The 56226-nt window shown below is 65.8% G+C and carries 53 protein-coding genes (2 of these 53 only partly in view); 20 read left to right on the forward strand and 33 right to left on the reverse strand.

What is annotated here, in order from left to right:
* Both C7T96_RS14735 and C7T96_RS14740 read right to left on the reverse strand, forming a co-directional pair.
* Positions 1 to 33 carry the 5' portion of a CoA-transferase subunit beta gene (locus C7T96_RS14735; protein ID WP_106572005.1) on the reverse strand. The gene continues 780 nt to the left of window position 1, outside the view, so only the first 33 of its 813 coding nucleotides appear in the window; it begins with the start codon at positions 31 to 33; its stop codon lies beyond the left edge, outside the window.
* Complete coding sequence (locus C7T96_RS14740) at positions 33 to 887, reverse strand: CoA-transferase (RefSeq protein ID WP_106572006.1); 855 nt, start codon at positions 885 to 887, stop codon at positions 33 to 35. Before C7T96_RS14740 ends, C7T96_RS14735 begins: the two co-directional genes overlap by 1 nt.
* A gap of 80 nt (positions 888 to 967) precedes the next feature.
* Between C7T96_RS14740 and C7T96_RS14745 the strand changes: the two genes are divergently transcribed.
* Positions 968 to 1741, forward strand: a complete 774-nt coding sequence (locus C7T96_RS14745) for an IclR family transcriptional regulator C-terminal domain-containing protein (RefSeq protein ID WP_106572007.1) — start codon at positions 968 to 970, stop codon at positions 1739 to 1741.
* A gap of 22 nt (positions 1742 to 1763) precedes the next feature.
* On the opposite strand, the gene C7T96_RS14750 is transcribed toward C7T96_RS14745, so the two are convergent.
* From C7T96_RS14750 to uxuA, 8 genes are all read right to left on the reverse strand, one after another.
* Positions 1764 to 4106: a TIM-barrel domain-containing protein gene (locus tag C7T96_RS14750; RefSeq protein ID WP_106572008.1), complete on the reverse strand. Its 2343-nt coding sequence runs from the start codon at positions 4104 to 4106 to the stop codon at positions 1764 to 1766.
* 131 nt (positions 4107 to 4237) lie between these two features.
* Positions 4238 to 5341, reverse strand: coding sequence for a sn-glycerol-3-phosphate ABC transporter ATP-binding protein UgpC (gene ugpC, locus C7T96_RS14755; protein WP_106572009.1), 1104 nt, complete (start codon positions 5339 to 5341; stop codon positions 4238 to 4240).
* A gap of 29 nt (positions 5342 to 5370) precedes the next feature.
* On the reverse strand, positions 5371 to 6417 hold the full coding sequence (locus tag C7T96_RS14760) for a carbohydrate ABC transporter permease (RefSeq protein ID WP_106572010.1): 1047 nt from the start codon (positions 6415 to 6417) through the stop codon (positions 5371 to 5373).
* 3 nt (positions 6418 to 6420) lie between these two features.
* On the reverse strand, positions 6421 to 7344 hold the full coding sequence (locus C7T96_RS14765) for a sugar ABC transporter permease (protein WP_106572093.1): 924 nt from the start codon (positions 7342 to 7344) through the stop codon (positions 6421 to 6423).
* Positions 7345 to 7544: 200 nt separating this feature from the next.
* Positions 7545 to 8816, reverse strand: a complete 1272-nt coding sequence (locus C7T96_RS14770) for an ABC transporter substrate-binding protein (protein WP_106572011.1) — start codon at positions 8814 to 8816, stop codon at positions 7545 to 7547.
* 121 nt (positions 8817 to 8937) lie between these two features.
* Positions 8938 to 9630, reverse strand: coding sequence for a GntR family transcriptional regulator (locus tag C7T96_RS14775; protein ID WP_106572012.1), 693 nt, complete (start codon positions 9628 to 9630; stop codon positions 8938 to 8940).
* Positions 9618 to 11099 carry a mannitol dehydrogenase family protein gene (locus C7T96_RS14780; RefSeq protein ID WP_106572013.1) on the reverse strand — a complete coding sequence of 494 codons (1482 nt, stop codon included), beginning with the start codon at positions 11097 to 11099 and terminating at the stop codon, positions 9618 to 9620. The genes C7T96_RS14775 and C7T96_RS14780 overlap by 13 nt, the downstream gene beginning before the upstream one ends.
* Positions 11096 to 12307 (reverse strand): mannonate dehydratase, encoded by a 1212-nt coding sequence (uxuA, locus tag C7T96_RS14785; protein ID WP_106572014.1) that lies wholly within the window; start codon positions 12305 to 12307, stop codon positions 11096 to 11098. The genes C7T96_RS14780 and uxuA overlap by 4 nt, the downstream gene beginning before the upstream one ends.
* 161 nt (positions 12308 to 12468) lie before the next feature.
* On the opposite strand from uxuA, the gene C7T96_RS14790 reads away from it, so the two are divergent.
* Positions 12469 to 13608, forward strand: a complete 1140-nt coding sequence (locus tag C7T96_RS14790; RefSeq protein ID WP_106572094.1) for a DNA alkylation repair protein — start codon at positions 12469 to 12471, stop codon at positions 13606 to 13608.
* Here the strand turns inward: C7T96_RS14790 and xylA are convergent.
* From xylA to C7T96_RS14810, 4 genes are all read right to left on the reverse strand, one after another.
* Positions 13592 to 14905, reverse strand: coding sequence for a xylose isomerase (xylA, locus tag C7T96_RS14795; protein WP_106572015.1), 1314 nt, complete (start codon positions 14903 to 14905; stop codon positions 13592 to 13594). The two genes, C7T96_RS14790 and xylA, sit on opposite strands and share 17 nt — an antisense overlap.
* Before the next feature lie 34 nt (positions 14906 to 14939).
* On the reverse strand, positions 14940 to 16391 hold the full coding sequence (xylB, locus tag C7T96_RS14800; protein WP_106572016.1) for a xylulokinase: 1452 nt from the start codon (positions 16389 to 16391) through the stop codon (positions 14940 to 14942).
* Positions 16392 to 16554: 163 nt separating this feature from the next.
* Positions 16555 to 17886 carry a tetratricopeptide repeat protein gene (locus tag C7T96_RS14805; protein ID WP_106572017.1) on the reverse strand — a complete coding sequence of 444 codons (1332 nt, stop codon included), beginning with the start codon at positions 17884 to 17886 and terminating at the stop codon, positions 16555 to 16557.
* 4 nt (positions 17887 to 17890) lie between these two features.
* On the reverse strand, positions 17891 to 18514 hold the full coding sequence (locus C7T96_RS14810; protein WP_106572018.1) for a LysE family translocator: 624 nt from the start codon (positions 18512 to 18514) through the stop codon (positions 17891 to 17893).
* Between the two features lie 429 nt (positions 18515 to 18943).
* Here C7T96_RS14810 and C7T96_RS14815 point away from each other — a divergent pair, with 429 nt between their 5' ends.
* Both C7T96_RS14815 and C7T96_RS14820 read left to right on the forward strand, forming a co-directional pair.
* Positions 18944 to 19597: a phosphoribosyltransferase family protein gene (locus tag C7T96_RS14815; RefSeq protein WP_106572019.1), complete on the forward strand. Its 654-nt coding sequence runs from the start codon at positions 18944 to 18946 to the stop codon at positions 19595 to 19597.
* 81 nt (positions 19598 to 19678) lie between these two features.
* Positions 19679 to 20614 carry a heme o synthase gene (locus tag C7T96_RS14820; protein WP_106572020.1) on the forward strand — a complete coding sequence of 312 codons (936 nt, stop codon included), beginning with the start codon at positions 19679 to 19681 and terminating at the stop codon, positions 20612 to 20614.
* Positions 20615 to 20696: 82 nt separating this feature from the next.
* On the opposite strand, the gene C7T96_RS14825 is transcribed toward C7T96_RS14820, so the two are convergent.
* On the reverse strand, positions 20697 to 21047 hold the full coding sequence (locus C7T96_RS14825; RefSeq protein WP_164749882.1) for a cytochrome c family protein: 351 nt from the start codon (positions 21045 to 21047) through the stop codon (positions 20697 to 20699).
* 482 nt (positions 21048 to 21529) lie between these two features.
* On the opposite strand from C7T96_RS14825, the gene C7T96_RS14830 reads away from it, so the two are divergent.
* On the forward strand, positions 21530 to 22360 hold the full coding sequence (locus C7T96_RS14830; protein ID WP_106572022.1) for a DUF2189 domain-containing protein: 831 nt from the start codon (positions 21530 to 21532) through the stop codon (positions 22358 to 22360).
* Between the two features lie 197 nt (positions 22361 to 22557).
* On the opposite strand, the gene C7T96_RS14835 is transcribed toward C7T96_RS14830, so the two are convergent.
* The 7 genes from C7T96_RS14835 to C7T96_RS14865 form a co-directional block, all read right to left on the reverse strand.
* Entirely contained in the window at positions 22558 to 22935 is a 378-nt protein-coding gene (locus C7T96_RS14835) for a cytochrome C oxidase subunit IV family protein (protein ID WP_106572023.1), read from the reverse strand.
* Positions 22936 to 22944: 9 nt separating this feature from the next.
* Positions 22945 to 23655 carry a heme-copper oxidase subunit III family protein gene (locus tag C7T96_RS14840; protein ID WP_106572024.1) on the reverse strand — a complete coding sequence of 237 codons (711 nt, stop codon included), beginning with the start codon at positions 23653 to 23655 and terminating at the stop codon, positions 22945 to 22947.
* Between the two features lie 10 nt (positions 23656 to 23665).
* Positions 23666 to 24370: a cytochrome c oxidase subunit 3 gene (locus C7T96_RS14845; RefSeq protein WP_106572025.1), complete on the reverse strand. Its 705-nt coding sequence runs from the start codon at positions 24368 to 24370 to the stop codon at positions 23666 to 23668.
* On the reverse strand, positions 24367 to 26145 hold the full coding sequence (locus C7T96_RS14850; protein ID WP_106572026.1) for a cytochrome c oxidase subunit I: 1779 nt from the start codon (positions 26143 to 26145) through the stop codon (positions 24367 to 24369). The genes C7T96_RS14845 and C7T96_RS14850 overlap by 4 nt, the downstream gene beginning before the upstream one ends.
* Before the next feature lie 74 nt (positions 26146 to 26219).
* Entirely contained in the window at positions 26220 to 27047 is an 828-nt protein-coding gene (coxB, locus tag C7T96_RS14855; RefSeq protein ID WP_106572027.1) for a cytochrome c oxidase subunit II, read from the reverse strand.
* Positions 27048 to 27321: 274 nt separating this feature from the next.
* On the reverse strand, positions 27322 to 27939 hold the full coding sequence (locus C7T96_RS14860; protein ID WP_106572028.1) for a 2'-5' RNA ligase family protein: 618 nt from the start codon (positions 27937 to 27939) through the stop codon (positions 27322 to 27324).
* Between the two features lie 135 nt (positions 27940 to 28074).
* Positions 28075 to 29679, reverse strand: coding sequence for a PucR family transcriptional regulator (locus C7T96_RS14865; RefSeq protein WP_106572029.1), 1605 nt, complete (start codon positions 29677 to 29679; stop codon positions 28075 to 28077).
* A 163-nt stretch (positions 29680 to 29842) separates the two neighbouring features.
* On the opposite strand from C7T96_RS14865, the gene C7T96_RS14870 reads away from it, so the two are divergent.
* From C7T96_RS14870 to C7T96_RS14905, 8 genes are read left to right on the forward strand one after another with little or no spacing between them, the layout of a single operon-like run.
* Positions 29843 to 31021 (forward strand): M20 family metallopeptidase, encoded by a 1179-nt coding sequence (locus C7T96_RS14870; protein ID WP_158264382.1) that lies wholly within the window; start codon positions 29843 to 29845, stop codon positions 31019 to 31021.
* Positions 31022 to 31039: 18 nt separating this feature from the next.
* A complete protein-coding gene (locus tag C7T96_RS14875) occupies positions 31040 to 32032 on the forward strand; it encodes a DctP family TRAP transporter solute-binding subunit (protein WP_106572031.1) in 993 nt (330 codons plus the stop codon).
* A 58-nt stretch (positions 32033 to 32090) separates the two neighbouring features.
* Positions 32091 to 32588, forward strand: coding sequence for a TRAP transporter small permease (locus C7T96_RS14880; protein ID WP_158264383.1), 498 nt, complete (start codon positions 32091 to 32093; stop codon positions 32586 to 32588).
* Positions 32585 to 33856: a TRAP transporter large permease gene (locus tag C7T96_RS14885; RefSeq protein ID WP_106572033.1), complete on the forward strand. Its 1272-nt coding sequence runs from the start codon at positions 32585 to 32587 to the stop codon at positions 33854 to 33856. Before C7T96_RS14880 ends, C7T96_RS14885 begins: the two co-directional genes overlap by 4 nt.
* Before the next feature lie 29 nt (positions 33857 to 33885).
* Positions 33886 to 34203 (forward strand): UxaA family hydrolase, encoded by a 318-nt coding sequence (locus C7T96_RS14890; protein WP_106572034.1) that lies wholly within the window; start codon positions 33886 to 33888, stop codon positions 34201 to 34203.
* A gap of 1 nt (position 34204) precedes the next feature.
* Positions 34205 to 35416: a UxaA family hydrolase gene (locus tag C7T96_RS14895; protein WP_158264384.1), complete on the forward strand. Its 1212-nt coding sequence runs from the start codon at positions 34205 to 34207 to the stop codon at positions 35414 to 35416.
* Positions 35413 to 36228, forward strand: coding sequence for a sugar phosphate isomerase/epimerase family protein (locus C7T96_RS14900; RefSeq protein ID WP_106572036.1), 816 nt, complete (start codon positions 35413 to 35415; stop codon positions 36226 to 36228). The genes C7T96_RS14895 and C7T96_RS14900 overlap by 4 nt, the downstream gene beginning before the upstream one ends.
* 24 nt (positions 36229 to 36252) lie before the next feature.
* Positions 36253 to 37005, forward strand: a complete 753-nt coding sequence (locus tag C7T96_RS14905; RefSeq protein ID WP_106572037.1) for a fumarylacetoacetate hydrolase family protein — start codon at positions 36253 to 36255, stop codon at positions 37003 to 37005.
* Between the two features lie 122 nt (positions 37006 to 37127).
* Here C7T96_RS14905 and C7T96_RS14910 read toward each other — a convergent pair whose 3' ends face one another.
* From C7T96_RS14910 to C7T96_RS14930, 5 genes are all read right to left on the reverse strand, one after another.
* A complete protein-coding gene (locus C7T96_RS14910; RefSeq protein ID WP_106572038.1) occupies positions 37128 to 38399 on the reverse strand; it encodes a TRAP transporter large permease in 1272 nt (423 codons plus the stop codon).
* Positions 38396 to 38920, reverse strand: a complete 525-nt coding sequence (locus tag C7T96_RS14915; protein WP_106572039.1) for a TRAP transporter small permease — start codon at positions 38918 to 38920, stop codon at positions 38396 to 38398. The genes C7T96_RS14910 and C7T96_RS14915 overlap by 4 nt, the downstream gene beginning before the upstream one ends.
* A gap of 63 nt (positions 38921 to 38983) precedes the next feature.
* A complete protein-coding gene (locus C7T96_RS14920; protein ID WP_106572040.1) occupies positions 38984 to 39991 on the reverse strand; it encodes a TRAP transporter substrate-binding protein in 1008 nt (335 codons plus the stop codon).
* Between the two features lie 171 nt (positions 39992 to 40162).
* Positions 40163 to 41149: a nucleoside hydrolase gene (locus C7T96_RS14925; protein WP_106572041.1), complete on the reverse strand. Its 987-nt coding sequence runs from the start codon at positions 41147 to 41149 to the stop codon at positions 40163 to 40165.
* On the reverse strand, positions 41146 to 42165 hold the full coding sequence (locus tag C7T96_RS14930) for a LacI family DNA-binding transcriptional regulator (RefSeq protein ID WP_158264385.1): 1020 nt from the start codon (positions 42163 to 42165) through the stop codon (positions 41146 to 41148). The genes C7T96_RS14925 and C7T96_RS14930 overlap by 4 nt, the downstream gene beginning before the upstream one ends.
* A gap of 197 nt (positions 42166 to 42362) precedes the next feature.
* On the opposite strand from C7T96_RS14930, the gene C7T96_RS14935 reads away from it, so the two are divergent.
* The 4 genes from C7T96_RS14935 (at position 42363) to ugpC (C7T96_RS14950) (ending at position 46467) form a co-directional block, all read left to right on the forward strand.
* Positions 42363 to 43595 (forward strand): sugar ABC transporter substrate-binding protein, encoded by a 1233-nt coding sequence (locus C7T96_RS14935; protein ID WP_158264386.1) that lies wholly within the window; start codon positions 42363 to 42365, stop codon positions 43593 to 43595.
* Positions 43596 to 43675: 80 nt separating this feature from the next.
* Positions 43676 to 44545 (forward strand): sugar ABC transporter permease, encoded by an 870-nt coding sequence (locus tag C7T96_RS14940; RefSeq protein ID WP_106572044.1) that lies wholly within the window; start codon positions 43676 to 43678, stop codon positions 44543 to 44545.
* Positions 44542 to 45375, forward strand: coding sequence for a carbohydrate ABC transporter permease (locus C7T96_RS14945; RefSeq protein ID WP_106572045.1), 834 nt, complete (start codon positions 44542 to 44544; stop codon positions 45373 to 45375). Before C7T96_RS14940 ends, C7T96_RS14945 begins: the two co-directional genes overlap by 4 nt.
* Positions 45376 to 45402: 27 nt before the next feature.
* On the forward strand, positions 45403 to 46467 hold the full coding sequence (gene ugpC, locus C7T96_RS14950; protein ID WP_106572046.1) for a sn-glycerol-3-phosphate ABC transporter ATP-binding protein UgpC: 1065 nt from the start codon (positions 45403 to 45405) through the stop codon (positions 46465 to 46467).
* 42 nt (positions 46468 to 46509) lie between these two features.
* On the opposite strand, the gene C7T96_RS14955 is transcribed toward ugpC (C7T96_RS14950), so the two are convergent.
* The 4 genes from C7T96_RS14955 to C7T96_RS14970 all read right to left on the reverse strand — a co-directional run bounded on the left by C7T96_RS14955 (position 46510) and on the right by C7T96_RS14970 (position 49902).
* Entirely contained in the window at positions 46510 to 47118 is a 609-nt protein-coding gene (locus tag C7T96_RS14955; RefSeq protein ID WP_106572047.1) for a thioredoxin domain-containing protein, read from the reverse strand.
* Complete coding sequence (locus C7T96_RS14960) at positions 47115 to 48485, reverse strand: ATP-binding protein (RefSeq protein ID WP_106572048.1); 1371 nt, start codon at positions 48483 to 48485, stop codon at positions 47115 to 47117. Before C7T96_RS14960 ends, C7T96_RS14955 begins: the two co-directional genes overlap by 4 nt.
* A complete protein-coding gene (locus tag C7T96_RS14965) occupies positions 48482 to 49147 on the reverse strand; it encodes a response regulator transcription factor (protein ID WP_106572049.1) in 666 nt (221 codons plus the stop codon). Before C7T96_RS14965 ends, C7T96_RS14960 begins: the two co-directional genes overlap by 4 nt.
* 68 nt (positions 49148 to 49215) lie before the next feature.
* Positions 49216 to 49902 carry a L,D-transpeptidase gene (locus C7T96_RS14970; protein ID WP_106572095.1) on the reverse strand — a complete coding sequence of 229 codons (687 nt, stop codon included), beginning with the start codon at positions 49900 to 49902 and terminating at the stop codon, positions 49216 to 49218.
* A 209-nt stretch (positions 49903 to 50111) separates the two neighbouring features.
* Between C7T96_RS14970 and dsbD the strand changes: the two genes are divergently transcribed.
* Genes dsbD through C7T96_RS14985 form a run of 3 tightly spaced genes read left to right on the forward strand, consistent with a single transcriptional unit; the run spans position 50112 to position 53353 of the window.
* Entirely contained in the window at positions 50112 to 51920 is a 1809-nt protein-coding gene (dsbD, locus tag C7T96_RS14975) for a protein-disulfide reductase DsbD (protein ID WP_106572050.1), read from the forward strand.
* Between the two features lies 1 nt (position 51921).
* A complete protein-coding gene (locus tag C7T96_RS14980; protein WP_106572051.1) occupies positions 51922 to 52722 on the forward strand; it encodes a TlpA disulfide reductase family protein in 801 nt (266 codons plus the stop codon).
* Positions 52723 to 52744: 22 nt separating this feature from the next.
* Positions 52745 to 53353: a DsbA family protein gene (locus tag C7T96_RS14985; protein WP_106572052.1), complete on the forward strand. Its 609-nt coding sequence runs from the start codon at positions 52745 to 52747 to the stop codon at positions 53351 to 53353.
* Between the two features lie 10 nt (positions 53354 to 53363).
* Here the strand turns inward: C7T96_RS14985 and C7T96_RS14990 are convergent, their stop codons facing one another.
* A complete protein-coding gene (locus C7T96_RS14990; protein WP_106572053.1) occupies positions 53364 to 55289 on the reverse strand; it encodes a hydantoinase B/oxoprolinase family protein in 1926 nt (641 codons plus the stop codon).
* Between the two features lie 2 nt (positions 55290 to 55291).
* Positions 55292 to 56226: the 3' end of a hydantoinase/oxoprolinase family protein gene (locus C7T96_RS14995; protein ID WP_106572054.1), read on the reverse strand. 1114 nt of this gene lie beyond the right edge of the window; only the last 935 of its 2049 coding nucleotides appear in the window; the start codon falls outside the window, past its right edge; the stop codon is at positions 55292 to 55294.

A 56226-nucleotide genomic window follows, 5' to 3' on the forward strand; every position in this document is an offset into this window, starting at 1 on the left:
CATCTCGTTGGGGGTGAAGTCTCGGTCGCTCATCACATCGCCCCCAAAGCTGCGACGCGGGCAGCGAAATCCTCCGCCGTCGCCTCGATCACGTTTTCGTCCATCCACGCGCGAAACAGCGCGCGGTCGGCGGCGATCTTGTCCCATTCCAGATAGGCGGCGTTGTCGCGCGGATAATAGCCGTGCGCATAGGACGGGTGCGCGCCGCCCGGCACGACCGCGATCGCCGTCACCGTCCAATGAGGCAGGATGGTCAGGTTTGGATGCAGGTCGGCAAAGTCCTCGACCACCTCCTCGACCGTGACCACCGCGCGCTTGGCCGCCAGCACGGCCTCCTTCTGGATGCCGATAATGCCTTCGATCAGCACGTTGCCTTTGCGGTCTGCCTTTTGGGCGTGGATGAAGGTGACGTCGGGCCGCACGGCGGGAACCGCGGCCAGCGTCTCGCCGGAAAACGGACAGGTCACCTGCTTGATATTGGCGTTGACGCGGGCAAGCTCGGCACCGAGATATCCGCGAAAGATCGCGCAGGGCAGCCCAGCCGCGCCGGCCTCGTAGGCATTGGCCATCGCCGCGTGCGAATGCTCCTCCAGCTCGATCGGACGCGGATAGGCGTTCTCGACTGCATCGCGCAGGCGCCGCAGCAAGCCGACGCCCGGATTCCCGGCATAGGAAAACACCAGCTTCTTGGCCAAACCCATTCCGATCATCTGGTCGTAGACGACGTCTGGCGTCATGCGCACCAATGTCAGGTCCTTGACCCCCTGCCGGATCGCCTCGTGCGCGGCAGCGGTCGGAATAAGGTGCGTAAAGCCTTCAAATGCGGCAATATCACCGTCACGCAGATTGCCGGCCACCGCCTGCTTCAAAGGCATAAAAGTCGCCATGTCGCATCCTTAGTAAAGTTCGTATTGCGAACCTTAGTTTTATATGCGATACTGGTTATATGGATGCCTCGCCTGAGTCAATGCTCTCGGACCCCCAGTCGCGCGACCTCGTCGGCTCGCTGGGGCGCGGTCTGGCGGTCATGGAAATCCTGGCCGCACACCCGGCCGGAATGACCCTGACCGAGATGGCCGAAAAGGCCGGCATAACCCGTGCCGGCGCGCGCCGCTTCCTGCACACGCTGGTGGCAACCGGTTACGCCACCCAGGATGGCCGCACGTTCCGGCTCTCTTCTCGGCTGATCTCCGTCGCGCGCACCTGGCTTGGCAACGCATCGCTGTGGTCCTTCGCCGAGCCCTTCATGCGCGCCGTCTCGCACCGTTTTGGCGAGGCCTGCTCGGCCGCTGTGCTGTCTGGCGAAAACGTGGTCTACGTCGCGCGCGTGCCCGGCCGCCATATTCTCAGCGTCGGCCTGCAGGTCGGCACCCGCCTGCCCGCCTTTTGCACCTCGATGGGCCGGGTCCTGCTATCCAGCCTGCCCGACGACGAACTGGACCGGTTCCTGGCCGGCGCCGAGCTCAAACCGCTGACGCCGAAAACCCGCACCGACCCGAAGGCGCTGGCCGCGTTGATCCGTGCCGCGGGAGACGAGGGTTATGCGCTCATCGACGAGGAACTCGAGCCGGGCCTGCGCTCGATCGCCGTTCCCGTGCGCGACGGCAGCGGCGCGATCGTCGCCGCGATCAACGTCTCCACCCAGACCGCCCGGCTTTCGGTCGCCGACCTGAAAGACCAGGTTCTGCCTGCGCTCAACGACGCGACGGCGAAGATCCGCGACTTTTTCGCGGTTCAGTAGGCCACTTGCCGCACACCGGCGTTCAGAGCGCGGTCTCGACCTCCAGGCGCCGCCTGTCCAATCCGCGACCGACAAGGCCGAGTTCCGGCCGGCCCCTGCCGCTCCATCGTTCCTCGACTGCCAGGCGGACGCGGTCGCGATCCCAGATGCCCCGGCACGACAACAGCGAGGCGTCACGGTCGCGATAGCCCCAGCCGAGCCCGTCGTCGAAGAACAGCGCCCGTTCCGTAGCACCCTCGCCGGGTCCGGCGAACAAGATCAGCTCGACCCGGGTGAAATCGTGCGGCGCCCGGTCCGGCCAGTCGGTTGCAAGCGGCAGGACCGCGCCCGAGCGCACCAGCACCGGCAGCCGGCCGAGCGGCGCATCGATAGAGACTTGCCGACCGCCGGCATGAACCGTCTCGCCGTGCAGCGTGTGCCAGCCGCCCTCGATCTCCGGCAGGTAGACCTCCACCGCCCGCGCCCCTTCCTCGACCGCCGGTGCGACCAGGACGTCGGCGCCGAGCATGAAGCAATCCGTCTCGTCCCGGCATTCCGGCTCGTCGAAATGATAAAACAGCGGCGTTATCAACGGCGCGCCGTCGCGATGGGCGACGTGGGCGAGGTGGTAGAGATAAGGCAGGAAGCGATAGCGCAGCGTCAGCGCCTCGCGCACCGCGTCGGTCGCTTCCGGGTGCATCCACGGCAGCGTGGTCGGCTCGTCGAGCTGCGGCTTCCAGGAGTTCATCACCGCGCGCGGATGCAGCGACATCATTTCCACGAAACGCACCAGAAGCTCGGGACCGGGCCGCGGCCCGTCGAAACCACCGATATCGTGGCCGGTGAATGGCATGCCCGACAGGCTCATCGACAGGCCCTGGCGCAGATTCCATTTCAGCGTGTGCCAGCTCGTGCGGTTGTCGCCGGTCCAGGTTTCGCCGTAGCGCGCGATCCCGATCGGCCCGGCCCGGCTGATCGTGTAGGGGCGTTCGTCCGGCCGGTGCGCGCGCGTCGCCTCGAAGGTCGCCCGTGTCATCAACAGCGCATGCACCGGGCGCATCGCGATCGCCGGCAGGCGGCGCCCGAAGCCGTCGACGGTGGCGGTCTCGTCCCACAATTCGCACTCGTTGTTGTCGTTCCAGCCGGCGCCGAAGCCGGCTTCCAGAACGTTTGCCGTGATGCCGGCCTTCCACCAGTCGACCGTCGCGGGATTGGTGAAGTCGAGGCTCGAGCCGTCGCCGCCCCAGAACATTTCCACTGCGGGCTGTCCGTCGGCCCGCCGCACGAACCAGCCCTCGCCCGCCGCCCTTGGATAGGCCGGATGCTCGGTCAGCAGCACCGGCTTCACATTGGCCGCCGTGCGCAACCCCAACGCCTCAAGCCGCGCGAAGAAACCGTCGCGGTCGGGAAATTTCTGCGCGTTCCAGGTGAAGACGTAGCGCCGCCCGTCGGCGCGTGTCGTGTAGCCGGAGCCGGAATGGATGGCGCTGATCGGGATCGCGTCGGCGCGGCAGCGTTCGGCGAAGCCGGTGATGACCGCCTGCGCGTCGGTCGCGTCGGCGTGGTGCATGGTGGTGAAGGCGAAGCCCATCGACCAGCGCGGCGGAAAATGCGGCCGGCCGGTCAGCGCCATCAGCCTGGGCACGATGTCGCGCACTTTCGGGCCGGCGACGACATAAAGCACCAAGCCCTTTTCCTGCAGGTCCACATGACGGTAGTGCGGATGGTAATTGGAGTGTTCCGCGCCCAGATCGAAGATCGCCTCGGCGAGCGTGTCGTAGAGCAGTCCCGCCGCCTCGCCCGCACGCCCGGCGATCACGAACGGAACATGTTTGTAGAGCGGATCGGAGGTCTCGGCATTATAGCCGAGCGAATCCGTCTGCAGACATCTGAGTCGCCGGCCCGTCCGGTCGAGCGGACCGGACTTGTCGCCGAGACCGTAATGGCTGTCGTCGAGCGCGCGGGCCTGGAAATGGCGAAACACGCCGCGCCCGGCAAACCATTGATAGGCGCCGGTCGGGCGATCGGCAACGACGCGCTGCCACCCATCGGACACGCGCCGTTCGACCGTCAGCGCAAGCGGTGCCGGCTGGACGACGACACGCCAGTCCCGCCCGAAATACGTCGTTTCGCTTTGCCGGTCATGGCGCGCTTCGAGCGGCGCGAAACCTTCGCTCGACACACGATCTCGCCCCGGCCAGGGCACGTCGCCACCGGGCGCGATCATCCAGGTGCGGTCGACGCAAAGTCCTTCCTCGGGCAGGATCGCGATCCGCACAAGCCAGTCCGACAACGCTTCCACACGCAACGAAAACCCGGCATCGAGCGGCGCGGTGAGGCTCGAGGCGGCTGGAACGACGGGACCCGTCGTGGCGAGAAAACTCATGGCAGAACCATCCTGGGTGAAGGAAAGCCCGAACGGGGGCTACGGGCAGCGGCGACGGGGCTTGCCGGCCTATCCGCTTTGGCGGCGCGCCGGCATCGCCCCGCCTGCGCGATAGGGCGCAACGCTGCCCATCACACCGCTTCTCCGACCACCAGCCGCTTCATGCCGAGGCCGTCCGACTTGCGAAACAGATGGGTATAGTCCGGCCTGAACACGACATGGGTGGTCTCGCCGCGCCGGATCCCGGTCTGGCCGGCCAGATGCACGGTCAGCGGCGTCCCCGCCCCGGTTTCGCAGTAGAGATAGGACTCGCCGCCGAGCTGCTCGACCGACTGGACGGTCACCGCGTGACCGGCCGCGTCGCCGACGATCAAATGATCGGGCCGGATGCCGAGTTCGGCCGCGTCCCCCGGTTCCAACCCGTCTGGCGCAACGGCGGCCCGGTAGTCGTTGCCGGCCGCATCCGACACCACCACACCGCCGGCCTCGGCCTCGCGCACGGTCACGTCGACAAAGTTCATCCGCGGCGAGCCGATAAAGCCGGCGACGAAGCTGTTGGCCGGCTGGTTGTAGAGCTCCAGCGGCGTGCCGGCCTGTTCGATGCGCCCGTCGCGCAAAACCACGATCTTGTCGGCCATCGTCATCGCCTCGACCTGGTCGTGGGTGACATAAATCATCGTGTTGCCGAGCCGGCGGTGCAGCCCGGCGATCTCGCCGCGCATGGTAACCCGCAATTCGGCGTCGAGATTCGACAGCGGCTCGTCGAACAGGAACACGCGCGGCTCGCGCACCACCGCCCGCCCGATCGCGACGCGTTGCCTTTGCCCGCCGGAAAGCTGTTTCGGCCGTCGGTCGAGATAAGGGCCGATCTGCAGCATGGTCGCCGCCGCCTCGACGCGACGGACGATCTCCGGCTTGGGCGTGCGGATATTCTCCAGCCCGAAGGCCAGGTTCTGGCGCACCGTCATATGCGGGTAGAGCGCATAGGTCTGAAACACCATCGCCAGCCCGCGTTCCGACGCCCGCTGCTCGTTGACGCGCACCCCGTCGATGCGCAGCTCGCCGCCGGAAATCTCCTCCAGTCCCGCGATCATGCGCAACAGCGTGGATTTCCCGCACCCCGACGGGCCGACAAACACACAGAACTCGCCATTGTCGATCGTCAGATCGACACCGTGAATGGCACGGACGTCGCCATAATCCTTGATCAGCCCGTCAAGTTCGAGGACCGCCATCCTTCACCCCTCTTTCCCGAGCGCCATAATCATTTCACCCCGGTCTGGGCGATGCCGGTCGTGATGTATTTCTGCAAAAAGGCGAACACGATCGTGATCGGCAGCAGGGTCAGCACGGTCATCGCCAGGAGGTTCGACCAGCTGGTCTGCAGGTCGCCCTGGAAGGAATTCAGCGCAAGCTGCAGCGTGAATTGCTCGGAGCGGGTCAACACGATCAGCGGCCACAGAAAATCGTTCCAGCGCCACATCACCGAAAAAATCACCAGCACGGCCAGCGCCGGCGCCGACAAGGGCAGCACGATGCGCCAATAGACCCGCCATTCCGACGCGTGGTCCATGCGCGCGGCATCCAAGAGATCGTCGGGAATGGTCAGCATATATTGCCGCAGCAGGAAAACCCCGGTCGGCGTTGCCACCGCCGGCCAGATCACCCCCCACGGCGAATTGACCATGCCCAGTTCCGAAACCACGAGATAGATCGGCACCAGATTGATCGTCGGCGGGATCATCAGCGTGGCAATGATCAGGATAAAGACGAAGGTCTGGCCCCGGAAGCGATATTTCGACAACGCGAACGCCGCCATCGAATTGAACAGGATGGTGATGACCGTCGCGATGACGGTTATGAAGACCGAGTTCCAGAAATAGAGCGCGAAATTGAACCGCTCGAACAGCGCGGAATAGTTTTCCACCGCGAGCGCGAATTCGCGTTCCGGCACGCGGTCGTTGATGTTGACCTGCAGCCGCTCGCCCGGATTTTGCGGGTCGACCATCTGGCTCATCAGCCCGATGCGGCGCACCTGCGCCAGAAGCCGGCCCTCGTGCTCGCCACCCGTCACCCGAAAAAGCTGCAACGGCTCCTCGTACCCCTCGACCTCGACATGGATCGGCGCCAGCGGCAACAGCGAGGGCGGATATTCCTGCAACGCGGATTCGGTCTTGAACGACGACAGCGCCATCCAGGCGACCGGCCCGAACATCAAGACGACGGCGAGCGCCAGGTAGCCGAAGGTCAGCCAGTCCGTGAGGTCGAGCCGGCCGCGGCCGCGGGTTCGCGTCAGGAAGGAGCGCAGCATCGCCTAGCCCTCCCCGCGGCCGCGCGCGGCGCGCAGTTGCAAAAGCGTCAGCACCATCAGCACCGCCGCCATCAAAAGCGAGGCCGCCGCCGCCAGGCCGTAGAGCTGCGGTCGGAAGGCGAAGCCGGTTTCGTAGATGAACTGCAAAAGCAATAGCGTCGCCGAGCCGGGACCGCCGCCGGTCAAAACGAAAATCTCGTCAAAGGCCTGCACGGCGCGGATCAGCGACAGCACCAGCACCACAACCATGGTCGGCATCAAAAGCGGCATGGTGATCTTCGAAAACACCCGCCATTTCGACGCGCCGTCCATTTCCGCTGCCTCGTAGACATCGGCCGGTATCGCCTGCAGCCCGGCAAGCAGGATCAGCGTGTAGAAACCCATATGCGCCCAGATCGACACGAACACGATCCAGAAAAAGGCCCAGTCGGCCTCGACCAGCCAGTTGACGATCGGCAGCCCCTGCGCCTCCAGCCCGGCATTGAGCACACCGTAGCGCTGCAGCACCCATTTCCATATCAGCGCCACCACGACCGGCGACAAGAGCACCGGGTAGAAGAACACGCTGCGGAAGAAACCGCGCAGCGGGATGCTGCGGTTCAGCACCAATGCCGTGACCAGCGAAAACAGGATCATGAACCCGACCTGCAGCACCACGAACCAGCTCGTATTGTGCACGGCGCGCCAGAAGATATCGCGCTGGCAGCTATTGGGATCGAGATAGTTTTCGCAGGCCAGCAGCGAAGAAAAATTTTCCAGCCCGACATAGGGCCGCTCCGACAAGAGGATACGGTCGCTGCCGGAGGTGGCGTAGAAGAAGTTCAGGAAGATCGGCAGAAAGGTGAACAGGCCGAAAATCAGGAGATTGGGCAGCAGGAACACCCAGGCAATCTTCTGCGCACCGGTCATCTTCTGAACGGCCAGCATCGGTCGCTCGAACAGCTCGAAGGCTGCCCGGTAGAGGTAGGATATCGCCGTCGTCACGGGTGCGAACATCGCGTGTGCCTCATGACATGGGCCCTTGTCCTCACCGCCCGCCCCGCTTGTCGTGCGGAGAAGACGTCCCGTCGCCGGCCTCCCCCGGCAAACCGGGGAGAGGTTTCGGCGACAGGGTCGGGACGATCCCGTTACTGCGCCGCCGCGACGGCTTCCTCGACATCGGCGTCGATGCGGTCGAGCGCCTCGTCCAGCGACAGTTCACCAACGATCGCCTGGGTGATGCGGGTCACCGTGGCGTTCATGATCGCGCGGTTGTTCTTGTAGCCCTGGAACTGGAAGGCGACCGGCGAAAACCCGGCGAGCGCGTTGCCGAACGCGGTCAGGGCCGCCTTTTCGGCGTCGGTGGCGTTTTCGTAGTCGATGCCCTTGACCTGCAGCGCCTGGTTGGCGGGGATGTTCTTGGTCTTGGCCAGCACCTTGGCCTGCACGTCCTCGCGCGCGATGAAGTCGAGCAGCTTGCCCACTTCCTCCGGCGCTTTCGTGTGCTTGAAGGCGGCGATCGCCGCGCCGCCGGGAATGCCGGTGCAACCGCCGGGACCGCACGGCGCCGGCACCGCGACCCAGTCGAAGGCGTCGCCAATATCGCGCCCGAAGCGCCCGATCTGCCAGGAGCCCGACATATACATCACGAGCGAGCCGTTGGTGAATTCCTTGGCGGCATCCTGATAGGTCGCGCCGCCCGCGCCGGCCCACACCTCCTTGGCTATCGTGCCGTCCTCGTTCCAGGCCACGAACTGCTCCGAAAACGCGCGGAAGCCTTCATCGACCGTGATCGGATCGCCCTTGTCGTCGAACAGCTTCGCCCCATAGGAGATCGCCGGCCCGGCGTAGCGGTGGCCCGAGCGGTCGAGCGCCATCGGATAAGGCGTCTGGGTCGCCTCGGCCACCTTTTTGGCCGCCGCCGCCCACTCCTCATAGGTCGCGCCGGCGCCCGGCATGTCGACGCCGGCCTGTTCGAACAGCGTCTTGTTGACGAAGGGGCCGGTGGCGGTCTGCTGGTCCATGATGGCGTAGATGCCCTTGTCGTCCGGCCCGTTGACCCGGGTCCAGGCGAGCGTCTTGCCGTATTGCTCCTCCAGCTTGGCGGCGTCGGCGACATAGGGCGTCACGTCGAGCATATATGTGGCCAGTCCGCCGAGGTCGGTCACGCGGGCGAGATCGGGGCCCTCGCCCGAGGCGAGCTGCAGCGGCAGGCTCTCCACGATCGACTTGTAGGGCACGATGTCGACCGCGACGGTGGTGCCGGGATTCTCGGCCTCGAACGCTTTGAACTGTTCGGCCCAGGCGTCGCATTCCACGCCGTCCTGGTAACAGGCGAAGCGCAATTCGGCCGCCGAGGCCGACGAGGCCGCGACGATCGCGGCGAAGGCAATTCCGGAAAGCAGATGTCTCGATTTCATGATTTCCTCCCTGATCGGTGCACGCTGGTTTGGACGGTCGAGGTCGCATGCTGCGATGCATCAAGATTGTAGTCTTATATCTTATATAAGATACGATCTGAGCACCTTCCCCGTGCCGCTGTCAAGGCCCCGACGCGTTCAGGACCGTCTCGATATGGCCGACCATTTCGGCCTCCGCGCGATCGGCGTCCTGGGAGCGGATCGCCGCCAGTATACGCATATGATCGTCGAAGGCGCGCTGCGAGCGGCCGTGGATGGATGACATCAAGATGAAACGTTCACGATCGACATGCGCCTTGACCGTCTGGGCGAGTTGCCAGGCACCGGGCACTCCGGCCATGTCGGCCAGCAACTCGTGAAATGTTTCATCGACTTCGAAGAAGGAGGCATAGTCGTCGATGCGTGCCGCCGCTTCCTGGCGGGCCAGGATCGGGGCCAGCCGTTTTTCGTCGAGACCGGTCTGCGCCAGCCGGCGCGCAATCCGGCCTTCGATGGCCGCGCGGACGAAAAGCGCCTCCAAAAACCGGGCCCGGTCGCGCTCGGCCACGATCGAGCCGACCTGCGGCCGGGTCACCACCAGCCCTTCGCTGGCGAGCTGTTGCAGGGCGGCGCGCAAGGGTGTGCGCGAGACCAGGCAAAACGCGGCGATCTCGCTCTCATGGATCGGTGTTCCGGCGGGAAGCCGGCTGTCGACGATGCGCTGGCGCAGCGCCAGATAGAGCTGCCGGGCGATCGGCTGCGCGCGGTCGATGGTGATGCCGTCCAGCGCTTCGCCGAGTTCGAAGCCTTCCGGGACATGTTTCACACGCGGCATGGCATCGCCTCCCGCGTGATCGCCGCGGCGACCCCATCTTTGAGGATGCGCGCCAGCCTTGTCTCAACCGCGTCGCGAAAGGCGCGGGCCTGCGCCAGCCGCGCCGGCATGAGCCCGTCGAGCCCGAAAACGGCATTGGCGAGCGCGCCGGCGTCGTCCCCGTGTCCGTCGGTCGCCGCCGCCAGCGCCGCCGCGCGCGGATCGTGCAGCGTATAGGCCCGGCCATCCTCGGTGCGGCCGAGCACGAAGCGGATCCACATCGCCGTGGCGAACGCGTAGCTGTCGAGCGACCAGCCTGCCTCGAACGCCGCCAGCGCCGGCTCGAACACGCGCTGCGGCAGTTTCTGCGTGCCGTCGATCGCGATCTGCTCGGTGCGGTGAGCGATCGCGGGATTGGCGAAGCGTTCCATCAGCCGCGCGGCATAGTCGGGCAGCGCGATGCCTTTAACCGGGTCCAGCGTGCGCGCGGCATCGCGCAAATGCCGTTCGACCAGCAAGCGCATCGCCTCGTGCGCCATCACGTCGCGCACATGCTCGTGTCCGGCGAGAAAACCGGCATAGGCGATCATCGAATGCGCGCCGTTGAGCATGCGCAGCTTCATCTTCTCGTAGGGCGCGACCGAGGCCACGAACAACGCCCCGCCGGCTTCCCAGTCGGGGCGGCCGGCGGCGAAATCGTCCTCGATCACCCATTGCGAGAACGCTTCGGTCTCCACTGCGGCCATGTCCACGCGCCCCGTCGCCCGCTCCGCTTCGGCCAGGGTTTCGTCGCTGGTGGCCGGCGTGATGCGGTCGACCATGGTCGAGGGAAACCGCGCCGTCTCGGCGATCCAGCAGGCCAGGTCGCGATCGACCTCCCGCGCGAAATCGAGCACCAGCCGCCGCACCAGTTCGCCATTGCCCGGCAAATTGTCGCAAGACAGCACCGTCAGGCCCGGCGCGCCGCGCGCCCGGCGCTGCGCGAACGCGGCAACCAGATGGCCGACGACGCTTCTCGGCCTGTCGGGTTCGGCAAGATCGGCGGCGATGTCGGGCCGGCTCCGGTCGAGCGCTCCGGTCGCGGGATCGAAGCCATAACCCTTTTCGGTGACGGTCAGGCTGACGATGCGGGTCGACGGCGCGGCCAGTGCGTCGAGCACGGCGGCGGGTTCGCGCGGCACCGCCAGCACCTTGGCGATCGACCCGACGACGCGCGCCGAAATTTTTTCGCCGCCGCGTACCAGCACGGTGTAGAGCCCCGCTTGCGGGTTGAGGGCCTCCGCGACATCGCACGACCGCAGGCTGACGCCGATGATCATCCAGTCGCCGCCCGAGCGGGCCAGCGCGTCGTCGGTATAGACCGCCTGATGCGCGCGGTGAAAGGCGCCGACGCCGAGATGGACGATGCCGGCCCCGCGTCCCCGGCGCTCGAAACCCGGCTTGCGGATCGCGTCCGGCAGATCGTCAAAGGCGGTCAGCCGCGCGCTCATTCACGTCCCCGGTGCCGACCGAGAACGGCCATCACGCCGCGCAACTCCGCCAGCCCTTTCAGGCGCCCGATCGCCGGATAGCCCGGCTGCGCGCCGCGCGTGCGGTCGTCGAGGATTTCCTGGCCGTGATCGGGCCGCATCGGAATCTCGGCGTCCGCCCGCCCCTCCTTGCGACGTCGGCTCTCCTCGGCGAGCAACGCTGCAACGACCGCCACCATGTCGGTCTGGCCGGCGAGATGTTCGTCCTCAAAGAACGAGCACGGCACCGTCTCGGCGTCGCGACGCACATTGCGCAGGTGGGCGAAATGGATGCGGGGGCCGAGCCGGGCCGCCATCGCCGGCAGGTCGTTGTCGGGCCGCGCGCCCAGCGACCCCGCGCAGAAGGTGACGCCGTTGGCGGGCAGGTCGACCGCATCGAGAACGACGCGGTAATCCGCCTCGGTCGACATCACCCGCGGCAGGCCGAGCAACGGGAACGGCGGGTCGTCGGGATGACAGCACAGCCGTAGCCCGAGCCGCTGCGCCAACGGCACCACCTCCGACAGAAAATCGATCAGGTTCTGCCGCAGCCGCGCGGCGTCGATACCCGCGTAAAGCGCAAGTTGGCGCGACAGCCCTTCCAGCGACCAGTGCTCGGCGGCGCCGGGAAGCCCGGCGGTGATGTTGGCCGCCAGACGTTTCTTGCCCGCCTCGTCGAGCGCGTCGAACCGCTCCTTCGCCGTCTCCAAGATGGGCGCCTCATAGTCGGCGGAAGCGTGCCGGCGTTTCAGCACATGGATGTCGAAGGCGGCGAAATCGGCAAGGTCGAAGCGCATTGCCGTGCCGCCATGGCCGAGCGGCCAGGCGAGCTCGGTGCGGGTCCAGTCGAGCACCGGCATGAAATTGTAGCAGATCGTCTCGATACCGGCCCGGGCCAGGTTTTCCAGGCTGCGCTTGTAATGGACGAGATCGGCGCGCCAGTCTCCCGTCTGCGTCTTGATCGCCTCCGAAACCGGCAGGCTCTCGACCACCTCCCAGGCGAGGTGGGTCATGCTGCCGTCGGGGTGGAACGCCACCTCGCGCTGGCGCGCCTCGATCTCCTCGGCATGCCATATCGCTCCGGCGGGGACATGGTGCAGCGCCGTAACGACGCACGACGCCCCAGCCTGGCGCGCATCCGTCAGCGAAACCTTGTCCCTTGGACCAAACCAGCGCCACGCTTGACGCACGCGCCTGCCTCCCTGTTTTGTACACTAGTATCCCAGTTTATTGCCCAAGGATCAAGCGGCGATTCGGCCGGATCCGCACAGGCTGGATTTCTCCTGACAGGCCCTTGTCAGGCATGCATGCTAGGAGGGGCGATCCCCACCCCAAGGGCATGCCGACACCGATGACCGAACCCAGCCCGCCGCTGCTCAAGGATAGTCTCGACCGCGACCGCATGCATGGGATCGCGCGGCGCATGGCGGCGCTTTGCCCGGATTTCGCGACCGACCGCTTCATCGCCCATGTCACGGACGGGCTCGACCAGCGCGGCATCATGCAGCGCGTGCGGCGGATCGCAACCGGCCTGCACGCCGCCCTGCCCGGCGACTTCGAGAACAATGTCAGGCTTCTTCTGGCCTTCGCGCCCGAGGCCGGCCATCCCTTCGTCGCCATCGCCCTATCGGATTATGTCGCACTCCACGGCGCGGACCGTTTCGAGCAATCGATGGCGGCGCTGAAGCAACTGACCCGCTACGGCTCGTCCGAATTCGCCATCCGGCCGTTCCTCGACCGCGATTTGCACCGCACCCTCGCGGTGATGGAAATATGGGCGCGTGATCCGGACGAGCATGTGCGCCGCCTCGCCAGCGAGGGCTGCCGGCCGCGCCTGCCCTGGTCGTTCCGGCTCAAGGCGCTGACGGCCGATCCGGCGCCCGTCGCCACGATCCTCGCCACGCTGAAAGCCGATCCGAGCCCTTACGTACGCAAATCCGTCGCCAACCATTTAAACGACATCGCCAAGGACCATCCTGGCTGGGTGCTGAACCTTCTCGCGGCATGGCCGCGCGAGAATCCCCGCACCGCCTGGATCGTCAAGCACGGCCTGCGCACACTGATCAAGCAAGGTGACAAGCGCGCCCTGACCCTGATCGGCGCCGGCGCCGCGCCGGTAATCGCTGTCGAGCGCTTCGCCGTCACCCCGGCCGCGATCGTGCTTGGCGCGCCCGTCGCGATCGAAGCCCGGCTGGTATCGCGCGCCGACACCAGCCAGCGCCTCGTCGTCGACTACGCCATCCACTATGTCAAAAAGAATGGCGCGACATCGCGAAAGGTTTTCAAGTTCAGGGAAATCGAGCTTGAAGCGGGCCTCGGCGCCACGCTGACGACCACCCAAACGGTGCGCGACTTCACCACCCGCAAACACCATGCCGGCCGCCACCGCATCGAATTGCTGGTCAACGGCCGGACGCTCGCCGAAACGGCCTTCGATCTCGCGCTGGCGGCCGGTGCCGCCGCAACACCCGTGCTCACACGTAACGATTGACGACGTTTTCCAGATATTCCTGGCGTCCAGAGCAGGGGGCCGGTTCGATGCCCTCAGCCTCCACTCGCGCGGCGATCGCCTCCAGCGTGCGCTCGCCGGCAAACATCGCGCGGGCCTCGGCCTGGCTCCAGCCGGCATAACGCTCTTCCAGGGGCCCGGCGAGCGCCTCGTCCTCGATCATCGCCGCCGCTGCCATAAGCCCGCGCGCGCAGCAATCCATCCCGCCAATATGGGCATAAAGCAGGTCGGCCGGATCGAGCGACTGGCGCCGGAGCTTGGCGTCGAAATTGGTGCCGCCGCTGGTAAACCCGCCGCCGCGCAGGATCTGGTAATAGGCGAGCGCCATTTCCGGCACGTTGTTGGGGAATTGGTCGGTGTCCCAACCCGACTGGTAGTCGTTGCGGTTCATGTCGATCGAGCCGAAAATGCCGAGCACGTTGGCGAGCGCCAGCTCGTGTTCGAAGGAGTGGCCGGCCAGGATGGCGTGGCCCTGTTCGATATTGACCTTGACCTCGTTCTCCAGCCCGTAGCGTTTCAGGAACCCGTAGACGGTGGCGACATCGTAGTCGTATTGATGCTTGGTCGGCTCCTGCGGCTTCGGCTCGATCAGGATCGCACCCTTGAAACCGATCCGGTGCTTGTAGTCGACGACCATCGCCAGAAAACGCCCGAGCTGGTCGAGCTCGCGCCGCATGTCGGTGTTGAGCAGCGTCTCGTAGCCTTCGCGCCCGCCCCACAGCACATAGTTTTCCCCGCCGAGTTTGAAGGTCGCGTCGATGCAGGCCTTCACCGTCGCCGCCGCGTAGGCGAACACGTCCGGATCGGGATTGGTGGCCGCGCCGGCCATGTAGCGCCGGTTGGAAAACAGATTGGCCGTACCCCAGAGCAGCTTCACCCCGGTCTCGTTCATCTTGCCGGCCAGGTAGTCGGTGATTTCGTCGAGCCGCGCCACGCTTTCGCCAAGCGTGGCGCCTTCCGGCCGCAAATCGTGATCGTGGAAGCAGAAATAGGGCGCGCCGAGAATGGAGAACATCTCGAAGGCGACGTCGGCCTTGAGCCGCGCCTGCGCCATCGAATCTGCCGGGAACCAGGGCCGCTCGAAGGTTTCGCCGCCGAACGGGTCGTTGCCCGGCCAGACGAAATTATGCCAGTAGCAGACTGCGAAGCGCAGATGGTCCTCCAGCCGCTTGCCCATCACCACCCGGTCGGGATCGTAGAACCGATAGGCGAGCGGATTGGTGCTGTCCGGCCCCTCGTACCCGACCTTGCCGATATCGCCGAAAAACCCGGTGCTCATGTCGTTGCTCCTTTCGATTGGACGCCGGCGCGGTTCACATCGTCCCCCGGATCGCCGGATAAAGCGCCCGGAAGCGCGCATAGGCCTCGTCGAAGGCGCCGCGCAGCCGGCTTTCCGGCTCGACCGTCGCCGCGGTCGGCGGGGGCGCGCACACCGCATGGGGATCGGCCCCCTCGGCCGCGATCAGTCCCAGCCGCGCGGCGCCGAACGCAGCCCCGAAATCGCCCTCGGCGGGCAGGTCGACCGGCAGGCCGAGCGCGGTCGCGATCGCCTTCAGCCAATAGACCGAGCGCGATCCGCCGCCGATCGCCGTCACCCGGGACAGATGCGTACCGGCCGCCTCGAGCGCTTCGAGACTGTCGCGCAGCGCGAACGCCACGCCCTCCAGCACGGCCCGCGTCAGCGCCGGGCGGTCGCTCTCATGACCGAGGCCGGAAAAGACGCCGCGGATGACGGCATCGTTATGCGGCGTGCGCTCGCCCGACAGATAGGGCAGGAAGGACACGCTGCCCGGCGCCTGCAGCGCTTCGCCGAGTTCGCCCGTCAGATCGCTGGCCGTCCGGCCGGTAATACCGGCCAGCCAGTTGAGCGAATCCGTCGCCGACAGGATCACGCCCATCTGGTGCCAGGACGCGGGCAAGGCGTGGCAGAATGTGTGGACCGCCCCTTCGGGGTTGGGCAGATACCGCGCATTGGCCGCGAACAGGACGCCCGACGTGCCCAGCGAGACGAAGGCCTGTCCCGCCCGTACCGCACCCATGCCGCAGGCCGAGGCGGCGTTGTCGCCCGCCCCGCCGGCAACGATCACCTCCGCGCCCATGCCCCATTCCGCCGCCAGTTCCGCGCGCAGCGTGGCGGTGGGCTCGGTGCCCTCCACCAGGGTCGGCATGTGGTCGGCGCCAAGCCCGGTGGCCGCCAGTAACGTATCCGACCAGCGCCTGTTCCCGACGTCGAGCCACGCAGTGCCGGCCGCGTCCGACATCTCGGAACAATGCGTGCCGGTCAGCCACAGTCGCAAATAGTCCTTCGGCAACAACACCTTGCGCACGCGCTCGAACAGCGCCGGCTCGTTGTCACGCATCCAGGCGAGCTTCGGCGCGGTGAATCCGGGAAAGACGATGTTGCCGGTGATCGTGCGAAAGCGCGGATCGGCGTCGAGCAGCGCCGCCTGCCGGTGGCTGCGCGTGTCGTTCCAAAGAATCGCCGGCCGCAGCGGCCGATCGTCGGCGCCGAGCGCGGTTGCCCCGTGCATCTGGCCCGAAACGCCGATGCCGCGCACGGCGGCAAGCGCGGCCGCATGGTCCGATTTGAGCCCGTCCAGCGCCGCTCGCGTCGCCGCGATCCACCAGTCCGGTTCCTGCTCCGACCAGCCGGGATGCGGCCGCGACACCTGAAGCGCCCCCGTCGCCGACGCAATGACGGCCTGGCTCTCATCGACCAGCAGCGCCTTAACCCCCGACGTGCCGAGGTCGAGCCCCAGATACATGTCTCCGTCCTCCCATCGACGCCGCGCCCCGGCGCACAAACGTCGTTTTCGCGCTCCAATCTGGTCAGACCAGTTTACGCCGCGCACAGTCATAGCAAATCTGCCGGCGATGAGAACCGGTCGAATGCCAATTCGCGCTATTTTTTTCGTGTCTCGGAAAAAATCAAGGGGCCATCGCCGGCAAAGCCCGGGCGCGGCGCAGCAGAAGATCGGAAAACGGGCTTTGCGGCCTGAGTGCGTGCCGTTCGGCCGCGAGCGCAAAAGCGAGCGGACGCTCGCCGGCGCGCAAGGCCGCCTCCATCAGCGTTAGATCGAGCACGTCGCGCTGGGCATGGCTGCCGCCGAAGCGGTGTGCGATCGCCCGGATCGGTTTCAGGAGTTCGATCGCCGTGCGGTGGTCGCCGTCGGCGAAGGTCCGGATCGCCAGGCTGGCGGGATGGCCGACATCGCGCGTGAAGGCGGCGTTGTCGCCGCCGCTTTCGATCGCCGCGCGCTGCGCCTCGAGCAGGTTTGCGGCCAGGTCGCCGCGCCCGGCGCCGGCAAAGGCCATCATCGCGTGCACGTCGTTGAAGGCGTAATTGGCCGCGCCGGCGAATGGCGCCCACAATTCGGCCAACTGTTCCCAGCGTCCGCCGGTATCGACGCCGCGCAGGAAAAGCCGCCACAGGATCGCCGAGGCGTCGACCATGTTGAGCGCGACCGCGCTTTCGCCGCCGCGGATCGGTCCGTCATAAAGCGCCAGCACCTCGTCAGTTTCGCCGAGATCGAAATGAAACAGCGCCAGATGCCACCAATTGTGGACCTGGAAAAAGCTCTCCGCCGTCCAGTTGTCGGGATTGGCCCGCATCCAGGCGATTCCGTCGGCCTGGCGGCTTTGCATCTCCATGACATGCGCCACCGCATGCTGGCCCCAGCCGTCGCGCGGTTCCAGTTCCACCGCTTGGCGCCCGCTCGCTTCCGCGCGCGCATAATCGCCGGTTTCCTCCAGCCCAAACGCGTGCGCGCTCAACAGGGCGTGATAGCCGGGCATTGCCGCATCCCAGGCCGGCAGGGCGCGGGCGATGCGGTCGCGCAGCATGCGCGCGTTTCCGGTGAAGAAGTCGATCTGATGACCGGCCTGGAGCGCCAGCGCGTCGCGCGGCATTTCGATGGTCAGATCTTCCAGCAAGAGTCCCGCCCGGTGCCACTGGCCTTGCGCCAGGGCGCCCAGCGCTGCGACGTGACCGGCCTCGCGTGCCGTCATCGGCAGGGCGCGGGCCGCCTCGAAACAGCGCCGCGCGACCTTGGTGGCTTCCGGCTCGGTGGCCAGCCCGTAGAGCCAGCCCTTCAGCACATGCGCCATGACGAAAGCCGGGCTGGCGGCCAAGGCACGTTCGACCGCGTCGACCGGATCGCCGGCGAAGCGCTGCAGTGCCGCAAGTCCGGTCTCGTAATCCTCGGCACTGTCGGCACTCGCACCCGATAGCGCGAAGCCGAGCCGGTCGTGCACCGTCATCGCCCTACTGGCCCGAGCGTGTCACCGCCGTGGCGATGCCGGCGCCGACGAGCAGCGTACCGCCGGTGCGATTGAAGATCGACACGATGCGCGGGTTTCTGACCGCGGCACGCGCCCGCGAGGCAGCCAGCGCATAACCAAGCGCATTGGCGAAGGCCAGCGCCAGGAAAGTCGCCTCGAAAATCGCCATTTGCAGCCAGAAATCGCCCTGCCGGTCGAGAAACTGCGGCAGGAAAGCGACAAAAAATGTAATACTTTTGGGATTGAGCGCCGTCACCAGCCAGGCATGGCCAAGCATCTTGCCCGCCGCCGCCGCATCCTTGCGCGGCTGCGCATCGAGATTGGCACCGGCGCGAAACAGCTTGACGCCGAGATAGATCAGATAGGCCGCGCCGGCCCATTTCACGATCGTGAAGATTGTGGCCGACGTCATCAGCAGCGCGCCGATGCCCAGCATCGACAGCGTCATCGCCGTGAAATCGCCGAGCGCCACGCCGAACGCCATCGGCAGCGCCGCACGCCACCCCTGGCCGAGTGCATAGGACACCACCAGCAGGATGGTCGGCCCGGGAATGATAAGCAGAACCGCCGAAGCGGCCGCAAAGGCAAGCCATGTTTCGAAGACCACTGTTTGCTCCTGTGCTGACGACAGCAATTCACGGCGCGGCGCGACTGTAAAGGGCCGTGCGCCGCTTTGAGGCGACCGGCTACCGGACCAGCCCTAGCACGGGGGGCCGCGCCTGCGAATGTCCCAACACGTCACCGCCTCTGGACCACCCGATTTTGGCGCCCGGCACTTGTTGGTCGATCGGATCCCAAGCATATTAGAAGTCGCTCATCGGGTCTTTACCTCCCGTTTTGACCCCGTGGGTGTTCTCCTCTGGAGGTCTTGCCCGGAAAGGCACTTCCAAGCTTCGGGCCGGATCGCGAGATCCGGCCATTTTTTCAGCAACGCCTTTCATCCCGCGCCGCTTTCGGTCGCCAGGCCGTCCCCGACGGGGCTTGGCAGCGCGCCTCATTTCGCTCACCCTAGGCGCGATCACGGGAGGGAACGACGATGTTCCGGGATCGGCGCGAGGCGGGCCGTGTGCTCGCCGCCGAAATCGCGATGACGGCGCCGGATCGGCCGGTGGTGCTGGCCCTGCCGCGCGGCGGCCTCCCCGTCGCGGCGGAAATCGCCCGCGCCCTGAAAGCCCCGCTCGACATTCTCGTCGTCCGCAAGGTCGGCGCTCCCGACAATCCGGAGCTGGCGCTCGCCGCGCTGGTCGACGGCGATCCGCCCGACCTCGTGGCCAATGACGAGATTGTCGCGGCCTACGGGCTCGACCCGGCCGGCCTCGAGGCGCTTGGCCGGCACGAACGGCCGGAACTCGAGCGCCGGCGGCAAACCTATCGCGGCACCCGCAAGCCGGTCGACGTCGCCGGCCGAACGGTGATCCTCGTCGACGACGGCGTGGCCACCGGCACCACGGTAAAGGCTGCGCTCCGCGCCCTGGCCCGCCGCCGCCCGGCGCGTGTGATCCTCGCCGTTCCGGTCGCCCCACCGGAGGTGATCGCGGCATTGACGCGCGAGGCGGATCTGGTGGTGTGTCCGCGCCAGCCCGACCGCTTCCGGGCCTTGAGCCTGCATTATCGCGATTTCCCGCAGCTTACGGACCGCGAAGTGCTGGAGATTCTGGCCGAGGCCGGACCGGCCGATACCGCCCACTAGCGGGGCGCGCGAGGCCGGCTGCGCGTTGCAATTGCAACCGGAGCTGGCTACGCTGACCCGCGTCCATGAAAGGCATCGCGCATGCCGGTGACCCACGAACCCCTTGGCGGTCAACGCCTGCTGTTCGGGCGGACGACGCTGATAGACCTTTTGGCGCTGGTCAAGCCGCGCGTCATGGTACTTGCCGTTTTCACCGCTCTTGTCGGGCTTGTCGTGGCGCCGGGGGCGCTGCCTCCCATCCAGGCGCTGGTGGCGATTGGCGCCATCGCGATCGGCGCCGGCGGCGCGGGAGCGCTCAACATGTGGTACGACGCCGACATTGACGCGGCCATGGCGCGCACGCGTCAGCGTCCCCTACCGCGCGGACGGGTCACGCCAACGGCCGCGCTGATCTTCGGCCTGACCCTGTCGGTCTGTGGAACCGTGCTTCTGGTTGCGGCCGCCAACGAGCTCGCAGCGATGCTGCTTGCCTTCACCATCTTTTTCTACGCCGTCGTCTACACGATCTGGCTCAAGCGCCGAACGCCGCAGAACATCGTCATCGGCGGCGCCGCCGGCGCCCTGCCGCCGGTGATCGGCTGGGCCGCTTCCGCCGGCTCGCTGGGAGCGGAAGCGGCGGTGCTGTTCCTGATCGTCTTCCTGTGGACACCGCCGCACTTCTGGGCGCTGGCGCTGCTGCGCGAGCACGACTATAAGCGGGCCGGCATCCCGATGATGCCCAACGTGGCCGGATCAGCATCCACCCGCCGGCAAATATTTGCCTATGCGCTCGCAACCGCGTTCACCGGCGTTCTGCCCTGGCCGCTGGGTTTCGCCGGACCCGTGTTCGGGCTGGGCGCGATCGCACTCGGCGCCGGCCTCATCGGCAAGGCGTGGTTGACACTCAAGCCGCCGCGCACATCGGGCCCGGCGCGCGCCGAACGCCGGCTGTTCGCCTACTCGATTATCTATCTTTTCGCGCTATTTGCGCTGCTTTTGACCGACACGGTCGCCACGCGCGCGCTGATTGCCGGTTGAGGCCGGCGGCGCGCGGGCATCGTCCACAAAACCCGGCCAGGCGGTTGCACCCGGCCGGGACAGGATCGGCCCTATCTATCCGTCAGGGTTTCGGGTCGGCCTCCAGATAGGCGATCACATTGGCGATGTCCTCGTCCTTCTTCAGGCCGGGAAACGCCATCTTGCCCTTGGGAAGCACAGCCTTCGGATCGCGCAGATAGGCGGTGAGGTTCTCCTCGTCCCAGACCAGGCCGTCGGCGCCGGCTTCCTTGATGTTGGCCGAATAGCGCGGCTGGAAATCCTCCAGCGAACCGGCGGTCCGGCCGACGACCCCCACGAGATGCGGCCCGACCTTGTTCTTCTCGTTCTCCGCGTCGTGGCAGGCCCTGCATTTGTTGAACACTTTCTTTCCGGCCGCAGCGTCGGCGGCGAACGCGGCCGGCGACATCGTCATGGCAAGGCCGAGACACGTCCCGGTGAGCAGAATCTTCAAGGTCATGGCGGGCAGTCCTCCAGATTTGGTTATCGTTTCGGCCGGAACCAGCACCGCACCGGCGCTCGACAGCGTCCGGCACCAAGGCCACCGACCGGGTCTGCACGATGGCGCGAACACGCCACACGACGCACGACGAGGCGGGTCACAGTCCCCCCATAGCAAACCCGATCAGGAGGAGGATTGCCAGACCGATCCCGATCAACAGCAATTGACTGCGATCCATCGCCGACCTCCCGAGCCGCCGTTGCGTTCTGCAAGGTTAGCCAAGATCGACGGAGCACGCCAGCGCAGCCATGCGCCCGGCCGCACAAAAATCAGCGACAAAATGCCCGCATCGGGGTATGGTGACTAAGGCAGGTCGCGGATTTCGCGTGACCGGACCCGTCAGAAGGCGGCACAGCGAACCGCACCCCCCAGGACACGATCCAGGAGGAGTGGTCATGGCGAGCTTTCACGTCTTTGCAGGATCCCAGAAAACGATCGCGCATCCCAAGGTGCGGCATATGAGCGTGGGGGACGTGTTCGACGCCTTGCGTCTCGGGTTCGAGGATTTTTGGGAAAAGCCCTCGCATTATGTTTTTCTGTGCCTGATCTACCCCGTCACCGGCATCGTCCTGCTGACCTGGGCATCGGGCGGCAACGCGCTGCAATTGCTGTTTCCGCTGATGTCCGGCTTCGCGCTTTTGGGACCCTTCGCCGCGATCGGACTTTACGAAATCAGCCGGCGCCGCGAGCTTGAGCTCGACACGTCGTGGTCGCATGCGCTGGAAGTGCGCAAATCGCCCGCCATACCGGCCATCGTCGCCGTCGGCGCGTTGCTCGTGGTCCTGTTCCTGGCCTGGCTCTATACCGCCCAGGCACTTTATGTGTGGCTGTTCGGCACGGCCGAACCGGGCTCTCTTTCAGCCTTTTTGGCCGGTCTGTTCGGCACCCAGCAGGGCTGGACGCTGATCATCGTCGGCAACCTCGTCGGATTGCTGTTCGCCCTGGTGGTGCTGAGCACCACGGTGGTCGCCTTCCCGCTCCTGCTCGACCGCGACGTCGGGGCCTATGTGGCAATCGAAACCTCCGCACGCGCGGTACTGGCCAATCCGGTTCCGATGATGCTGTGGGGGCTCATCGTATCGATCGGACTGCTCGCCGGCTCACTACCGTTTCTTGCCGGCCTGGCGGTCACCATTCCCGTGCTCGGCCACGCCACCTGGCACATCTACCGCAAGGCGATCGTGCCGGCGGGCACGCGCCGAGCCGCGGCGTCGGCGACGCAATAGCGCGAGGTTCGAAGCCCTGCCTCGCCGGCCGTCCCCCGCGCGCCGGCGCCCACCCCTCGCTGCGCCACGACGGCAGCGGCGGCCGCAGCGCTGCCGGTCGCCGCGCGCCTACCGGGGCTCTTGCGCCCGCCCTCTTTCTGAGCCCCCCGCGGCAGCGGAGGGCTTCCAAAGGTCCGGTTTCCGCACTCTGCGGCGCGTTAACCGCCGCCGAAGAAAGTCATTCTGGTGAAGACGGTGTGGTCGGATTCGATCACCATGATCGCCACGAACACCAGCACAGCGATCGGCGGCAGGATGATCGCCCAGGACAGCGCCGCCCGTTCCCACATCATATGCATGAACACGGCCATGATCAGCCCCGCCTTCAAAACCATGAAGATCAGGATCAGGCTCCAGCGCAACAGGCCTTCGAGGTGGATATAGTCGACCATGTAGGAACAGGCGCTCAACACGAACAGCCAGCCCCAGACGATCAGATAAAGACGGATGGGATGCTGCTGGCCTTCGCCGTGGCCGGCGGCGGCGGCCGCCTCGCCCGGTTGCGATTGATGCGTATGCGCGGATGACGAAGACATGAGCGTGCCTCACCACAGATAGAAAAACGCGAAAATGAAGACCCAGACCAGATCGACGAAGTGCCAGTAAAGGCCCATGATCTCGACGTGCTCGTAATCGCCGCGCCGACTGGTGAAGAAGCCGCGCTGGCCGCGATCGTAATCGCCGCGCCACACCTTTCTGGCGACGATCAACAGGAAGATGACGCCGATCGTGACATGGGTGCCGTGAAAGCCGGTGATCATGAAAAACGACGAACCGAACTGCGCCGCCCCCCACGTATTGCCCCACGGCCGCACGCCTTCCTGGATCAGCTTGGTCCACTCGAAGGCCTGCATGCCGACGAAGGTCGCGCCCATCAGCGCGGTAAAAAGCATCAAGATCACGGTCATGCGCCGATTGCGCCGATAGGCGAAATTGACGGCCATCGCCATCGTGCCGCTCGACGAGATCAGCACAAAGGTCATGATCGCGATCAGGATCAGCGGGATATCGGCGCCGAACATGTGCAGCGCGAACACCTCGCTCGAGTTCGGCCAGGGCACCGTCGTCGACATGCGCGCCGTCATGTAGGACAGCAGGAAGCAGCCGAAGACGAACGTGTCGGACAACAGGAATATCCACATCATCGCCTTGCCCCAGCTCACGCCCTTGAAGGCGCGCTGGTCGGAGGCCCAGTCCGCGGCGATTCCCTTGAGACCGTCGGGCCGGTCGGGTGCGGTTTGCGCGATATCGGCCATTGTCCACCCCTCAGATCAGGAACTGACGGCACACGGCGATGAAATCGTTCGCCCATCCGGCAAGCAGCACGAACACGCCGAGCCAGACCAAAAGCAGGAAGTGCCAGTACATGGCGCACAGTTCGATGCCCAGGCGGGTGTTTTCGTCGTTGCGACCGCCCATGCCGCGCGCGCCGACGCGCACGAGGCCGACAATGCCGCCGACGATGTGCAGACCGTGCATGCCGGTGATCAGGTAGAAGAAGCTGCTCGCGGGATTGCCGTCGAGCAGGTAGCCGTCCGCCGTCAGGTCGCGCCAGGCCATCCACTGGCCGGCGAGAAACGCGAGCGTGGTCAGACCGGCGGTGACCAGCGCCAGCCGCACCGTGGCGTCGTGGCCCTTGCGCGAGGCGATCACTGCGATCTGCAGCGCCACGCTCGCCAAAACCAGGATCGCGGTGTTGAGCCACAGGATCGAGGGCAGAGGCGTGGCCTGCCAGTCGGCATAGTCCATGCGCATGAAATAGGCGCTGGCAAACAGCGCAAACAGCGCGCCGACCACGGCCAGGAAGATGCCGAGCGCGATCTTCGCCGTCGGCATCCCGGTCACGTCGGTGTCGGGAAACGCCGCCGGCACGCCCTGCTCCAGCCAGGGTTTCGACATCAGCCGCTGGTGCGACAGCCACCAGCCGGCCACCCCGAGAACCACGAGCAGGAAGACCAGGATGACGCTCATGCCGGCCCCGCCGCGTGCCCGGTCTGCGGCCCGGGATCGTTCTGGGCGATGAAATCCTCCGGCGCGCCGGGCACGGAATAGTCATAGGCCCAGCGATAGACCACCGGCAGCGTGTCGCCCCAATTGCCGTGCGGCGGCGGCGTGGTCGGCGTCTGCCATTCCAGCGACGTCGCCCGCCACGGATTGCCGCCGGCGTCGCGGCCGAATTTCAGGCTCCAGAACAGGTTGAACAGGAAGACGAGTTGGGCAAAGCCGACGACCAGCGCGGCGACGGTGATAAAGGCATTCAGCGTGTGCACGGAGTCGGGAATGAAGCTCGTGCCGCCGATATCGGGATAGCGCCGCGGCACGCCGACCAGCCCGACATAATGCATCGGAAAGAAGATCGCGTAAGCGCCCAGAAACGTGACCCAGAAATGGAACTGGCCCATCGCTTCGTTGAGCATCCGGCCGGTGATTTTCGGATACCAGTGATAGATCGCGCCGAAAATCACCAGGATCGGCGCCACGCCCATCACCATGTGGAAATGCGCGACCACGAACATCGTGTCGGACAGGGGCACGTCGACGACGACATTGCCGAGGAACAGGCCGGTCAGCCCGCCATTGACGAAGGTGACGATGAAGGCGAGGGCGAACAGCATGGGAAGCGTGAGATGGATGTCGCCGCGCCACAATGTCAGCACCCAATTATAGACCTTGAGCGCGGTCGGAACGGCGATGATCAGCGTCGTGGTGGCGAAGAAGAAGCCGAACCAGGGATGCATGCCCGACACGTACATGTGGTGCGCCCACACGACGAAGGACAAGGCGCCGATGATGACGATCGCCCACACCATCATCCGGTAGCCGAAAATATTCTTTCGTGCATGGGTGCTGATCAGGTCTGAGACGATACCGAAGGCCGGCAGTGCGACGATATAGACCTCCGGATGGCCGAAGAACCAGAACAGGTGCTGGAACAGGATCGGACTGCCGCCGCCATACTCGAGCTGCTGGCCGAGCTCGACCAGCGCCGGCATGAAGAAGCTGGTGCCCAGGAGCCGGTCGAACAGCATCATCACACAGGCCACGAACAGGGCCGGAAAGGCCAGCAGCGCCATCACCGTCGCGGTGAAGATGCCCCACACCGTCAGCGGCATACGCATCAGCGTCATGCCGCGCGCGCGGCCCTGCAGCACGGTGACGACATAGTTGAGCCCGCCCATGGTGAAGCCGATGATGAACAGGATCAGCGAGACCAGCATCAGGATGATACCCCAGGCCTGGCCGCCCGGCGTGCCCGACAGGATCGCCTGCGGCGGATAGAGCGTCCAGCCGGCGCCTGTCGGCCCGCCCGGCGCAAAGAAACTCGCGATCAGGACCAGCACGGCCAGCAGGTAAATCCAGTAAGACAGCATGTTGGCGTAGGGAAACACCATGTCGCGCGCGCCGACCATCAGCGGGATCAGGTAATTGCCGAACCCGCCGAGAAACAGCGCCGTCAAAAGATAGATCACCATGATCATGCCGTGCATGGTGATGAACTGGTAATAGGCTTCCGGGGTGATGAAATCGAACGTGCCGGGAAAGCCGAGCTGCAGGCGCATCAGCCACGACAAGACCAGCGCGACCATGCCGATCGCGATCGCGGTGCCGGAATACTGAATGGCGATGACCTTGGCGTCCTGCGAGAATACATAGGTCGTCCACCAGCTTTTCGGATGGTAGAGTTCGACATCGGCGACTTCCGCGGCCGGGACGGCATTGTTGGCATGCGGCGTGACCTCGACCATTCATCCACCTCCCGTCGGTGCGGCGCCCGCTTCCGGCGGGATCGCCGCGCGCTGCTATGCGGTCGCCTCCCCGCTCATCGCCGTGCATCTCCGGCGACGCTGACCTGTTCTGGCGCCGTCAGCTGCGCGAAAGTCGACTGCTCCTGCAGCCAGACCTGGTAATCTTCCTGCGTGTCGATGATGACGGTGCCGCGCATATAGCCGTGCCCGGTGCCGCACAGCTCCGCGCACAGCACGTCGAACGTTCCCGTGCGGGTCGGCGTGAACCAGAAATAGGTGACCGTACCCGGCACCATGTCCATCTTGGCGCGGAATTCCGGCACGTAGAAATCGTGCAGCACGTCGATCGAGCGCAAGAGCATCTTGACCGGCTTGCCGATTGGCAGGTGCAGATCGCCGGCCTCGACTACGACATCGTCCTGGCCGTTCGGGTCGTCGGGATTGACGCCCAGCGGATTGTCGAAGGAGACGAGGCGGCTGTTCGACGTGCCGAGCTTGCCGTCGGCACCCGGCAGGCGGAAACTCCACTGCCATTGCTGGCCGACGACCTCGACCTCGGCAGCGTCGTCGGGCACGGTGACGAACTGGTACCAGACGAACAGGCCGGGCGCGAGCATCACCGCCACGCCCAGGGCCGTGGCGACCGTCAGCCAGGTCTCCAGCTTCCTGCTTTCGGGCTCGTACTCCGCCTTGCGTCCTTCCTTGTGGCGGAACCGGAACACGCAATAGGCCATGAACAGCACCACGGCCGCAAAGACCACGCCGGTGATCCAGAACGTGATGACGAGCGTGGTGTCGATATACCCCCAATTCGAGGCAATCGGGGTCCACCACCACGGGCTCAGAATGTGAAACAGGACCGAGCCGGCGACAATAAGAACGAGTACCAGCGCAACCGCCATTCTCCGTTCCTCCCGGCATCCCGTCGGCGTTGACGCGCCGAAACCGGATGTCGCCTCACCATAACCTGATGTTCCGCGGCGACGCCACACCATCGCCGGTCGCGCGCACGTAACCGGTCCCGCGCGGCACCGCTTCCCGGCGGAACGGACACGATGACGTTACGTCAAGTGATTGATTGGCAATGACGAACTCATCGGCATCGCGGCGCGGCAATTAGACCTGCGTCAAAATGTCATCCCTGTGGAGAATCACCGGGTCCGGGCCGCAACCGTGTCAACCGCACAGGTTCCAACGCGCCAGCACCGTATATTGCGTAAGCCATAGCTTACTGTGAACGAGCGCGAAGCCGCGCACCCAAAACCGGACCGGCGCGATCGCGCGCCTGGCGACCGCTGCGTGGCCATAGGACAGCGTCATATGCGGAACGAATTGGCGCCCCGCCCGCAAGCCGTTTGCCCGCATGGCATCCCCGAGCCGCTCATAAAGCGCAAACAGCGGAGGATCGTCGCCAAGCAGAACGAGCGGCCGACGACGTGGAGCCTCGAAGGTGGCGGCGAAACGCAGGCTCACCTCGAACGGCGGCATCGCGACGGCGTTTCCCGCCTGGCGCGCGGCATAGACGAATTTCTCGCGCAAGCGCCCATAATCGCCGACATGATGCAGGGAAATGTGCAGACGCTGCGCGCCGAGCCGGTCTTGCCGCAGCCGGTTTTCGGCGACGAGTCGATCCGCCAGGCGCCAAGCCTGTGCAGCCGACTGCGGATCCGGAAAGATCGCGAAAAACAGCCGCTCCGGCCGTTTCGGCCTGACGGGAAAATCCCGAACGAAATCGAATACGCCCTGAATGGGAAGGGTTTGTTCGGGAACGCACGGCACGGGCCTTGCCTCCACACCCGCCCGCTTCCGCTTTCAAGCCGCACGCGCCGGCTCGCCCCATTCGATCGTTGCGCAAGCCTGAAACAAAACAAGAACATTTACAAGAGCACCCGGCGACGCCGACCGACACGCGGCCACCCCGCAGCCTGCTCAGGAGACCAGAGGCAGCAATTTCAGCGCCAGGTGATAGTGCAGCCGCATTTTCGGTTGCAGGGCCTTTTCACCGGTCATCTCGTTGATCTGCGAGATCCGATAGCGCACCGTGTTGTGGTGGATGTTGAGCAGCCGCGCCGTCTCGCGGTAATTGCCGTTGCAATCCAGGAAGACCCGGAACGTCTCGATCAGGTCGATCCGGTGCGTCTCGTCGTGATCGATCAGCATGCCCAGCCACTCATGGACGAAGCGATGCACGTCCGGTTGCATCGCGCTTTTGGAAAACAGCCGATAAAACCCGGTCTCGTCGTAAAGATGCACCGCGCCGGCCTTGCTGGTGTTTCGGCCGTGCTCGAGCGCCTGTTCGGCCTGCTCGTAGGCGCGGTAGAAATGCTCCACCGCGGTGACCTGGCTGACACCCGCCGACCAGACCACTTCCTGCGCGCCGATCTTCAACAGTCTGGTGTCGATCTGTTCCTTGAAGACGTCCGGCTGGCACAGCCGCTCGTCGTCCTCGGGAACCAGTATGACGACGCGATCGTTGCGGATGACACCGGTGATGGTCTCGCTGTGCTTGGAGAAATGCACCCGCAAGGCGTTGGAAAGCGCGCGAAAGCGGTCGGTCCCGATATCGTGGAAGGCGACCACCACGCCGATGTAACGCGCGTGCAAGCGCTTGCCCATGGCGCTGTAGCGCGCCGCCAGCGCCGCCCGGGTCTGGCTGCCCGTGCTGCGGTCGATCAACGACAGGACGAATTCGTTCTGCCGTTCGAAGATGACGCTCTGGTCGGCCCGGATCTGACGAATTTTAAGCGATATCAGAACTTTCGCGTAGCTCAGATGGTCCAGCTCCTTATCGCTCAGCCTGCGGTTGCGTTCCACGACGACCAGCGTGCCGGTCATGCCGTTCGCCTGTTCGTAAGGCGTAAAGACGATGCTCGTGCGACGCCCCGTGCGGCGAGTGAGCGCGTTCTTGGCGTCGATCGTCTCGCTCGCCCAGCCCTCCTCCTCCAGAAGCGCCAGCGCGTCCTGCATATCCGGCTCGGGATTGGTCGGCGCGCTCAGCGCCAGGCCGTCCATCGGACTGATCACCATCACCGGGTTGGCCAGCAGCGCGTTGAGGTCGCCGAGCAGATCCTGCAGGGCCGAATCCGCCAGCATCGTCTGGCTGAAGCGGCCGCCGAGCAGTTCGGGCTGCGCGACCTTGCCGGCCTTGGCTTCGAAGAACTTCGACATCACCGGCGTGATGATCTCCACCCAGGCAACGTCTTCGGGAACCACGATGATGGGAAAATCGAGCGCGTCGGCGCTGTCGATCATCTTTTGCGGCACGCGCTTCATGTAGCGGTTCAGCTTGAGGCCGAGCCCCGACGCGCCATGCTCGACCAGCTCGTGGACGAACCGGTCGAGCCGGTGGCGCAATTGAAGCAGCGGATAGGTCGAGGTCAGGGCCAGTTCCTGTCCGCGCAGCCACCGCACGGCGTCGGGTGCGTCGAGCACCGTCGCGGTTTCGACGACGCGGTCGAGCCCTTTCCGGCCGGCCAGCAACGATCCGTTCTGCATTGCGGGCAACGTGAGAATCTGCCCGACGGTCAACGCCATGACCTGCGCTCCCTTTCCTTGCCCCCGTATCGATACGGGACTCTTGTCGGCTTATATTTGTATTTTAGATACAAAAAAATTAGCCATCGATTCATGCCCGTGGTCAATAGTTTTTCGCCCTCGAGCCGATAGGGTTGCCGTCGGTTTAAGGGAGAGTGGACTGGTGAAGAACAACGACCTCGCGGTGGCGGAGGCGCCGTGCGACGCGCTTGCCTTTCTTCAGCAGGTCGTTGGCTGCAACACCGTTTCGCCGCCCGGCAACGAGATCGTTCTGGCCCGCATCATCGAGGCGCGACTGGCCGAGGCGGGCATTGCGGCGCAGATTTTCCGGGAGAACGAACACCAGGCGAACCTGATCGCGACCTTGAAGGGCGGCGCGCCCGGTCCGCGACTTGTTCTGAGTGGACATCTCGACACCGTGCCGATCGGCGACGCGCCTTGGAAACACGACCCCTTTTCGGGGGCCGTCGACGACGGCCATGTCTACGGCCGCGGCACGGCCGACATGAAAGGCGGCCTGCTGGCGTTGCTCTACGCCTTCATGCGGCAGAAGGAAATCGCGCCCGACCAGTGGTGCGGCGAATTGGTGTTCGCCGCCACCTATGCCGAGGAGGTCGGCGCGCTCGGCGCGGCCACCATGGTGCGCGAGCGGCAGATTCCCGAATTCGACGCCATGATCATCGCCGAGCCGACAAGCAACGGCCTGGTGATCGCGCACAAGGGCGTTTTGTGGCTGCGCGTGACCAGCTTCGGCAGGACCGCGCACGGCTCGATGCCGACGGCCGGCACCAATGCCGTCGACAAGCTGCATCTGTTTTACGAGCGCCTCAAATCGCTCGATCTCGGCGGCTCCACCACGCCGCTTCTGTCGGATCCGACCTTTGCCGTCACCACCTTCAACGGCGGCAGCAACACCAATGTCATTCCCGACCTGTGCCGGATGACCATCGACATCCGCACCGTGCCGGGACAGGACCACCGCGCCATCGTCGCCCGCATCGAGGCGATGGCCGCCGCGCTTGCCATGGAGGACCCGCAAGCGCGTTTCGAAATCGAAACCACGCTCGATCTGCCCGGCCTACTGACCGACGAGGCCTCCAGAATCGTCGCCGACTGCCGGTCGGTGTTGGCCGAACGGGCGCCCGGCACGGACACGGTGCGCGGCGCGCAATATTTCACCGACGCCTCGGCCTTCGCCGCCCATGGCGGCGACATCGTCATTCTCGGACCCGGCGCGCCGGAACAGGCGCATCAGACCGACGAACACCTCGCCATCGACGCCTATTTCGGCGCGATCGAGATCTACCGCCGGATCATCGGGCGGTTTTTGAGCAGAAGCTAACAGGAGGAAAGGGAGATCATGATCTGTATCGCAAAGACCAAGGCCGCGCTCGCGGCTGCATTGCTGGGGGCCGGAACCGTGCTCGGAACCGGCATCGCCCAGGCCGAAACCACCTTGAAGGTGGGGCATGTTTTCGCCGCCGACCATCCCTGGCAGATCGCGCTCGAGGGCCTGTCCAAGGACGTGGCCGCGGCGACCGACGGCGAAGTCGTCATCCAGGTCTATCCGAGTTCGCAGCTTGGCGGCGACCGTGAAGTCGCCGAAGGGCTCCAGCTCGGCACCGTCGAGATGGGCTTGTTCGGCACCGGCGCCCTGCAGGTGCTCGACAAACGGCTGATCATCGAGGAACTGCCTTATGCCTGGCCGACCCGCGAGAAGGCCTATGCCGCCGTCGACGGCGAGCTCGGCGACGCGCTGGCCGAGATCCTGGCGACCAAGAACATCAACACGCTCAGCTGGTGGGAAAGCGGCTACCGCCACATCACCAATTCGGCCCGTCCGATCGAAACGCCGGAGGATCTGAAGGGCATCAAGCTGCGCGTGCCCGAAGCCGAACTGCGCCTCGATACCTTCCGCGAGCTCGGCGCGCTGCCGACGCCGATGGCGTTTTCGGAAGTGTTCACCTCCCTGCAGCAGAACGTCGTCGACGGTCAGGAAAATCCGCTGGCGACGATCTACGCCTCGAAATTCTACGAGGTGCAGGAAAACCTGGCGCTGTCGGGCCATATCTGGGGCTCGGCGATCCTGACGATTTCCAAGCAGGCCTGGGACAAGCTCACCGACGAGCAGCAGACCATCCTGCGCGAGAAGGCGGAGATCTGGAAGGAAAAGGAACGCGAGATGATCCGCAAGAGCGACGAGGAGGTTCTCGCCAAGCTCGAAGCGGAAGGCATGAAGGTCACGCGGCCCGACCCCGCCGCGTTCCAGGAAATGGTCCAGCCGGTGTGGGAGAAATACGAGAGTGTCTTCGGTGAAGACCTACTCGCAATCGTCCGCAAATACTCCAACTAGTTGAACATCTCGCGGGCCGGCGTCGGGTCGGCCCGCGAGCATCGGGATGATATCGGCAATGACGCAAGCCTTGCATGCCGCAAAGCGGCTTCTCGTCAGGATCGTCCAATGGCTGCTTATGCTGATGCTGTTGGCGATCACGGGCGTGATGTTCGCCCAGGTCATCTGGCGCTACCTTTTGCAGTCGCCTCTGGTCTGGTCGGAGGAACTGGCCCTGCTGTTGATGGTGTGGATGACGTTCCTGGGCTCGGCGCTGATGCTGGAGCGCCGGGAACACGTCGCCATCGACCAGTTCGTTGAATGGCTGCCGCCGGCTCTCAATCGCCTGGCGCAGATCGTTGGCGCGCTGGTGGTGCTGGCCTTCAATTGCGCGCTGACCTACGGCGCCTTCGTCATCGCCGAGACGGCCAGAGAATCGATCATGCCCGGCCTGAAGATTTCCAGCGCCTGGCAATATATCGGCGTCCTGATCGGCGGCGGCCTACTCGTGCTGGTCTCTCTCGAGGCCCTGGTGCAAGCGCTGCGCGGCAGCACGGTGCGGGAGAAGCAATCATGAGCATCGTCCTGTTCGTCCTCCTTCTCGGACTGATCGTCATCAACGTCCCGATCGCCTTTGCGATCGGCTTCGCCTGCCTGAGCTATGTCCTGGTCAAGGACATCAACATCGCCCTGGTCGCGCAGCGCGCGGCAACCGGCATCTATTCGTACCCGTTCCTGGCGCTTCCCATGTTCGTGTTCGCCGGCGTGCTGATGGAGCACGGCGGCATCACCCAGCGCATGATGCGGCTCGCCAACGCCGTCATCGGACATATTTCGGGCGGGCTCGCCGCGGTCACGGTCGCCGGCAGCGCGCTGTTCGGCGCCCTGTCCGGTTCGGCGATCGGCGACACCGCCGCGATCGGCTCGATCATGATCCCGGCCATGAAGGCCAAGCGCTATGCGGCCGGCTTCGCCGCCGCGCTTCAGGGCTGCAGCGGCGTGCTCGCCTCGCTCATTCCGCCGAGCCTGACCATGGTCATCCTCGGCGCGACCGGCAATATCTCGATCGCCGGCCTGCTGATCGGCGGGCTGGTTCCCGGCCTGCTGATGGCGTTCCTGCTGATCATGGTCTCGCTGCTCATCAGCAGCCGCCGCGGCTACGGCAAGGGCGAGCGCGCCACCTGGCGCGAATTCGTCGCCGCGGTTTCGGACTCCGTCCTGCCGCTGCTCCTACCGGTGATCATACTCGGCGGCATCCTCGGCGGCATCGTCACCGTCACCGAGGCCGCCGTACTCGCGGTCGTCTATGCGTTTTTCCTCTCGGCGGTGGTCTATCGCGAGGTCAAGCTCACCGATCTGCCCGAAATCAGCATGCAGGTGCTGCGCATCGCGGTGCCGGTGCAGCTCATCGTCGCGATCTCGCACCTGTTCGCCTGGATCGTGACCACGGAGCAGATCCCGCAGCAATTGACCGCCTTCTTCGCCGCGGTCGCGCCCGATCCGCTCACCTTCCTGATCATGCTCAACTTCCTGCTTTTGTTGCTGGGCACGTTCATGGAAAGCAACGCGCTGATCATCATCCTGATTCCGATTCTGATGCCGGTGGTCCAGCAATACGGCATCGACCCGCTGCATTTCGGCGTCATGTTCGTGGTCAATCTGTGCATCGGCGCCAACACGCCGCCGCTCGGGGTCACGCTGATGACGGCGGCCAAGATCGCCGAAGTCCGCTTCGCCGAGGCCTCGCGCGCCGTGCTCCCGTTCCTTGCGGCGATGATCGTGGTACTGATCCTGACGATCCTGTTCCCGCAATTGTCGACCTTCCTGCCGAGCCTCTTCCTTTAGGTCGGGCCGGCGAGCCATCCAGGAGTGTGATGTTGGAAAAGACAGCCATCCAGATCAAGGAAAGCGACCATGTCGCGACCGCCACGGTCGAGCTTTTGCCGTCAGAGACGGTGATCGTGTCGGGCATCGGCAACGGCCGGCCGCTGAAGGTGGAGGAGCGCATTCCGCGCGGCCACAAGATCGCGCTGCGCGACATCGCCGCCCAGGAGGAAATCCACAAATACGGCGAGGTCATCGGCATCGCCACAAAGCCGATCTCCGCCGGCCATTGGGTGCATGTGCACAATTGCCGCGGCGCCAAAGGTCGCCGATTCGACACAAACCATGCGCAACAGCAAGGTGACTGACATGAAATTCAAGGGCTATCGCCGCGCCGACGGCTCGATCGGCATCCGCAACCACATCCTCGTCATCCCGACCGTCTCCTGCGTCAACCGGGTCGCGCTCGACATCGCCTCCAAGACCGGGGCGGTGACCTTCATGCATCCCTATGGCTGCACCTTCGACGCGGAGGAAAACACCACCACCGAGGACACGTTCATCGGCCATGGCCGCCACCAGAATGTCGGCGCCGTGCTGGTGGTCAGCCTTGGCTGCGAAACCGCCTCCGCCCGGCGCATCGCCGACGCGATCGCATCGACCGGCAAGCCGGTCGAGATGCTGATCGTCCAGAAGCAGGGCGGCGCGCGCTCCACGCGCGACACCGGCATCGAAATCGTCGAGCGTCTTAAGGGCGAGATCGCCGCAGAACCCCGCGACGAGGGCGATGTCAGCGAATTGATCGTGGCGCTGGAATGCGGCTCCTCGGACGCGTTTTCCGGGTTGACGGCCAATCCCGCCGTCGGCGAGGCCGCCGACATCCTGGTCGGCGCCGGCGGCACGGTGGTGCTGTCGGAAATCACCGAGATGGTCGGCGCCGAACGGGTCCTGTGGCGACGCGGCAAGACCGACAGGATCAAGCAGGACCTGATGGCGCTGATCAAGGAATACGAGATCGAGCTGTCGATGACCACGCAGGACGACAGCGGCGTCTTCATCTCCCCGGGCAATATCGAGGGTGGCCTGACCACGATCGAGGAGAAATCGCTCGGCTGCATCTACAAGGCCGGCACCCAGCCGATCGTCCAGATCGTCAAATATGGCGAACGGCCGACCGAAAAGGGCGTGGTCATCATGGACACGCCCGGTTTCGACATCGCCTCGGTGACCGGCAAGGTTGCCGGCGGCGCCCATATGGTGCTGTTCACCACCGGCAAGGGCACGCCGACCGGATCGTGCATCGCGCCGGTGCTCAAGATCAGCTCCAACAACGACACCTACAAGGCCCTGCGCGAGGACATCGACCTCAGCGCCGGCGACGTACTCGAAGGCACCAAGTCGCTCAAGCAGGTCGGCGAGGAAATCGTCGAGCTGGTGCTCGACGTCGCCAACGGCAAGGAGGCGAAGGCGGAGTATTTCAACATCCAGGAATTCGCCATCCCCAATGTCAGCGTGGTGCGTAAGGAAGTGATCCACCAGAAGCTGGCCGAACAGAACGACTTCCGGTTCCAGCAGCCATGAAGCTTGCCTACATGTACGCCACGCCCGACGTGGCGCCCGCCAAAGTGACCGCCGTCCAGGGCCCGGTCGAGGCGACGATGCACACCATCGCCGCAACCGGCTATACCGGCGTCGAGCTTTTGGTGTGCGATCCCGGCCGGGTCGACCGGCGCGCGCTCGCCGGCGCGATCCGCGCCGCCGGTCTCGACATGCCGGCCGTGTGCACCGGCGAGGTCTACGGCCAGGACGGTCTCTCCTTCGCCGACCCCGACCCGCTCCGCCGCCGGGAGGCGATCGAGCGCATGAAGGCGTCGATGGATCTTGCCGCCGAATATGGCGCCATGGTCAATGTCGGCCGGCTGCGCGGGCGCTACACGGACGATGTCGAGCCACGCCAGACCCTGGAGTGGATCGGCAGGGCGATCGAACAATGCGCCGGCGCCTTCGCCGACGTGCCGATCGTGCTGGAGCCGGTGAACCGCCACTACGCCAACTGCCTCTTGACCACGCGCGAGACCTGCGACTTCGTGCGCGCGCTTGGCGTGCCGAGCCTCTCCGTGATGCTCGACACCGCCCATATCCTGACCGAGCGGGAAACGGTGGCCGACGCGATCCGCGAGGCGGGCGTCCTGTTCCGGCATTTCCACATCACCGATTCCGACCGGCTCCCGGTCGGCGACGGCGCCTACGACATCGAGGCCGCGATGCGGGCCGTGATCGACAGTGGCTTCGACGGCTACGTGACGGTCGAGACCTTCCAGGTGCCCGATGCCGCGCATGCGATCGCGGCCAGTTTCGAGGCGATGCGCCCCTATTTTCCCGCTCGCGCCTGACGCGACCCCTAAAGAGGTGACTTCATGAAGATCGTTCGTTTTTCCCACCAGGGCAGCGCGTCCTACGGGCTGCTTGAAGGCGATTCGGTCGCCGTCCTGTCAAAACCGCCCTTCGACGGCATCGACAGGACCGGCCAGGTGCTGCCGCTCGAAGCGGTACGCCTGCTGGCGCCGGTGACGCCGAGCAAGCTCGTCTGTGTGGGCCTCAATTACACGCTGCACGCCGAGGAGTCGGGCGTGCCGGTTCCCGAAGAACCGATGCTGTTCATGTGCGCGCCGTCCGCGATCATCGCCGACGGCGAGGAGATCCGGCTCGACAACGCCGGCGACCGGATCGATTTCGAGGCCGAGATCGGCATCGTCGTCGGCACGAAGGCCCGCAACGTCGCGGCCGGCGACGCCGCAAAGCACATTCTCGGCTATACTTGCGCCAACGACGTGTCGAACCGCGTCCTGCAGAAGAAGGACGGCCAGTTCACGCGCGCCAAGTCCTTCGACACCTACAAGCCGGTCGGCCCCTGCATTGCCACCGATCTCGACCCGGACAATGTCGACATCAAGCTGTGGCAGAACGGCGAGTTGCGCCAGTCGTCCAACACCAACGACATGATTTTCCCGATCGGGCGGATCTTCGAATTCGTGTCGGGCATCATGACCCTGTTCCCGGGCGACCTGATCATCACCGGCACGCCCTCCGGCGTCGGGCCGATGGCGTCCGGCGACGAGATGGTCGTCGAAATCGACAAGATCGGCCGGCTGCGCAACACCGTCGCCTGAATAGGCGTCATAGCGCCGGGCGTGTCCGGCGTCCCGCGCCTCAGGCCAGCGAGCCCCCTTCTCGACGCCCCGCCGCCTGCGGGGCGTTTTTTGTTGCCGGCCACGAGCCGCCGGCAGCCGGCCTATCGCAGCAAGGCGGTCGGGTAGAGCGCGAGCGCGGGGATGTAGGTGATCGCCAGCAGCGCGATGATTAACGCGACCAGAAACGGTTTTATCGCGCGCATGAACTGGCCGATGCTGGTTCCCGATATGCCGCAGGTCACATACATCAGCACCCCCAGCGGCGGCGTCAGCTGGCCGATGACCAGGTTGATGATCATCACGATGCCGAAATGGACGGGGTCGATGCCCAGGGTCTCGATCAGCGGCAGCAGGATCGGCACCAGAATGATGATCAGCACCAGCGTCTCCATGAACGTGCCGAGCACGAGCAGGATGATGTTGATCAAAAGCAGGATGAGCATCGGATTGTCCGAAACGCCGGACAGGAACGACAGGAGTTGCTGCGGCGCCTGGCCGATCGAGAGGATCCAGCCGAACGGCGCCGCCGTGGCCGCGATCACCAGGATCGACGAGGTGTCGCGGGCCGCGTTGGCGAAAACGCGCGGCAGTTCCAGAACCTTCAGCGTGCGATAGACGAGCAGGCCGACCAGAAAGGCATAGGCGGCGGCGATCGCCGCGACCTCGGTCGCGGTAAAAATGCCCATGCGGAAGCCGACGATGATGATCACCGGCATCAGCAACGCCCACGACGCGTCGAAAAAGGCGCTCCGCAACGTGCCGGCCGAAAAGGCCGCGCCGCGCCCGAACCCGCGCAGCCGTGTCATCACGGCCACGGTCACGACCAGCGCGGTCGCGATCACCAGCCCCGGCACGATGCCGGCGACGAACAGGTCGCCGATCGACACATTGGCCTGCCAGCCATAGATGACCAGTAGGATCGACGGCGGGATGATCGGCGCCAGCACGGCCGCCGACGCCGTCAGCCCGACGCTGAACCCCTTGTCGTAGCCGTGCTTGATCATCTGCGGCACGAACACCCGGGTGGTGGCGGCGCAGTCGGCGAGCGACGATCCCGAAATCCCCGACATGAAGACGTTGGTCAGCACGTTCACATAGGCCATGCCGCCGCGAATATGGCCGACCAGCGCGCCGGTCAGGGCGAACAAGCGCTCCGAAATGCCCGACGCGTTCATCAGCGTTCCGGCGAGGATGAACAGCGGAATGGCAAGCAGCGGGAAGGACTGGACGCCGGCCGTCATGCGCTGCACGGCGATCGTCAACGGAATGCCTTCCAGCCAGATCACGGCGATCGCCGAGGCGGCGAGCGCATAGGCCGTCGGCACGCCGACCAGCAGGAGTAGAAGAAGCAGAAGCAGCAACGTCGCGATCATGCCTCATCCCCCTCGCCGGCCTGGGCCTCGATGGTGCTCATCAAAGCCGTGCGCACCCCGTCGTCCACGCAAGCGCGGATCACGTGCAGTGCCGCGCACATGCTGGTGACGGGCAGGGCGAGCGTATAGAAACCGAAGGTGACGCCCATCATCGGCGTCAGGTCGCCCCAGGTGGTCCGCGCATATTTGAGACCGTAATGAATGGTCACCCAGAACACGGCCAGGCAGGTGAGAACCGCCACGATCGACGCGACCAGCGCGTAGCGCGGCGGCAACAGGCGCAGCACGATGTCGATGCGGATATGCTGGTGGGTCGACAGCGCGGAACTGGCGCCGATGAAGACCATCCAGGTAAACAGCATGGTCAAAAACTCTTCCGTCCAGGTGATCGGCGCGCCAAGCACATAGCGGAAGAAGACGGTGGCGGTCAGGATGATGAAAATCGCGGCCAGCAACAGCCACAGCGCATGATACTCGATCTCCCTGACCCGGTCGTCGAGCCACAGAACCAGCGTTTTCAACCGGGCCTCCGCGGATAGGCGAGGAATGCCGGACCGCCTACGCGGTCCGGCGTCGAAGGCGGCTTACTGTCCGCGGATCGTCGCGATGGTTTCGCGCACAGCGGCGATCCGGTCTTCGCCCCACCGTTCGGCGAGCGCGGCAAAGACGGCTTCCGTCGACCTTTCGGCGAAGGCGGCCCTGTCGGGATCGTCGATGATGGCGATTTCGGTCGTGGCGGCGATCTCCTTCAGCATGTTTTCCTCGGCCCGCTGCTGAAGCAGCGTCATCTTCGCCGAGGCCGCGCCGACCTCTTCCAGAATGATGCGCTGATGGCGCGGGTCGAGGCGGGCCATCGTCTCCTTGTTCATCAGGATCATATTGTTCTGCAGCATGTGTCGCGACATCACGATATAACCCTGCACCTCGTAGAACTTGCGGGCATAGATGGTCGGAATCGGGTTTTCCTGGCCGTCGACTGTGCCCTGCTGCAACGCGGTATAGACGTCGCTGAATGGGATCGGCGTCGGCGCCGCGCCGATGCCGCGGATCATCTCGACCCAGACCGGCGATTCCGGCACCCGGATCTTCAGGCCCGCCATGTCGTCGGGCGTGCGCACCGGCTTGTCCGAAAGCGTGAAATTGCGCCAGCCCCAGTACCAGATCTTGGTTAGCGGGATGATATTGTGCTTTTCCTCCAGCTCGTCGAAGGCCGGCTGCATCGCGGCGCCGGAAATCACCGCCTCGGCCTCGAGCCAGTTCTGCCACAGGAACGGCGCGCTCGGGATTTCCATCGCCGGAACCAGCGTGCTCGTGGCGGCCATCGAGGCGGCGGTCATGTCGAGCACGCCGTCGCGCAATTGCTGCACCATCTCGGTTTCCTTGCCGAGCTGCTCGCCCGGGAAGACCTGGATGGTGATCTCGCCATTCGTGCGTTCTGCGATCCGCGCGACGAACTCATCGTAGAGTTTGCTCGACATCTCGCCGGCGACATTGGGATGGCCGAACCGCAGCACGGTCTCGGCTTGCGCGCCGGTCGCCAACAGCATCGCCGCCGCGGCCACACAGGCGTGGAACGTTTTTCTCCAGATCATTTACCCCTCCCGGATCGAAAATTGCTCGTAAGGACCATACGGCCGGACACCTCCGTATCCGGCCGGTCTCGTTCGATCCTATGCAAAGGGTGCCCGAAAACTATTGACCAGCGGAATGAAATGCCGGTGCGGTTGTTGTGTCGGGGATACAATTGCGGCCGGGCGACCGCGTTAGACCGGGCTGGGCACGGCAGCGGCCGCCGGCGCATGGTCCGGCCAGCCGAGGATGGCTGCGAGAATATGCTCGACAAGCGCGCGGTCCTCGACCTCCACCGCGACGCTGCAGTTCGCCGGCGCGCGCGGCTTGATGTTTTCGAGCTTGCGTGTCGTCAGATTGCGGAAATCGCACACGGTCATGCCGCGCGCCGGCCCCTGTCCGAGCTCGATCTCCACCGGCGCTTGCCGATAGGTGATCAGGTCGGGAGCGATGAAGGGCACCAGCGCGCAGGGATCGTGCAGCGAGGCGGTGTCGAGCCCGTGTATCTCGCGCAACTGGTTGCGGAAAAACCCGAACAGTCCGCCGAAGACGCGCGCCACGCGCCCGCCTTCCGATAGCCGGGCGACATCCTGTTCGCACAGGCCGACCTTGCGGGTCACGTTGAGACCGACCATCCACAGCGGAATATCGCTGCGGAACACGATGTCGGCCGCCTCGGGGTCGCTCCACACGTTGAACTCGGCCACCGGGGTCGTGTTGCCGATCTGGGTCGTGCCGCCCATGACGCTGATGCCCCGCAGCCAACGGGCGAGCTGCGGCTCCTTGCGCAGGGCGAGGGCGACATTGGTGAACGGCCCGATGGGACACAGGACGAGTTCGCCGCGATGCTGCTTGGCCGTGTCGATGATGAAGTCGACCGCGTGGGCGTCGACGGGACCGCGCGCCGGCGCGGGCAGTTCGGCCCCGTCTATGCCCGTCTTGCCGTGAACGTCACCGCCATGCCGGAAAATGCCGTTGAGCGGACGGTCGCAGCCGCGCGCCACCGGTATGTCGAGCCCCAGCAGGGTGAGAATGGACAAGGCGTTGGCTGTCGTCTTGTCGACCGACTGGTTGCCGTAGACCGTGGTCACGCCCACCAGATCGAGATGGCGCGCCGCATAAAGGATCGCCGTCGCATCGTCGTGGCCGGGGTCGCAGTCGATCAGTACCTTGTGCATCATCGTGTCCTAGAACTGTTTCGGGAGCTGGTGGAGCCGCGCTCGACCAGGAACGGGGCGATCGTCTGGCGTTCGGCGACCGCGTCCGGCGCGGCAATCATCGCGAACGCCGCCTCGACCGTGCGCGACGTCATCGCCTCGAGATTTTGATCCACCGAGGTCAGGTCGTAGGAAGGCCAGCCCGCCAACGCGGAATTGTCGTAGCCGACCACCATCGGCCGCTCACCCTCCGGCGCGTCCGCTGCGCGAGCAGCGTCGAGCAGGGCGAAGGCGAGCGTGTCGTTGGCACAGAAAACCGCGTCAGGCGCGGCGCGCAGAATATCGGCCGCCACCACACGCGCCTCAGCATAGCTGTAGCGGCTCGACAGGCTCACGGCGAGATCGAAGCCGTGTGAGACGAGACGGTCGGTGAAACCCCGTTCGCGCTCCTTGCTGATGAAGCTGTTGTCCTCGCCGCCGAGAAAGGCGAAGCGCCGCGCGCCGCGCGCGACCAGATGGTCGGCCACCATCGCGCCGGCCGCTAGCCCGTCGCCGGCGACAACGCCGACATTCTCGTCGCCGTCATGGCGGTTCATCAAGACGAGCGGTTTTTCGCCCGCCACGCAGCTTTTCACGATCTCGTCGCTAAACGGCGCGGCCAGCGCAACGACTGCGTCGACCTGGTAGCTCATCAGCCGCGCGATGGCGTTTTCGGCCCCCTCGACCGTGTTGCAGGCAAACACGAGAGGCGCCAGCCGCCCGGCGCCGAGCTTTTCGACAAGAAGCTGCAAGGCGTGCGCGTGATAGGCGTTTTCCAGATCGGTCACCACCACGCCGACGATGCCGGTGCTCTGGTTCTTGAGGCCGCGCGCGATCAGATTGGGCCGATATCCGAGCTGGCGCGCTGCGGCCAGCACGCGATCGCGGGTCGCCTCGGAAATGCGCGCGTCGCCGGCCAGCGCCCGCGACACGGTCGAGCGCGAGATCTGAGCGAGCTCGGCGACCTCGATCGACCGGACTTTCTTGCCATCCTTTTGCAAGGTCGAATCCCTTCCGCTGTGCCTGAGCACCCGATGGGTGCCGCGAAATCTACCTCTTGACTAGCGCTTTCGGTTGCTATGATCTATGCACACGTGTGCACAACCTAGAGCACGGGTTGTCGCGAGGAAGCAAGTCCAAAAGCCCTAGGCCTGGAAGAACAACGGGGATCACGATGCATATTGGAAGACGTCAATTCATGGCCGGCCTCGCCGGCACGGCCTTTATCGGCTCGCTCGGCCGCCTGAACGCCCAGTCGGTATCGCTGTCGGTGCCGTGGATGGGCTGGCCCGAGGAACAGGTCCGCCCGCTCATGGCCGCCTTCGAAAACGAGAGCGGCGTGGCGATCGCGGAAGAACGCCTGCCGATCGTCGAGCTGTTCAAGACCCTTGAGGTCCGGCTTCAGGCCCGCAACGAAACGCCCGACGTCTATCTGGTCGACGGTCCCCTGACCGCCTCCTACGCCGCGCGCGGTCATCTGCTGGACCTCGGCGAGCTGATGGCGGGCGAGCGCGACCGCTTCGTGCCGACCACGCTGGTTCAGGGCACCTACAACGACACGCTTTACGCGATGCCGCTCGGCACCTCCTCGCAATTGCTGTTCTACAACAAGAAGCTGTTCGCCGAAGCGGGTCTGCCCGAGCCGTCGGCCGATCCCGCCGCGCGGATGACCTGGGAAGACCTGGTGCCGCTCGCCCGGGACCTGACCCGGCCGGACAGCTCGCAGTTCGGCTTCGCCTTCGAAAACATCAACCCCTACCAGTTGCTGGCCGTGCCGCAGAGCTGGGGCGCGGAAGTGATCGGGCCGGATGGCCTGACGGCGGCCGGTTATGTCGACGGCGAGCCCATGGTCGAGGCCATGAGCTGGTATCAGGCGCTGTTCCAGACGCACAAGGTCGGGCCTGTCGGCACGTTCCAGACCGGCGTTACCCAGGAGATGTTCGGCTCCGGCAAGCTGGCGATGATGGTCGGCGGCACCTGGAATCTCGTCGGACTGAACAAGTTCCAGGACCTGGATTTTGGCGTCGCCCCGCACCCCTATTTCGCCAAGGGCAAGCCGGTCACGCCGACCGGAAGCTGGCATGTCGGCATCAATCCACGCACCGCGCACATGGACGAGGCGACCGCATTCGTGAAGTGGCTGTCGACCCGCGACGCCATGGATCTGTGGTTCGAGCTGCGCCAGTACCCGCCGGCCCTCAAGCAGATCTGGGAAGAACGCGCCGACACGACCTTCGTCGACCCCGCCTGGGCGATCGTGCGCCACGAGCTCGCCGAGACGGCGACGCCGCGGCCGGCCACGCCGGGTTATCGCGAATACGAGGAGTTCCTCCGCACCGCGATGCAGGATATCCAGACCGGCGCCGATGTGCGCGACACCCTCGCCCGCGCGGCGCAGAATATCGATCGGGAAATGCGTAAATATCGCTGACCTGCAAACCCTATCCTCCCCCGACCGCGCGGAGCGGGACGGACATGTTTTCCGTCCCGCTCCCGTTTTGAGTGGCTCCCATGATCTCGTCGCGCTGGACGCCCTATCTCTTTCTCGCGCCGGCTCTTGCCGGTCTGCTCGTCTTCAAGCTGGTGCCGATCGCGGTCGCGGTCGGCGGCAGCCTGACGGGCATGTCGCTGATGGGCGACCTGCGCTTCGCCGGGCTTGAAAATTTCGAATATCTGTTCACCGATCCCGAATTCTGGTCTTCGCTGAAGATCACTCTGCTCTTCAACCTGATCATCAATCCGTTGCAGCTCGCGGTGGCTTTCGCGCTCGCGCTGCTGGTGTTCCAGCCGATGCCCGGCCTGTGGTTCTTCCGCACCTTGCTGGTTTTGCCGATGGCGGTTTCCACCGGCATCAGCGCGGTGCTGTTCGGGCTTTTCCTCGACGGCAATCTCGGGCCCCTGAACGGCTTCCTGGAATGGATCGGCATCGGCGCGCAACCCTTCCACCGCAGCCAGGAACAGGCGCTGGCCACCCTGATCGGCATCGCGACCTGGAAAGGCGCGGGGTACTGGATGCTGTTCCTGCTGGCGGGCCTCTACTCGATACCGGCCTCCGTGCACGAGGCCGCCCGGATCGACGGCGCTTCGGCATGGCAGCGTTTCCGCTATGTGACCCTGCCGATGATGCGCAAGCCGATGGCCTTCGTGCTGGTCGCCGACACCGCCATCAATTTCCTGTTCTTCGCACCGGTCTACATCCTGACCTCCGGCGGCCCGAGCGGCGCGACGTCGGTGCTGATGTTCCAGGCCTACCGCGCCGCCTTCACCTTCTCCGACATCGGTCGTTCGCTGGCGATCTCGACCATTCTCCTCGCGATCCTCGTGGTCATCGTCGTGCTCGAATTCCGCCTGCTCCGCGCGCCCGAGGAAGAACGGTCATGACCGCAAGCCCCCACGCCCTGATGCTGCGCTACGGCCTCCTTTCGGTTCTGGCCTTCATCGTCGTCTGCCCGCTGGCGTGGCTCGCCCTGGCCTCGCTGCGCCCGCAGGCCGAGATCTTCCAGCCGATCTCCGAGTTCGGCTGGAACACGTTCATCCCCTCGGTGCTGACGCTCGACAACTACCGCACGCTGTGGGAGGGCGACTTCCCGCTCGCCGTCAAGAACTCCACCATCGTCGCGCTGACGACGGTGGTCTTCGGCGTGACGGTCAACGCGCTGGCCGGCTTCGCCTTCGCGGCCTTCGACTTCCGCGGCAAGAACCTCTTGTTCCTGCTCGTCATCGCCAGCTTCATGATGCCGTTCGAGGCGATCGTCCTGCCGCTTTACGTGATGATCCGCGCCTTCGGCTGGACGAACAGCTATCAGGCCCTGATCGTGCCCGAGATCGCCAACGGCATGGTCATATTCCTGTTTCGCCAGTTCTTCGCTTCCATCCCGCGCGATTTCTACGAGGCCGCACGGGTCGACGGCGCGTCCTGGCTCTACATCTTCGTGCGCATCGCGGCACCGCTGTCCTGGCCGACGGTGGCCACGTCGAGCCTGATGCTGTTCCTCGCCCAGTGGGATTCCTTCTTCTGGCCGATCGTGGCGGCGAGCGCGCCCGATTACGCCGTGATCCAGGTGGCGATCGCCCGCAACATCAATTTCGAGCAGAACGATTGGGGCGGCCTGTTTGCGTCCACCAACCTCGCCATCCTGCTCGGCACCATCCCCTTCCTGCTGATGCAGCGCTTCTATGTCCGCAGCCTGATCTCCAGCGGCATCAAGTGACCCCAGGGACTCTCACGGAAAAGCGCCATGTCGACCATGAACGTTGAAAATCTCCGCAAGGCCTTCGGCGAGACCGAGATCTTGCGCGGCATCAGCCTCGACGTCAGGGACGAGGAATTCATCGCCCTGGTGGGGCCGTCGGGTTGCGGCAAGTCGACCCTGCTGCGCCTGATCGCCGGTCTGGACGAGGCGACATCGGGGCGCATCGCCATCGACGGCCAGGACGTCACCCGGCTTCCGCCCAAGCAGCGCGACGTGGCGATGGTGTTCCAGAACTACGCGCTCTATCCTCACCTCACGGTCAGGGCCAATATGGGTTTCTCGCTGAAGCTGCGCGGGGCCGCAAAGGCCGAAATCGAGGACAAGGTCGCGGGCGCCGCCGCCATTCTCGGCCTGGACGCCCTGCTCGACCGCTATCCGGGCCAGCTTTCCGGCGGCCAGCGCCAGCGGGTCGCCACCGGTCGGGCGATCGTGCGCGACCCTAAGCTGTTCCTGTTCGACGAACCCTTGTCCAATCTCGACGCCAAGCTGCGCGTGCAGATGCGCACCGAGATCAAGGCGCTTCATCAAAGACTGCGCAGCACGATGATCTACGTCACCCACGATCAGATCGAGGCGATGACGCTGGCCGACCGCATCGTGGTGATGCAGGCCGGGCGGATCGAGCAGGAAGGCGCGCCGCTCGACCTTTACGACCGGCCGGCCAACGCCTTCGTCGCAGGGTTCCTCGGCTCTCCGCCGATGAATTTTATCAAAGGGCGCCTGCAGGGCGGCGCGGTCGTGACCCGGGACGGAACCCGCCTGCCCGCGCCCGGCACGCGTGTCGCCGACGACGGCAAGACGCTGCTGTGGGGCGCGCGACCGGAATCGATCGTGCCCGGCGCCGACGGTCTGCGCGGCACGGTTGAGGTGGTGGAACCGACCGGCCCGGACACGCAGTTGCTCGTCCGACTGGCCGGGGAACCGCTGATCGTGCTTTTGCGTACCCGCGCCGCCGTGCGGCCGGGCGAGGAAATATCCCTGCACGTCGCAGCGGGCGATATCCATCTGTTTCACGCAGACGACGGAAGCCGGCTCGACACCGGCGCATAACACCCGCCGTCGCAAGCGACCCCACGACCGCCGCCGGCCGGATCAGCCGGCTTGGTCCTTGCGCGCCAGCGCGACGGCCGCGACGATCTCGTCGGCGGCAAGCGCACGCCGATAAAGCCGCCTGCCGATCAGGAAGGCCGGCGTCCCGGCGAGCGCGAAAGCCTCGGCATGCGCGCCGTTGCGGGCAATCAGCGCATCGATCGCCTTCAGGCGTTGGTCGAGCCTGTCGCGTACAGCGCCGGCATCGGCGCCGACGCTGCGCAGCGCATCGTCGACCCGGCCATGCGTCAGCGCGCCTTCGAGCGTCATCACCGCGTCATGTGCGGCCGGGTAAAAACCGAGCGCCGCGGAAGCGTGCACCATGCGCGAGGCATACCAGGCGATGTCGCCGTTGATCGGCCAGTCCTTCATCACCAGCCGGATGGCGCCGTCGCCGCGCACGATCTCCTTCAACTGCGGATGAAGCGCCTTGCAGGACGGGCACAGATAATCGAAGAACTCGGCGATCGTCACGTCGCCCGCGTCATTGCCCAGCACCGGCAGGGCCGGATCGAACACCACCTCGTCGAGACTCGTCGCCGCGAAACCTGGCTGAAGCGGCCCGAAAGACGCGGCTGCGGCGCCGGCAAGCAGGCTTCGCCGCGACATCATCGCCTGGCCTCCTCGCCCGGCACCGACAGGCTCGCCCGCAGGCCGCCCGCGTCCCGGTTTTCAAGCATCAGCACGCCGTCGATCCGCGCCATTGCCGCCTGGGCGATCGCCAGTCCGAGGCCGCTGCCGGTGGCGGACCGGTTTCGCCCACGCACGAATTTCCGCACCACCAGCGCCATCTCCGCTTCCGGAATACCCGGCCCTTCATCCTCGACGACGAAACGCACCGTCCGGTCGCCGCCCGCCTCGATCCGGCAGGTCACCGGCGTGTCGGCGGGCGCATGATTGAGCGCGTTCTCGATCAGGTTTCTGAGCGCCAGCGCCAGGAATTGCGGCTCCACGCGGACGCTGCGCTGGACCCCGGCGTCGGCGTCCACCACCACGCGGCCATCGCCGGCGGGCAGCGACAACTCGGCCACCGCTGCCTCCAGAAGCTCTGCAGCGCGCGCCTCCACCAACGCCGGCTCGGCGTCGTTGGCCTCGAGCGCGGCAAGATCCAGAAGCTGCTTCACCAGCCGGGCGGTGCGGTCGACACCCAGCGTGATCTGCCGCAACGCGTTGGCATGCACGGCCGGATCGTCGCTCGCCAGCGCGATCTGCGCCTGGGTCTTCACCCCGGCAAGCGGCGTCTTCAATTCGTGTGCGGCAAAGGCGGTGAAGCTGCGTTCGCGCTCGCGCGCCTCCTGCACGCGGCGGAACAGCCCGTTCAGCGCCCCGACCGTCGGTGCGATCTCGCGCGGCAGGTCGACGCTGACCAGCGGCCGCAGATCGTTCGCCGGCCGCGCGGACAGGGTTTGCGCCATGTCGCTCAACGGCGACAGACCGCGCCTCACGCTGATCAGGATCACCCCGGCCAGGAAGGGCAGGATCAACAGAGCCGGCACCACCAGCCCCTTGATGACGTCGCCGACCAGCCGATCGCGGATATGGAGGCTGTCGCCGACCATCACGCGCACGCCAAGCGCCTGGTTTTCGACCGTGAACACCCGCCATTGCTCGCCACCCACCTCGGCGTCCGAAAACCCCACCCCGGCCCCGGTCAGGCGCGTGTCGGGCGCATTTTGCGACCGGCCGACGAGCGTGCCCTCCAGCGACCAGATCTGGCACGAAAGCTGGCGCTCGTAGGAACTGCGATCCACCTCGAACGCGCCCAGGGCCTGGCTTGTCGCCGCCTTATCGAGCCCCGCCTCGATGCGGTGATCGGACAACAGCGAATTCACCATCCGCGCGGCCTCCATCAACCGTGCGTCCAGCACCCGCTCGACCTCGGCCTGGGTGCTCAGATAGATCCAGCCCACCGCCAGCAGCCAGACCAGGCCGGTCGACCCGATCAGAACGGCGATCAGCCGCGCGCGAATCGAGTTCATCCCGCGTCCTCCATCAGCCGATAACCGACGCCGCGAACCGTCTTGATGAAATCCGCGCCCAGTTTGGCGCGCAATTTATGGATATGCACCTCCACCGCGTTGCTCTCGAGCTCCTCCTGCCAGCCATAGATCGTCTCCTCCAGGGTCGATTTGGACAGGATGCTTTCCGGCCGCTCCATCAGCGCCTCCAGCACGGCAAATTCACGACGCGTCAGGCTCACCGGCGTGCCGTCGCGGCGCGCCGTGCGGCTGGCGGGATCGAGCACCACCCCGCACCAGTTCAGGGTCGGGCTGGGCCGCCCCTTGCCCCGGCGCACCGCCGCGCGCACCCGCGCGGCCAGTTCGTCGAGATCGAACGGCTTGCCGACATAGTCGTCGGCGCCGGCATCGAGCCCGGCGATCCGGTCCGCAACCTGGTCGCGCGCCGTCAGGAGCACCACCGGCGTGGCATCGTCGCGCCGGCGCAGATCGGCCAGCACGTCGAGCCCGGACCCGTCCGGCAGCATCAGGTCGAGCACGACGCAGTCGTAGCGCTGCGCCCTGACGGCCGCGCAGGCATCCTCGCGCGTACCCACCGCGTCGACCGTGAAACCGGCGAGCCCGAGCCCCACCGTCAACCCGTCCAGCAGCAGCGGATCGTCCTCGACCACCAGAATACGCATCGCCTTGGTCCATGTCGTCGACCGCCCGTTCTGCGGCGCGGTCCGTTTTCAGCTCAAGATGAGCGGCTTTAAGCCACCAAAAGATGTTTCATTTTAGGATCGGGGATCACCACGATCGGGCTGCCGTCCCTTACCTGATCGTGAAGATGGATGACATCCTGGTTGATCAGGCGAATGCAGCCCGACGACACCGCCTTGCCGATGCTCCAGGTCTCCGGCGTGCCGTGTATCCTGTACAACGTATCCTTGCCGTTCAGGTGAATATAAAGCGAACGGGCGCCGAGCGGGTTGAGCAGGCCGGGATCCATACCGCCATTGGCGATGCTGTAGGGTTCGAGCGACGGCTTGCGCGCCACCATCTCGTCGGGGGGCGTCCAGCGCGGCCATTTGCGGCGATAAGCCATGATGGCGCGGCCGGCCCAGGAGAACCCGTCGCGTCCCACACCTATCCCGTAGCGCATGGCGCGATTGCCCGTCTTGACGTGATAGAGATATTTGCCGGGCGTATCGACGATCAGCGTGCCGGGCTTTTCCGCGCTCGGATAGTCGACCTCCTGGCGCCAGAAGCGACGCTCGAGCTGGGTGATATCCACCTCCGGAATCGGAAACTGCTCGTCGGGCATCGCGTAATACATCGGCGGCACGGCCGGCTTCGGCGCGGCCTCGACGCGTTTCGGCGCTGCCGGCTCGGGCATGCTGACACAGCCTGAAACGACAAGCCCGCTCAAGCCGGCGAGAAAGGCCCGCCGCCCCATCGGGCCCGTGGCCGTGCGGTGCTGCGCTCCGTCTTCGTCTGCCGCCGCCGCGACGCGTTTTTCCATGCGGCTATGCGCCATCGTAAAACTCCTTCTGTCTCGATGGCCGCCCAAAACCGCACCCAGCTTAAGGCTGCCTTAAGTTGGGCCCGACACCTCGAATGTCGAACCGGCCCGCCGCATCGGCGGGCGCAAAGGACCCGCGCGTAATGAAGACGATCGTTTTCGCCTTGTTGGCAATGTTCACGGCGGCCATGCCCGCGCCCGCTGCGGCCCAGCCCGGCACCCCGCTGCCGGTCGACGCGGCGTTCGGCCTCGACGTGGCACGCGCGCCGGACGGTCGGTTGACCCTCAAATGGGAGATCGCGCCGGGTTATTATCTCTATCGCGAGCAGATCGCCGTCAGCACTGCCACCGGCCAGGCCGTCGCCGTCGACACATCGCCCGGCACCCGCAAAGACGATCCCACATTCGGTCCGTCCGAGGTCTATTACGGCCAGGCCACCGCCCGCCTCGCCGAGCCGGTTTTCGGCACGATCGAGGTCACCTATCAGGGCTGCCAGGACGGCGGCATCTGCTATGCTCCGGAAAAACGCCGGGTCGACGCGCTGACGCTCGCCGTGTCCGCGCCGCCGCGCCCCGCACCGGGCGCGGGCGTGGCCTGGCTGACGGAAGAGGCGAGCACAGGCGATGGCACACTGCCGGACGGGGCCGGTTTCGCGCTCGCCGCCGATGACGGGCTGATCGACACGCTGCTCGGCCAGGGCGGCGTCCTGCTGGTGGTCCTGAGCTTCCCGCTGTTCGGCCTCCTGCTCGCCTTCACCCCGTGCGTCTTTCCCATGTATCCCATCCTCGCCGGCGCTCTGGCGCGCGAAGGCGACAAGCTCACCGCACGGCGCGGCTTCGTGCTGTCGACCATCTACGTCCTGTCGCTCGCCCTGGCCTTCGCGTTTCTGGGCGCGGCGGCAGGCTGGTCGGGGCAGAACCTGCAGCTCGTGCTGCAGTCGCCCGTCACCATCGGCCTGCTGGCGATCCTGTTCGCCGTGCTGGCGTTGTCGATGTTCGGGCTTTACGAGTTGCAACTGCCAGGCGCGTGGACAAGCTGGATCGCCCGCCGCACCGGCGGTCTCGGCGGATCGAAACGCTCGGCTGCGCTGCTCGGCTTTTCCTCGGTGCTGATCGTCGGGCCCTGCGTGACAGTTCCGCTCGCCGGCGCGCTGCTCTACATCGCCCAGACCGCCGACATCGCGCTCGGCGCGGCGGCCCTGTTCGGCCTCGGCATCGGCAAGGGCCTGCCGCTGATCGTGCTCGGCACGCTGGGCGGGCGGGCACTGCCGCGCGCCGGCGCGTGGATGGACAGTGTCAAGCGCGTCTTCGGCTTCGGTTTCCTGGCCACGGCGATCTGGACCGCGACCCCGCTCCTGCCGGCAGGAATCGACCTGGCACTGTGGGCGGCGCTGCTGATCGCGATCGCCAGTTTCGCCTTGACCGCCAGGCTGCCCGCGCCAACCCCGCTTGCCGCCGCGCGCGCGCTCGGCGCGATCGCCCTCGTGTGCGGCGTCATCTTGATGCTGGGCGCCGCATCCGGCGGCACGGACCCGCTCAGGCCGCTGGCGCAGTTCGCCCAGCGGGGCACGCAGGTCGGACCCGGCCGCGAACTCGCCTTCGCCAGCGTCGGCTCTGCGACCGAACTCAAGGCCAGGCTCGGCGCCGCCGGCGGCCGGCCCACCCTGGTCTACTTCACCGCCGACTGGTGCGTGACCTGCCGCGTCATCGAACGTTCGGTCCTGCCCGACCCGGCCGTGGCCGACGGGCTCGCAAACTTCCAGCTCGTCAAGGCGGACCTGTCGGAGTTCAACGACGACAACGCGGCCCTGATGCGGGCGATGCGCGTCGCCGGGCCGCCGACCATGGTATTTTTCGACGCCGCCGGAAGCGAGGTCGCCAAAACCCGCCTGATCGGCTCCGTCACCGTCGACAGCCTGACGCGGTCGGCCGCCGCGGCGCGGGAGCTGTGACATGAACGCCGTCTCGCTCGGGCCGCTCGTGCTGGCGGCCGATCGCTTTGCCGTGGTGCTCGGCCTGTTCGTGTTCATGATCGTCACCGGCATCATCAGCCGGCGCGTCGATCCGCGCTTCAATGCCTGGTCGTGGTGGGCGTTTCTCGGCGGCCTCGCCGCCGCCCGCCTCGGCCACGTTCTCCTGCATCTGCAAAGCTTCCAGGCCGAACCGCTGCGCGTCTTCGCTCTCTGGCAGGGCGGGTTCTACTGGCCGACCGGCGCCGCCGCCGTCGCGGTCAGCCTGTTCCTCGTCCTCACCGGCGCCAGGCAACGTCTGTGGGCGCTGCTGCCGCTGGCGCTCGCTGTCATCGTCTGGAATACGAGCTGGCAGCTCACCGGCGGCACACGGCCGCTCGCCGTGCCCGAACGCGCCTTCGAGACGCTGGCCGGCGCCTCCTACCGGCTCGGCGAACGCGACGGCGTGCCGCGTGTGGTCAATCTGTGGGCGACATGGTGCCCGCCCTGTCGCCGCGAGATGCCGATGATGGCCGAACTCGCCGCCGACACCGAGAGCGTGGCGTTCGTCTTCGCCAACCAGGGCGAAGGCAAGCAGGCCGTCCGGCGCTATCTGGCGTCCGCCGGCCTGTCGCTGGAAACCATCCTGATCGATCCGTTCAGCGAACTGTCTCGCTTTTACGGCGCGCCGGGACTGCCGGCCACGCTGTTCATCGACGCTGAGGGCATTCTTCGCCACGCCCATCTGGGCGAGATTTCGCGCGAGGTCCTCCAGTCCAACATCGACCGCCTCGCCACCCGATGAGGCCAAACAGGAGAACTCCGAAATGATCGACCGTCGAAACCTGCTCGCAGCGGGCGCGGCCGCCGCCACCGCTCTCATCCTGCCGGTGCGCGCTGCAAAGGCGCAAAACTACCCCTCCGTGGAGGAGGTGCTGTTCGACCCGCAAATACCGGTGATCGGCAACCCGCAGGGCGACGTGACAATCGTCGAATTCTTCGACTACCAGTGCCCCTATTGCAAACGCGGCCATCCCGATCTCGTCGAGGTGGTGCGCGCGGACACAAAGGTGCGGCTGGTAATGAAGGACTGGCCGATCTTCGGCGCGCCCTCCGTCCACGCCGCCAGCCTCGTTCTGGCCGCCGGCGAGGCCTATGAAAGCGCGCACATGGCCCTGATGGCGACAAAAGCCCGGCTGAGCAGGGAGGAGATCGACCGCACGCTCCAAGACGCCGGCCACGACCCCGAACGCCTGCTGGCGCGCTCGAGGCAGGATGCGGCGCGCATCGACGGCATTTTGGCCCGCAACATGGACCAGGCCAACGCCTTCGGCTTCCGCGGCACGCCGTCCTTCCTGTTCAACACCGCCATCCATTACGGCGCCATGAGCCGGCAGGCGATCGTCGACGCGATCGCGCAGGCGCGTTCGGGCTAACGGCCCCGTTTCAGGCCGAACCGGACTTTTCAGGAACGGACACCGCCACGCCATAGGCGCTCTGCGCTGCCTCGCGCGACAGATAGCCGTCGAGCACGTCGTCGACGACCGTTTCGGGCGCTCGTCGCGCGGGGTCGCCCCAGCCGCCGCCGCCGGGCATGGCGATGTGAACCCGGTCGCCCGCGCGCACGACGACATTGGCGAATTTGCTCGGCGAGACCTTGCCGTAGGTTTCACGGGCGTCGTTCCAGTCCTCGCGCCCGGCCAGTTTGAACCGGGTCGCCGCCAGCGCGGCCACCCCGCCGCCATTAAGCCCCCACGGCGCCACCTGCTGCCGGTCGCCGACATGGCTGACGACGACCTCGTCGGCGCGGCACAAGATGGTCTTTTGCATCCCGAGCCCACCGCGAAACTCGCCCGCCCCGCCCGAATCGGGCACCAGCGACCAGTCCTCGACCAGCCACGGATAGCGCGTCTCGTAAACCTCGACGGGAATGGTACGGCAATTGCCGTTCATGCTGGAGACAGCATCGTTGCCGTCGGCGCCGTTGCGTCCGCCCCAGCCCACCGTGTGCAGATCGTAGGAGGTGTAATATTCGCCGGTACGCGGATCGGTCCCGCCGAACAGGAAGTTCGACCAGGTGCCGCCGTCGGCGGCCGGCACCCTGTCCGGCACCGCCTGCGCCAGCGCTCCCAGCACCGTATAGACGATCCGCGGATGACACTCCGTATTGCCTCCGACCGACGGGGCGGGAAACTCCACATTGAGCAGGCAGCCAGGCGGAACCAGCACACGGATCGGCCGGAAGCAGCCGGCATTCTTGGGAATGGTGAAGTCGGTGATCTGCAGGAAGGCGTTGAAGGCCGCCGCCTGCGGCACGCTGAGCGGCGTGTTCATCGGCCCGCGCGCCTGCGGGGCGGTGCCGTTGAAATCGACCACCGCCTCATTGCCGCCGACATGGACGGCAGTTCTTATCGGCAGCGCGCGCGCCTCAACCCCGTCATCCTCCATCATGTCTTCGAACGCGTAGCGGCCGTCCGGGATGTCGGCAATCTCAGCGCGCATGCGCGCCTCCGAATAGTCCAGCAGATCGGCCGCGGCACCCGCGAAACCGGTTGCGCCGTAGCGCTCGACGAGTTCCAGAAGCCGTCGTTCGCCGAGATCGACGGCGGCGATCAGCGCCCGGTAGTCGCCGTAATTGGCGCGCGGCGTGCGCACATTGGCCAGCATCATCTTCCACACATCGGGACAGTCCTGCCCGGCACGCTTGATGCGCACCGGCGGGATCCGCAGCCCCTCGGAAAACGCCTCCGTCGCCTCGGCGAAGAAGCTGCCTGGCACCATGCCGCCGATCTCGCCGATATGGCCGATCGCGCCGGCAAAGCCAACCAGCGCGCCCTGGCGGAAAATCGGTTTCAAGAACGTGTGCTCGGGCGTGTGCATGCCGCCCCGATACGGGTCGTTGTGGACGATCACGTCGCCCTCTTCCAGCGTCTCGACGGGATATTCGTCGACGATCGCCTGGACGATCAGCGGCATGCCGCCGATCATCGAGGGGCAGAAATCGCCGATCGCGATCATCGCGCCGGAGGCGTCGAACAGGCCGCAGGTGAAGTCGAGCGATTCGCTGAAGATCGGCGAATAGGCGGTGCGCATGACGGTAACGCCCATATCGCGGCAGATCGAGGCCAGATTGCCGTCCAGGATCTTCAGGTCGACGACGTCCGTCTTGCCGCGATAGGTGGCGCGATCAACAGCGCCGGACGACGCGGCCACGTCCTGCGCGCCGTTTTCGGCCCATTGCAGGCACCATTCGCCGCACACGAGACCGCCCTTGTCGCGCTCGATCGCCGCGTCCCGTCGATACAACAAAACGCCGCAATTGCAGCATTTGTCGTAGGATTCGACATAAAACCCGTTGGCTGCAAAACGCATGGTCAGGCTCCCTTGTTCGCTGTCTTGCCGGCGGAGATCACCAGATTGCCGTACACGTCGACCTCCAGCCGGAATCCCGGCCGCACCACCGTCACCGAAACGTCCTCCTCCACCAGCGCGGGGCCGTCGAAACCATGGCCCGCGGCCAGCGGGTGGCGTTTGAACACCGGCGTCGGCAGGCACCCCTCCTCGAACGTCACCATCCGCGTCGCATCGGGCTCGGCCGGCCCGGCGGCGACGGGCAGCCGGGGAAGTTCCGGCTTCGGCATGTGGGCGATCGCGGTACAGCCCATGTCCACCATCTCGATCGGCTCGTCCGGCAGATGGAAACGGTAGCGCTCCTCGAACCGGTCGTGAAAGTCGCGCCAGATCGCTTCCATTCCCTCGGCCGTGAAACGATCGACCGTCAGCGGCACCTCGAGCTCGTAGTTCTGGCCGAGATAGCGCATCTGCATCGAGCGCCGCAATTCGATGCCGCTGTCATGACCCTGCCTGTGCAGATCCTCCAGCACCTCGCGCGAAAGATCGGCCAAAACCGCGTTGGCGCGCGCCAGGTCGAAATCCCGCGACGACAGCAGCGTCGAGCGGCGCCGGTCGCTGCGCGCATCCGCCATCGTGAACCCGTAGGCGGAGAACTGGCCGGGATGGTTGGGCACGATGCCGAGTGGGATATTCGCCTGATGCATGAGATCGCACACATGCAGCGACCCGGCGCCGCCAAACGTCATCAGCGTGAACTGGCGCGGGTCGAACCCCTGCTCGATCAGCACCGCTCGCAGGGCGCCCACCATGTTGTTGTTCATGATGCGCAGGATCGCCAGCGCCGCCTGCTCCACGCTCCAGCCATGCGGCGCCGCCACGGTTTCGATCGCCGCGCGCGCGGCCGCCGCGTCCAGCGTCATCTTGCCGCCAAGAAACGACTGCGGATCGATCCGGC

Origin of the sequence: Nitratireductor sp. StC3, from assembly GCF_003015025.1 — a bacterium.
GTDB lineage: Bacteria > Pseudomonadota > Alphaproteobacteria > Rhizobiales > Rhizobiaceae > Mangrovimarina > Mangrovimarina alexandrii.

What these genes read in the sequence shown, in the direction of transcription:
- C7T96_RS14740 (WP_106572006.1), bottom strand. Translation starts at nt 887, where the DNA reads ATGGCGACTTTTATGCCTTTGAAGCAGGCGGTGGCCGGCAATCTGCGT.
- C7T96_RS14745 (WP_106572007.1), top strand. Translation starts at nt 968, where the DNA reads ATGCTCTCGGACCCCCAGTCGCGCGACCTCGTCGGCTCGCTGGGGCGC.
- C7T96_RS14750 (WP_106572008.1), bottom strand. Translation starts at nt 4,106, where the DNA reads ATGAGTTTTCTCGCCACGACGGGTCCCGTCGTTCCAGCCGCCTCGAGC.
- ugpC (WP_106572009.1), bottom strand. Translation starts at nt 5,341, where the DNA reads ATGGCGGTCCTCGAACTTGACGGGCTGATCAAGGATTATGGCGACGTC.
- C7T96_RS14760 (WP_106572010.1), bottom strand. Translation starts at nt 6,417, where the DNA reads ATGCTGCGCTCCTTCCTGACGCGAACCCGCGGCCGCGGCCGGCTCGAC.
- C7T96_RS14765 (WP_106572093.1), bottom strand. Translation starts at nt 7,344, where the DNA reads ATGCTGGCCGTTCAGAAGATGACCGGTGCGCAGAAGATTGCCTGGGTG.
- C7T96_RS14770 (WP_106572011.1), bottom strand. Translation starts at nt 8,816, where the DNA reads ATGAAATCGAGACATCTGCTTTCCGGAATTGCCTTCGCCGCGATCGTC.
- C7T96_RS14775 (WP_106572012.1), bottom strand. Translation starts at nt 9,630, where the DNA reads ATGCCGCGTGTGAAACATGTCCCGGAAGGCTTCGAACTCGGCGAAGCG.
- C7T96_RS14780 (WP_106572013.1), bottom strand. Translation starts at nt 11,099, where the DNA reads ATGAGCGCGCGGCTGACCGCCTTTGACGATCTGCCGGACGCGATCCGC.
- C7T96_RS14790 (WP_106572094.1), top strand. Translation starts at nt 12,469, where the DNA reads ATGACCGAACCCAGCCCGCCGCTGCTCAAGGATAGTCTCGACCGCGAC.
- xylA (WP_106572015.1), bottom strand. Translation starts at nt 14,905, where the DNA reads ATGAGCACCGGGTTTTTCGGCGATATCGGCAAGGTCGGGTACGAGGGG.
- xylB (WP_106572016.1), bottom strand. Translation starts at nt 16,391, where the DNA reads ATGTATCTGGGGCTCGACCTCGGCACGTCGGGGGTTAAGGCGCTGCTG.
- C7T96_RS14805 (WP_106572017.1), bottom strand. Translation starts at nt 17,886, where the DNA reads ATGACGGTGCACGACCGGCTCGGCTTCGCGCTATCGGGTGCGAGTGCC.
- C7T96_RS14815 (WP_106572019.1), top strand. Translation starts at nt 18,944, where the DNA reads ATGTTCCGGGATCGGCGCGAGGCGGGCCGTGTGCTCGCCGCCGAAATC.
- C7T96_RS14820 (WP_106572020.1), top strand. Translation starts at nt 19,679, where the DNA reads ATGCCGGTGACCCACGAACCCCTTGGCGGTCAACGCCTGCTGTTCGGG.
- C7T96_RS14825 (WP_164749882.1), bottom strand. Translation starts at nt 21,047, where the DNA reads ATGACGATGTCGCCGGCCGCGTTCGCCGCCGACGCTGCGGCCGGAAAG.
- C7T96_RS14830 (WP_106572022.1), top strand. Translation starts at nt 21,530, where the DNA reads ATGGCGAGCTTTCACGTCTTTGCAGGATCCCAGAAAACGATCGCGCAT.
- C7T96_RS14835 (WP_106572023.1), bottom strand. Translation starts at nt 22,935, where the DNA reads ATGTCTTCGTCATCCGCGCATACGCATCAATCGCAACCGGGCGAGGCG.
- C7T96_RS14840 (WP_106572024.1), bottom strand. Translation starts at nt 23,655, where the DNA reads ATGGCCGATATCGCGCAAACCGCACCCGACCGGCCCGACGGTCTCAAG.
- C7T96_RS14845 (WP_106572025.1), bottom strand. Translation starts at nt 24,370, where the DNA reads ATGAGCGTCATCCTGGTCTTCCTGCTCGTGGTTCTCGGGGTGGCCGGC.
- C7T96_RS14850 (WP_106572026.1), bottom strand. Translation starts at nt 26,145, where the DNA reads ATGGTCGAGGTCACGCCGCATGCCAACAATGCCGTCCCGGCCGCGGAA.
- coxB (WP_106572027.1), bottom strand. Translation starts at nt 27,047, where the DNA reads ATGGCGGTTGCGCTGGTACTCGTTCTTATTGTCGCCGGCTCGGTCCTG.
- C7T96_RS14865 (WP_106572029.1), bottom strand. Translation starts at nt 29,679, where the DNA reads ATGGCGTTGACCGTCGGGCAGATTCTCACGTTGCCCGCAATGCAGAAC.
- C7T96_RS14875 (WP_106572031.1), top strand. Translation starts at nt 31,040, where the DNA reads ATGATCTGTATCGCAAAGACCAAGGCCGCGCTCGCGGCTGCATTGCTG.
- C7T96_RS14880 (WP_158264383.1), top strand. Translation starts at nt 32,091, where the DNA reads ATGACGCAAGCCTTGCATGCCGCAAAGCGGCTTCTCGTCAGGATCGTC.
- C7T96_RS14885 (WP_106572033.1), top strand. Translation starts at nt 32,585, where the DNA reads ATGAGCATCGTCCTGTTCGTCCTCCTTCTCGGACTGATCGTCATCAAC.
- C7T96_RS14890 (WP_106572034.1), top strand. Translation starts at nt 33,886, where the DNA reads ATGTTGGAAAAGACAGCCATCCAGATCAAGGAAAGCGACCATGTCGCG.
- C7T96_RS14895 (WP_158264384.1), top strand. Translation starts at nt 34,205, where the DNA reads ATGAAATTCAAGGGCTATCGCCGCGCCGACGGCTCGATCGGCATCCGC.
- C7T96_RS14900 (WP_106572036.1), top strand. Translation starts at nt 35,413, where the DNA reads ATGAAGCTTGCCTACATGTACGCCACGCCCGACGTGGCGCCCGCCAAA.
- C7T96_RS14905 (WP_106572037.1), top strand. Translation starts at nt 36,253, where the DNA reads ATGAAGATCGTTCGTTTTTCCCACCAGGGCAGCGCGTCCTACGGGCTG.
- C7T96_RS14910 (WP_106572038.1), bottom strand. Translation starts at nt 38,399, where the DNA reads ATGATCGCGACGTTGCTGCTTCTGCTTCTTCTACTCCTGCTGGTCGGC.
- C7T96_RS14920 (WP_106572040.1), bottom strand. Translation starts at nt 39,991, where the DNA reads ATGATCTGGAGAAAAACGTTCCACGCCTGTGTGGCCGCGGCGGCGATG.
- C7T96_RS14925 (WP_106572041.1), bottom strand. Translation starts at nt 41,149, where the DNA reads ATGATGCACAAGGTACTGATCGACTGCGACCCCGGCCACGACGATGCG.
- C7T96_RS14935 (WP_158264386.1), top strand. Translation starts at nt 42,363, where the DNA reads ATGGCCGGCCTCGCCGGCACGGCCTTTATCGGCTCGCTCGGCCGCCTG.
- C7T96_RS14940 (WP_106572044.1), top strand. Translation starts at nt 43,676, where the DNA reads ATGATCTCGTCGCGCTGGACGCCCTATCTCTTTCTCGCGCCGGCTCTT.
- C7T96_RS14945 (WP_106572045.1), top strand. Translation starts at nt 44,542, where the DNA reads ATGACCGCAAGCCCCCACGCCCTGATGCTGCGCTACGGCCTCCTTTCG.
- ugpC (WP_106572046.1), top strand. Translation starts at nt 45,403, where the DNA reads ATGTCGACCATGAACGTTGAAAATCTCCGCAAGGCCTTCGGCGAGACC.
- C7T96_RS14955 (WP_106572047.1), bottom strand. Translation starts at nt 47,118, where the DNA reads ATGATGTCGCGGCGAAGCCTGCTTGCCGGCGCCGCAGCCGCGTCTTTC.
- C7T96_RS14960 (WP_106572048.1), bottom strand. Translation starts at nt 48,485, where the DNA reads ATGAACTCGATTCGCGCGCGGCTGATCGCCGTTCTGATCGGGTCGACC.
- C7T96_RS14965 (WP_106572049.1), bottom strand. Translation starts at nt 49,147, where the DNA reads ATGCGTATTCTGGTGGTCGAGGACGATCCGCTGCTGCTGGACGGGTTG.
- C7T96_RS14970 (WP_106572095.1), bottom strand. Translation starts at nt 49,902, where the DNA reads ATGGGGCGGCGGGCCTTTCTCGCCGGCTTGAGCGGGCTTGTCGTTTCA.
- dsbD (WP_106572050.1), top strand. Translation starts at nt 50,112, where the DNA reads ATGAAGACGATCGTTTTCGCCTTGTTGGCAATGTTCACGGCGGCCATG.
- C7T96_RS14980 (WP_106572051.1), top strand. Translation starts at nt 51,922, where the DNA reads ATGAACGCCGTCTCGCTCGGGCCGCTCGTGCTGGCGGCCGATCGCTTT.
- C7T96_RS14985 (WP_106572052.1), top strand. Translation starts at nt 52,745, where the DNA reads ATGATCGACCGTCGAAACCTGCTCGCAGCGGGCGCGGCCGCCGCCACC.
- C7T96_RS14990 (WP_106572053.1), bottom strand. Translation starts at nt 55,289, where the DNA reads ATGCGTTTTGCAGCCAACGGGTTTTATGTCGAATCCTACGACAAATGC.